The sequence below is a fragment of the Janthinobacterium sp. BJB446 genome (assembly GCF_002735655.1).
GTDB classification, from domain to species: domain Bacteria; phylum Pseudomonadota; class Gammaproteobacteria; order Burkholderiales; family Burkholderiaceae_D; genus Janthinobacterium; species Janthinobacterium lividum.
This window is the reverse complement of sequence record NZ_PDZK01000004.1, coordinates 1-57,671: the sequence shown is the minus strand read 5'-3', so window position 1 is coordinate 57,671 and position 57,671 is coordinate 1. Positions and strand designations below refer to the sequence as shown.

45 protein-coding genes, 3 tRNA genes and 1 riboswitch (1 of these 49 running past the window's edge) are annotated in these 57,671 nt (G+C 63.3%); of the genes, 29 read left to right on the top strand and 19 right to left on the bottom strand.

The genetic code is table 11. The features are described 5' to 3' along the window. The 7 genes from hslU to CSQ92_RS22275 form a co-directional block, all read right to left on the bottom strand. Positions 1-273: the start of an ATP-dependent protease ATPase subunit HslU gene (gene hslU / locus CSQ92_RS22305; protein ID WP_099395595.1), read on the bottom strand. Its footprint begins 1,080 nt before the window's first position; only the first 273 of its 1,353 coding nucleotides appear in the window; its start codon is at positions 271-273; its stop codon lies off the left edge, out of view. A 45-nt stretch (positions 274-318) separates the two neighbouring features. Next, positions 319-855 (bottom strand): ATP-dependent protease subunit HslV, encoded by a 537-nt coding sequence (gene hslV / locus CSQ92_RS22300; RefSeq protein ID WP_034783551.1) that lies wholly within the window; start codon positions 853-855, stop codon positions 319-321. A 211-nt stretch (positions 856-1,066) separates the two neighbouring features. Next, positions 1,067-1,519: an RNA polymerase-binding protein DksA gene (gene dksA, locus CSQ92_RS22295; RefSeq protein ID WP_034753066.1), complete on the bottom strand. Its 453-nt coding sequence runs from the start codon at positions 1,517-1,519 to the stop codon at positions 1,067-1,069. Positions 1,520-2,000: 481 nt separating this feature from the next. After that, positions 2,001-3,095 carry a CobW family GTP-binding protein gene (locus tag CSQ92_RS22290; RefSeq protein ID WP_099395594.1) on the bottom strand — a complete coding sequence of 365 codons (1,095 nt, stop codon included), beginning with the start codon at positions 3,093-3,095 and terminating at the stop codon, positions 2,001-2,003. Positions 3,096-3,230: 135 nt separating this feature from the next. Then, positions 3,231-4,178, bottom strand: coding sequence for a tyrosine recombinase XerC (locus CSQ92_RS22285; protein WP_099395431.1), 948 nt, complete (start codon positions 4,176-4,178; stop codon positions 3,231-3,233). Positions 4,179-4,185: 7 nt separating this feature from the next. Continuing rightward, the gene (locus tag CSQ92_RS22280) at positions 4,186-4,863 is read right to left on the bottom strand and encodes a DUF484 family protein (RefSeq protein WP_034783545.1); all 678 of its coding nucleotides are present in this window, start codon (positions 4,861-4,863) and stop codon (positions 4,186-4,188) included. Between the two features lie 179 nt (positions 4,864-5,042). Beyond that, positions 5,043-6,122, bottom strand: coding sequence for a porin (locus CSQ92_RS22275; protein ID WP_092609285.1), 1,080 nt, complete (start codon positions 6,120-6,122; stop codon positions 5,043-5,045). Positions 6,123-6,537: 415 nt separating this feature from the next. Between CSQ92_RS22275 and CSQ92_RS22270 the strand changes: the two genes are divergently transcribed. Next, entirely contained in the window at positions 6,538-8,040 is a 1,503-nt protein-coding gene (locus tag CSQ92_RS22270; RefSeq protein WP_099395430.1) for a tetratricopeptide repeat protein, read from the top strand. A 24-nt stretch (positions 8,041-8,064) separates the two neighbouring features. Here CSQ92_RS22270 and dapF read toward each other — a convergent pair whose 3' ends face one another. Genes dapF through CSQ92_RS22255 form a run of 3 tightly spaced genes read right to left on the bottom strand, consistent with a single transcriptional unit; the run spans position 8,065 to position 10,681 of the window. Beyond that, the gene (gene dapF / locus CSQ92_RS22265) at positions 8,065-8,928 is read right to left on the bottom strand and encodes a diaminopimelate epimerase (protein ID WP_099395429.1); all 864 of its coding nucleotides are present in this window, start codon (positions 8,926-8,928) and stop codon (positions 8,065-8,067) included. A gap of 11 nt (positions 8,929-8,939) precedes the next feature. Further along, positions 8,940-9,815: an LpxL/LpxP family acyltransferase gene (locus tag CSQ92_RS22260; RefSeq protein WP_034783539.1), complete on the bottom strand. Its 876-nt coding sequence runs from the start codon at positions 9,813-9,815 to the stop codon at positions 8,940-8,942. Further along, positions 9,812-10,681 (bottom strand): lysophospholipid acyltransferase family protein, encoded by an 870-nt coding sequence (locus CSQ92_RS22255; RefSeq protein ID WP_099395428.1) that lies wholly within the window; start codon positions 10,679-10,681, stop codon positions 9,812-9,814. Before CSQ92_RS22255 ends, CSQ92_RS22260 begins: the two co-directional genes overlap by 4 nt. Before the next feature lie 188 nt (positions 10,682-10,869). Here CSQ92_RS22255 and metK point away from each other — a divergent pair, with 188 nt between their 5' ends. The 4 genes from metK to metF all read left to right on the top strand — a co-directional run bounded on the left by metK (position 10,870) and on the right by metF (position 15,049). Further along, positions 10,870-12,036, top strand: coding sequence for a methionine adenosyltransferase (gene metK, locus CSQ92_RS22250; RefSeq protein ID WP_034783537.1), 1,167 nt, complete (start codon positions 10,870-10,872; stop codon positions 12,034-12,036). Between the two features lie 123 nt (positions 12,037-12,159). Beyond that, a riboswitch (S-adenosyl-L-homocysteine riboswitch) is annotated at positions 12,160-12,228 on the top strand. 27 nt (positions 12,229-12,255) lie between these two features. Then, complete coding sequence (gene ahcY / locus CSQ92_RS22245) at positions 12,256-13,680, top strand: adenosylhomocysteinase (RefSeq protein WP_099395427.1); 1,425 nt, start codon at positions 12,256-12,258, stop codon at positions 13,678-13,680. 195 nt (positions 13,681-13,875) lie between these two features. Beyond that, positions 13,876-14,232, top strand: coding sequence for a phage holin family protein (locus CSQ92_RS22240; RefSeq protein ID WP_034783534.1), 357 nt, complete (start codon positions 13,876-13,878; stop codon positions 14,230-14,232). Further along, entirely contained in the window at positions 14,219-15,049 is an 831-nt protein-coding gene (metF, locus tag CSQ92_RS22235) for a methylenetetrahydrofolate reductase [NAD(P)H] (protein WP_034783533.1), read from the top strand. The genes CSQ92_RS22240 and metF overlap by 14 nt, the downstream gene beginning before the upstream one ends. Positions 15,050-15,064: 15 nt before the next feature. Here metF and CSQ92_RS22230 read toward each other — a convergent pair whose 3' ends face one another. Beyond that, positions 15,065-15,592 (bottom strand): 5-formyltetrahydrofolate cyclo-ligase, encoded by a 528-nt coding sequence (locus CSQ92_RS22230; RefSeq protein WP_070280040.1) that lies wholly within the window; start codon positions 15,590-15,592, stop codon positions 15,065-15,067. A 137-nt stretch (positions 15,593-15,729) separates the two neighbouring features. Between CSQ92_RS22230 and CSQ92_RS22225 the strand changes: the two genes are divergently transcribed. Genes CSQ92_RS22225 through CSQ92_RS22210 form a run of 4 tightly spaced genes read left to right on the top strand, consistent with a single transcriptional unit; the run spans position 15,730 to position 20,240 of the window. After that, positions 15,730-17,685 (top strand): lytic transglycosylase domain-containing protein, encoded by a 1,956-nt coding sequence (locus tag CSQ92_RS22225; RefSeq protein ID WP_257219319.1) that lies wholly within the window; start codon positions 15,730-15,732, stop codon positions 17,683-17,685. 12 nt (positions 17,686-17,697) lie between these two features. After that, entirely contained in the window at positions 17,698-18,414 is a 717-nt protein-coding gene (locus CSQ92_RS22220) for a glutathione S-transferase family protein (RefSeq protein ID WP_034783529.1), read from the top strand. A 12-nt stretch (positions 18,415-18,426) separates the two neighbouring features. Next, complete coding sequence (locus tag CSQ92_RS22215) at positions 18,427-19,539, top strand: multifunctional CCA tRNA nucleotidyl transferase/2'3'-cyclic phosphodiesterase/2'nucleotidase/phosphatase (RefSeq protein ID WP_099395426.1); 1,113 nt, start codon at positions 18,427-18,429, stop codon at positions 19,537-19,539. Continuing rightward, on the top strand, positions 19,536-20,240 hold the full coding sequence (locus CSQ92_RS22210; protein ID WP_099395425.1) for a GNAT family N-acetyltransferase: 705 nt from the start codon (positions 19,536-19,538) through the stop codon (positions 20,238-20,240). The genes CSQ92_RS22215 and CSQ92_RS22210 overlap by 4 nt, the downstream gene beginning before the upstream one ends. On the opposite strand, the gene CSQ92_RS22205 is transcribed toward CSQ92_RS22210, so the two are convergent. Next, on the bottom strand, positions 20,232-20,756 hold the full coding sequence (locus tag CSQ92_RS22205; protein WP_034753092.1) for an Lrp/AsnC family transcriptional regulator: 525 nt from the start codon (positions 20,754-20,756) through the stop codon (positions 20,232-20,234). The genes CSQ92_RS22210 and CSQ92_RS22205 overlap by 9 nt on opposite strands. 125 nt (positions 20,757-20,881) lie before the next feature. On the opposite strand from CSQ92_RS22205, the gene hppD reads away from it, so the two are divergent. The 9 genes from hppD to kefC all read left to right on the top strand — a co-directional run bounded on the left by hppD (position 20,882) and on the right by kefC (position 37,126). After that, positions 20,882-22,009, top strand: a complete 1,128-nt coding sequence (gene hppD, locus CSQ92_RS22200; RefSeq protein WP_034783523.1) for a 4-hydroxyphenylpyruvate dioxygenase — start codon at positions 20,882-20,884, stop codon at positions 22,007-22,009. Positions 22,010-22,204: 195 nt separating this feature from the next. After that, entirely contained in the window at positions 22,205-25,801 is a 3,597-nt protein-coding gene (locus CSQ92_RS22195; protein ID WP_099395424.1) for an indolepyruvate ferredoxin oxidoreductase family protein, read from the top strand. A gap of 123 nt (positions 25,802-25,924) precedes the next feature. Beyond that, positions 25,925-27,433, top strand: a complete 1,509-nt coding sequence (locus CSQ92_RS22190; RefSeq protein ID WP_099395423.1) for a S41 family peptidase — start codon at positions 25,925-25,927, stop codon at positions 27,431-27,433. 163 nt (positions 27,434-27,596) lie between these two features. Next, positions 27,597-30,320, top strand: a complete 2,724-nt coding sequence (locus tag CSQ92_RS22185; protein ID WP_070280045.1) for a TonB-dependent receptor plug domain-containing protein — start codon at positions 27,597-27,599, stop codon at positions 30,318-30,320. Between the two features lie 124 nt (positions 30,321-30,444). After that, positions 30,445-32,244: a M14 family metallopeptidase gene (locus CSQ92_RS22180; protein WP_099395422.1), complete on the top strand. Its 1,800-nt coding sequence runs from the start codon at positions 30,445-30,447 to the stop codon at positions 32,242-32,244. 120 nt (positions 32,245-32,364) lie between these two features. Next, complete coding sequence (locus CSQ92_RS22175) at positions 32,365-33,510, top strand: ankyrin repeat domain-containing protein (RefSeq protein ID WP_099395421.1); 1,146 nt, start codon at positions 32,365-32,367, stop codon at positions 33,508-33,510. A gap of 3 nt (positions 33,511-33,513) precedes the next feature. Further along, positions 33,514-34,659: an MGDG synthase family glycosyltransferase gene (locus tag CSQ92_RS22170; protein ID WP_180277090.1), complete on the top strand. Its 1,146-nt coding sequence runs from the start codon at positions 33,514-33,516 to the stop codon at positions 34,657-34,659. 10 nt (positions 34,660-34,669) lie between these two features. After that, on the top strand, positions 34,670-35,242 hold the full coding sequence (locus CSQ92_RS22165) for a dual specificity protein phosphatase family protein (protein ID WP_244517505.1): 573 nt from the start codon (positions 34,670-34,672) through the stop codon (positions 35,240-35,242). Between the two features lie 63 nt (positions 35,243-35,305). Beyond that, positions 35,306-37,126, top strand: coding sequence for a glutathione-regulated potassium-efflux system protein KefC (gene kefC / locus CSQ92_RS22160; protein WP_099395419.1), 1,821 nt, complete (start codon positions 35,306-35,308; stop codon positions 37,124-37,126). 65 nt (positions 37,127-37,191) lie between these two features. Here kefC and pepF read toward each other — a convergent pair whose 3' ends face one another. Further along, complete coding sequence (pepF, locus tag CSQ92_RS22155; protein ID WP_099395418.1) at positions 37,192-39,072, bottom strand: oligoendopeptidase F; 1,881 nt, start codon at positions 39,070-39,072, stop codon at positions 37,192-37,194. Positions 39,073-39,220: 148 nt separating this feature from the next. Continuing rightward, positions 39,221-40,549 (bottom strand): amidohydrolase, encoded by a 1,329-nt coding sequence (locus tag CSQ92_RS22150; protein WP_070258600.1) that lies wholly within the window; start codon positions 40,547-40,549, stop codon positions 39,221-39,223. A gap of 196 nt (positions 40,550-40,745) precedes the next feature. On the opposite strand from CSQ92_RS22150, the gene CSQ92_RS22145 reads away from it, so the two are divergent. The 3 genes from CSQ92_RS22145 (at position 40,746) to CSQ92_RS22135 (ending at position 47,046) form a co-directional block, all read left to right on the top strand. Beyond that, positions 40,746-42,452, top strand: a complete 1,707-nt coding sequence (locus CSQ92_RS22145; protein WP_099389826.1) for a methyl-accepting chemotaxis protein — start codon at positions 40,746-40,748, stop codon at positions 42,450-42,452. A gap of 129 nt (positions 42,453-42,581) precedes the next feature. After that, positions 42,582-43,448, top strand: a complete 867-nt coding sequence (locus CSQ92_RS22140; protein WP_070258604.1) for an ABC transporter ATP-binding protein — start codon at positions 42,582-42,584, stop codon at positions 43,446-43,448. 10 nt (positions 43,449-43,458) lie between these two features. Then, complete coding sequence (locus CSQ92_RS22135) at positions 43,459-47,046, top strand: ABC transporter permease/M1 family aminopeptidase (protein WP_099395417.1); 3,588 nt, start codon at positions 43,459-43,461, stop codon at positions 47,044-47,046. Here CSQ92_RS22135 and CSQ92_RS22130 read toward each other — a convergent pair. From CSQ92_RS22130 to CSQ92_RS22110, 5 genes are read right to left on the bottom strand one after another with little or no spacing between them, the layout of a single operon-like run. Further along, positions 47,033-47,731, bottom strand: coding sequence for a LytR/AlgR family response regulator transcription factor (locus tag CSQ92_RS22130; protein ID WP_099395416.1), 699 nt, complete (start codon positions 47,729-47,731; stop codon positions 47,033-47,035). The genes CSQ92_RS22135 and CSQ92_RS22130 overlap by 14 nt on opposite strands. Next, positions 47,722-48,828 (bottom strand): sensor histidine kinase, encoded by a 1,107-nt coding sequence (locus CSQ92_RS22125; protein WP_230522791.1) that lies wholly within the window; start codon positions 48,826-48,828, stop codon positions 47,722-47,724. Before CSQ92_RS22125 ends, CSQ92_RS22130 begins: the two co-directional genes overlap by 10 nt. After that, entirely contained in the window at positions 48,780-49,715 is a 936-nt protein-coding gene (ttcA, locus tag CSQ92_RS22120; protein ID WP_070258652.1) for a tRNA 2-thiocytidine(32) synthetase TtcA, read from the bottom strand. The genes CSQ92_RS22125 and ttcA overlap by 49 nt, the downstream gene beginning before the upstream one ends. Before the next feature lie 32 nt (positions 49,716-49,747). After that, positions 49,748-50,146 carry a dihydroneopterin aldolase gene (locus CSQ92_RS22115; RefSeq protein ID WP_034783508.1) on the bottom strand — a complete coding sequence of 133 codons (399 nt, stop codon included), beginning with the start codon at positions 50,144-50,146 and terminating at the stop codon, positions 49,748-49,750. Positions 50,147-50,199: 53 nt separating this feature from the next. After that, on the bottom strand, positions 50,200-50,985 hold the full coding sequence (locus CSQ92_RS22110; protein ID WP_099395415.1) for an SDR family oxidoreductase: 786 nt from the start codon (positions 50,983-50,985) through the stop codon (positions 50,200-50,202). Positions 50,986-51,066: 81 nt separating this feature from the next. Between CSQ92_RS22110 and CSQ92_RS22105 the strand changes: the two genes are divergently transcribed. The 8 genes from CSQ92_RS22105 to CSQ92_RS22070 form a co-directional block, all read left to right on the top strand. Further along, on the top strand, positions 51,067-52,218 hold the full coding sequence (locus CSQ92_RS22105; protein WP_099395593.1) for a class I SAM-dependent methyltransferase: 1,152 nt from the start codon (positions 51,067-51,069) through the stop codon (positions 52,216-52,218). 149 nt (positions 52,219-52,367) lie between these two features. Further along, positions 52,368-53,447 (top strand): J domain-containing protein, encoded by a 1,080-nt coding sequence (locus CSQ92_RS22100; protein WP_099395414.1) that lies wholly within the window; start codon positions 52,368-52,370, stop codon positions 53,445-53,447. Between the two features lie 63 nt (positions 53,448-53,510). Continuing rightward, a complete protein-coding gene (locus CSQ92_RS22095) occupies positions 53,511-55,106 on the top strand; it encodes a DUF3369 domain-containing protein (protein WP_070258612.1) in 1,596 nt (531 codons plus the stop codon). Between the two features lie 133 nt (positions 55,107-55,239). Further along, entirely contained in the window at positions 55,240-56,886 is a 1,647-nt protein-coding gene (locus CSQ92_RS22090) for a tetratricopeptide repeat-containing response regulator (protein ID WP_034753121.1), read from the top strand. A gap of 233 nt (positions 56,887-57,119) precedes the next feature. Beyond that, positions 57,120-57,204, top strand: a tRNA-Tyr gene (locus tag CSQ92_RS22085). A gap of 63 nt (positions 57,205-57,267) precedes the next feature. After that, positions 57,268-57,341 (top strand) — tRNA-Gly (locus CSQ92_RS22080). A 43-nt stretch (positions 57,342-57,384) separates the two neighbouring features. Beyond that, a tRNA-Thr gene (locus CSQ92_RS22075) sits at positions 57,385-57,459 on the top strand. 88 nt (positions 57,460-57,547) lie between these two features. Continuing rightward, on the top strand, positions 57,548-57,671 hold a 124-nt coding region (locus CSQ92_RS22070; protein ID WP_017454492.1), incomplete at its 3' end, for a GTP-binding protein.

Here is a 57,671-nt window from a genome sequence, read left to right as displayed (position 1 = left end):
CACATAACCGACTTCCGTGAATTTGGTCGCTTCGATCTTGATGAACGGCGCCTCGGCCAGCTTGGCCAGGCGGCGCGCGATTTCCGTCTTGCCGACGCCCGTGGGGCCGATCATGAGGATGTTCTTGGGCGTGATTTCATGGCGCAGGGGCTCGGCCACCTGCTGGCGGCGCCAGCGGTTGCGCAGGGCGATGGCGACGGCGCGCTTGGCCTTGGCCTGGCCTACCACGTGCTTGTCGAGTTCGGTGACGATTTCCGCCGGGGTCATGTTCATGATCATGGTTGGCTTTCTATTCTTTGCTCAGGCGCGCTTGGAGGTTTAGTCCAAGGTCTCGATGATGTGCGACATGTTGGTGTAAATGCACAGCTCGGCGGCGATGGTCAGCGATTTCCTGACCACGTCGGCCGGCGACAAGTCCGTGTTTTCCTGCAGCGCCTTGGCGGCCGACTGGGCATAGGTGCCGCCCGAGCCGATGGCGCCGATGCCGTCTTCCGGTTCCAGCACGTCGCCATTGCCCGTGATGACCAGGGTCGACTCGCTGTCGGCCACCAGCAGCATCGCTTCCAGGCGGCGCAGCACGCGGTCGGTGCGCCAGTCCTTGGCCAGTTCGACGGAGGCGCGCAGCAGGTTGCCCTGGTGTTTTTCCAGCTTGCCTTCAAATCGGTCGAGCAGGGTGAAGGCGTCGGCGGTGCCGCCGGCAAAGCCGACCAGGACCTTGCCCTGATACAACTTACGCACTTTGCGGGCCGTGCCCTTCATGACGATGTTGCCGAGCGTTACCTGGCCGTCGCCGCCCAGGGCGACCTGCTTGCCGCGCCGGACGCAGAGGATGGTGGTGCCGTGAAATTGTTCCATAGTGACCTCAAAAGATTCGTGTCGATGCGTGCAAGGCCATGCGATTGCGCGCCCATGCCCCAAAAGTGGGGATGGAAAAGGCAATTGCAAGCGGCAGTGCCTGCTTCAGTGTAGTCGGCGCGGGACGAAAAAAAAGCACGCAACCGAAGGCTGCGTGCTTTTTTATTCGCCATCGCGTGGCCGCCGGGGCGACCGCGCAAGGGAGGGGCGATCAGTCGCCGTAGAGTTTTTGCTTCAGTTCGCGCCGTTGCTGGGCTTCCAGCGACAGGGTGGCGGTTGGACGGGCGATCAGGCGCGGGATGCCGATAGGCTCGCCCGTTTCTTCGCACCAGCCATAGTCGCCGGCGTCGATGCTGGCGATCGATTGCTGCACTTTCTTCAGCAATTTGCGCTCGCGGTCGCGCGTGCGCAGTTCCAGCGCATGCTCTTCCTCGATGGTGGCACGGTCGGCAGGATCCGGTACGAGCACGGTTTCACGCAAGTGTTCCGTGGTTTCGCCGGCGTTTTTCAGCAGATCTTTTTCGAGCTGCTGCAGGCGCGCCTTGAAGAATGCCAGTTGTGCCGGATTCATGTAGTCATCTTCACTCATGGCGCGAATTTGGTCTTCGCTGATGAGAGGGATGTCTTGGTTGGCGGCCGGGGTCGATTTATTAGTTTTGGTCATAACTTCGCTTACCTTCGATACGACAGAGTTTTCAAATTGATCAGTTGATGCGGCGATACCGAGCAACTGTACAGGTTCCGCTTGGCATTGCTGTCCCGCTGTACTGCGTGCGACCTTGGCTTGCCGGCGAAAGCCAGGACTACCGGTCGGCTAAGGTGCCATGTTGATAACTTTTTACCGCTCTATGCCAGTCGCGCTATGCGCGCGTCAACAGGCGTGTTGGGTGGATCGGTTGCATGCCTGGCATGCGGCCAGCGGCAGTTTGCCAGCATTTCATGACAGGCGAACGACATGGGCCGTTTTCGTCGCTGATTTTGGCACGCTTTGCCTTATATTGCCATCCCGATTTGTTGACTAGCCGATCAGAAACGGCTACTTGTTGGTTTATGCCAGCAAGATGGGTGTCGGACAGCGGGAAAGCGTGCTTAACTTTCCCTTTTGTTTCTGCTTTGCAACGGATACTTTGCAAAACCCGGCTAGTTTATACCAAACATTGTTCGAGTCCGCGAATAAAAATGTCTTTTGGTAGATTCTTGCCAATAAATACCATTTTGCTGCCACGCACTTCGTTTTCGCCCCATTTGGCGCCCAGGTCGCTGCCCATCAGCTGGTGCACGCCCTGGAAGACCACCTTGCGCTCGGCGCCCTGCATCAGCAGCACACCCTTGTAGCGCAGCATGCGCGGGCCATACACTTGCACCAGGCCGCCGAGGAACTCGTCGAGCTTGGCGCTGTCGAACGGTTGCGTGCTCTTGAAAACAAAGGCGGCGATATCGTCGCTGTGCTGCGCATGGTGGTGGTCGGCATGGCCGCAATCGGTGGCGCAGGCGTCGCTGTGCTCGTGCTTATGACCATGCTCGTGCTCATGTCCGTGTGCATGGTCGTGCGCCTTGTCGTGATCATGCACGTGCGCCGTTTCCGTCGCGAGGAAATCCGGGTCCAGTTCCAGCTTTTCATTCAGGTTGAAACCGCGGATGTCGAGTACTTCGGCCAGCGGCGCGCGGCCGAAATCGACCTTGGCGATGGGCGCGCGCGGGTTGATGCGCTTCAGGCGGCGCGTCAGGGCGGCCACGTCCTCTTCACTGACGAGGTCGGTTTTCGACAGCAGCAGCTTGTCGGCAAAGCCCACTTGCCGCTGAGCTTCCTCGTATTCATCGAGTTGCTTCATGGCATGGCGGGCATCGACTACCGTGAGGATAGCGTCGAGCATGTAGTGGCTGCCCACTTCTTCGTCGACAAAGAAGGTTTGCGCCACGGGACCGGGATTGGCCAGGCCCGTCGTTTCGATGACGACGCGGTCGAATGCCAGCAAGCCGGCGTCGCGCTTGCGCGCCAGTTCCGTCAGGCCCACGATCAGGTCGCCGCGCACGGTGCAGCAGATGCAGCCGTTGTTCATCTCGATGATGTGTTCGTTGCTGTCCTGCACCAGGATCTCGTTATCGATGTTTTCCTGGCCAAACTCGTTCTCGATCACGGCGATGCGCATGCCATGGTCTTCCTGCAGTATGCGGTTGAGCAAGGTGGTTTTGCCGGCGCCCAGGAAACCGGTGAGGATGGTGGTTGGAATCAGTGCCATGAGAGATGCCTTGTAATCGGTGGTGCCGCCGCGCAAGCGGAAGAATGCGGACGATTATGCCGGAATTTTGCAAAAGCTTGCAAATGCGCGCCCATCCGCTTGATATGGATCAGGCCGTCCAGCGGGAGCGGCTGCCTACTTGAGCTTGGCGCGCGGGTGCGCCTGGTCATACACGTGCGCCAGGTGCTGGAAATCGAGGGCCGTGTAAACCTGGGTCGAGGTGATGCTGGAATGGCCCAGCATTTCCTGCACGGCGCGCAAGTCGCCCGACGATTGCAGCACGTGCGAGGCAAACGAGTGGCGCAGCACGTGCGGGTGCACGTTGGCGGGAATGTCCGTCGCCAGCGCATGCGCCTTCAGGCGCAGCTGCAGTACGCGCGGCGAGATGCGCGTGCCGCGGGTGCTTAAAAACAAGGCAGCGCTGCTATCGGCCGCCGGCGGGCGCACGCCCAGCCAGGCCGTCAAGGCCACGAGGGCCGCCTTGCCGACGGGCACCTTGCGCATCTTGCTGCCCTTGCCCGTGACGATGACTTCGAAGCTGGCCATGTCGAGCCAGCCCAGCGAGGCGGGCTGGCCGCCGTCGGCCTTGCAGTAATGGGTGTCCAGGCTGGTCAGTTCGGACACGCGCAAGCCGCTCGAATACAGCAGTTCGAACATGGCGCGGTTGCACAGTTGTTCCGGCTCGGCGGCGCCTTGCTGGTGTTGCGCGGGCGCCACGAGGCGCACGGCGTCATCCACCGACAGGGCTTTCGGCAACGTTTTGGCCCGCTTGGGGGCGCGGATGCCGTCGACAGGATTGGCGTCGAGCTTGGTCTCGCCGCTGAGCCAGTTGAAGAAGCCGCGCCACGACGACAGCTTGCGGGCGATGGAACGCGGGTCGAGGCCGCCAGCGTGCAGCTTGGCCGTGTAGCGGCGCACTTCGTTGTGCGCCAGGGCCGTCCAGGGCGTGTTGCCGCTCAGTTCCAGCAAGGCGCGCAGGTCGCGCCCGTAGGCGTCGAGCGTATGCGGCGACAGCTTGCGCTGCGTGGCCAGCTGCGCCAGATAGGCGTCGAGCCACTCGGCCTTGCCGCGCGCCTCATTCATGGCGTTCTCAGGCAGGCGTGCCGGCACGCAGCGCGGCCAGGGCGGCGCTGGCCGTGGCGCCGATATGCACGAGGAAGTCCGTGCCCATGCTGGACGTAAAACGTTCGCTGTCGGGCGAGCCGAGCACCAGCAAGCCGAAGGTGCCCGTGGTGTTTGGCGCACGCAGGGCGATCATGACGGTCGATTCGATCTTATCGGCCTGCAACCAGTGCACGGCTTCGAAATCGCGGTTGCTGCCGCAGTACGGCGTTTGCAGGCTGTTGGCGAACATGCGCACATCGGCCGTGACATCTTCCGTGAACCAGCCGTTGGCGTGTTCCGGCAGCACTTGCCACAGGCGCAGGCTGACGTAGGGCACGTCGAAATTGCTTTGCAAGGCGTCGACCAGCACGCGCGGCATGTCCGCATCGTTGCGCACTTGCAGCATGGCCTGGTTCCAGCCGTGGAACTTGCTGGCGATGTCGCCATTTTCCTCGGCCACGCGGCTCAGCTTGGACATGCGCAGTTCGAGCGCCTTGTATTTGTCGCGCATCACTTCCATCTGCCGCTCCTGCAGCGAGATGGTGCGTCCCGTCAGCGGGCTGCTCAGTTTGACCTCGCCGAGCAGAGCGGTATGCTCTTCGAAGAAATTCGGGTGCTCGCTCAGGTACTGGGCGACGGTGCTGGAATCGAGTGTGGCGGTCATTGAGAATATCTGTCAGTGAAAGTTGAACACTTCATTCTAACCGAGAGTGCGCCGGCATAGGCGCAAAGGGCATGGCGCCCGTGCATTTTCCGCACGCCCATGAAAAAAGCGGCATGGTTGCCCATGCCGCTTTGTATTTCCTGGTCAGCTGTCACCCGCGGAGGGTGACAGGCGGGCCATTAGAAATTGTGGTGTACGCCCAGGCCGATGTAGTTGACCGAGGTGGTGTTGTTGTAGTTGGCGACGCTGGCCGATTTCTTGTTCGAAATATCTGCGTACAGGTAGGTACGCTTCGACAGATTGTAGTCGTAGCCCAGCGATGCTTGCTTGGTCTTGGCGACGCCATCCGGCGTTTTTTGACCGTAACCAGCGCGGATCTTGCCTGGGCCGACGTCATAGTTGGCGCCCAGCACCCACGATTTGGTGTCGGTGTTGACGATCTTGAAGTTGCCGTCATCCTGGTGTTGGTACGTTGCCATCAGTTTCAATTCCGCGATCGGATTGAACGATGCACCGACCGACCACAGCTTGGCTTGCAGGCCGTTACGCTCGTAGGCAGCCATGGCGGCGAACTGGGCGTTGTTGTACGTTGCCGACACCGAGTACGGGTTCGATGCTGGCACCGCATTGGCTGGCAGGGCGAAGTTGCCGGTGGCATTCGTCGTCAGGTTGCGCACGGTGGCTGCAACGGCGGTGTTGTTGTTCGCTTCCTTGGCGGCCACAGTGGCGTTGAACTGGAAGCCGCTGATGACTGGCGAGTTGTAGAACACGGCATTCGAGAAGCGGTTACGCGAGTTGCCTGGCGCGCTCAGCGGATCGCTGGTGTAGCCGGCAACGGTCAGGTCGGTCTGGAAACCGGCTGGCGTAGGCATGCCCGACCATGGTTCGAAACCGGTACTCGTTTCCTGGAAGGCGGTCAGGCCACGGCCCAGACGCACGGTACCGAAGTCGCCTTGCAGGCCGACGCGGCTTTGACCCTGGAACAGCGGACGCGAATTGGCGCCCGACGTGTTTTCTACGGTGCCAGTGTCGGATTCATAGCGAATTTCCAGTTGGAAAATGGCTTTCAAGCCATTGCCCAGATCTTCCGTGCCCTTGAAACCCAGCTTGTTGTTGTCGCGCTTGGTGACGGCGGTGGTCGAACCAGTCGCTTTGCCCAGGCCTGCATCGATCGTGCCGTAGATTTGGACGGACGACTGCGCTTGTGCGGTTGCGGCAAAGGCGCCGAAGAGTGCGAGGGCAACGAGTGATTTTTTCATGTCTTATTCCCTATTAAAAGTGAGTTCCGTCCGAGATCCGAGCAGATTGAAATGCGCTAACTGTCGCGTTTCGATGAATGAACCTTAATTCGTCGGCGCGCAAGACGTGCGGGATTGGTCAAATATGCGTGAAAAGATTGGTGAAAAGCGGCATAACTGCATGCCCCTGTTGTATTTTTGTAACGCGCGGTTTCTGCCGATCCTGCGCCGATGGACAGCGTTCTCCCACCGCCACGCTGGCGGCGCCTTGCCATATTGGCATGTCCGCGCCAGGACATTGTTGCGTTGAATCAAGTTCTTGAGGCGGCTTTGGCGGATTTATGACACAAGGACGGTACACTAAGGGAAGGCCTGCGTTGATGGGCCTGGAGACGGCTCACTATTATTAGAATCATTGACTCAATATCGAGAATCGATGGCAAATCGCGAAACATTAGGATTGATCAAGGGCGCACGTGCGGGCGATGTTGCCTGCCAGCTGGCGTTGGGGCGGGTGTATCTGTTTGGACAGGGCGTGCCGCAAAGCCTGCCCACGGCCTTGCACTGGCTGGCGCGGGCGGCCCAGGAGGATAGCGCGGAAGCGTGCTTGCTGATTGGCACGCACGTGCCGTTCGAAGTGGCGCAACCGGCAGCCAAGGCGCTGATTCCCTATTACGCGCAGGCGTTCGATGCCGGCCTGGTGCAGGCGGGCCTGGTGCTGGCGCAGCTGGTGCTGGGCAATGCCGCCAGTCACTGTGAATCCCTGCGCGCCAAGGCGCGCGTGGCGCTGGACGCCGCCGTGCGGGCCGGTTTGCCCGATGCACAATGGTTGTTATCCATGCAAGAAGGCTCGCTTGCCGCTGCCGGGCGGGACACCGGCCTGGCTGGCGAGAAAGCCATCGATGGCGACGCGCCGCTGCATGCCTGGCTGGAGCAGGCATGGCACCAGGGCAACCATGCCGGATTTCTGTCGCAAGGCTTGCCGCTGGCGCGCGAGCTGCTGCAGCGCCAGGCGGCGGCCGGTGCGCGCACGATCGCCCTCGACGCGCAGCAGGTGCTGTTGCTGTCGCGTTGTGCCCAGGCATTGGCGCCTGGCGGCGATGCCGAAGGCTGGCAGTGTTGTGAGCTGGCAGCGCATGGCGGCGACCGCACGGCGCAGCTGGAGCTGGGGCTCGGCTATGCGCGCATGGATGCGCATGGCCAGCGGCTGGCCACGCGCAATGGCGCGGCCAATTTCAAGCGTGCCGTGCGCTGGCTGACGCAGGCTGGCGAGCAGGGGCTGGCCGAAGCCTGGTTCGTGCTGTCGCGCATCTACACGAAACCGGAATTTTCCCAGCGCAATGTGGTCGAAGCCCATTCCTGCCTGGAGCGTGCCGCCGACTTGGGGCATGGCCCGGCCCAGCTCGAGTGCGGCATGCATGCCTGGCGCAATCGCCGCGATGGCGTCAACAATGATGTGCGGGCCGCGTATTGGTTGCTGCAGGCGCAGGCGCAAGGCAGCCGCGAAGCGGAAGGGGCGCTGGCGAAGATCGCGCCGCAGGGCGAAGCCGGCGACTGGGGCCAGTGCGCCGCCATGCAGGCCGATGGGCACTTGCGGCAATTGGGCCACAGCCACCCCTTGCTGGCGGCGCGGCTGGAACTGGCGCGCTGCTTCCATCTGTCGCGTGCCGAGGCGCTGCTGCTCGACATCCACGCGGCCGACCAGGGGCATTGTCTGTTGATCGATATCAGTGCCACACATGGGCGAGGCAAGCGGCGCCTGGTGCTGATCCGCACGGCGCAGGAACGCCAGCTGCTCGATCAGGTGGTGCGCCTGTTCGAGCGCGTCGATTGCGGTGTCGCGGGGCCGGAAGGCAATTACCGGCAGCGCCTGTACCGCCTGAAGTGCTACCTGGCCGAACTCGATGTCGCACAGGAACAGCAGTTCCTGGCGGCCTGACTTTGACTGCTCACTTTCATCCGTCTACAGCTCGATCGTGCCCTCGAACACGGTCACGGCCGGGCCCGTCATCAGGACGGGATGGCCGGGGCCTTGCCAGGCGATCGACAGTTCGCCGCCGCGTGCGCTGATGCGCACGGGGGAATCGAGCAAGCCGCGCAGGATGCCGGCCACGGCGGCGGCGCAGGCGCCCGTGCCGCACGCCAGGGTTTCGCCCGCACCCCGTTCAAAGACGCGCAGTTTCACGTGCTGGCGGTCGACGATCTGCATGTAGCCGGCGTTGACCCTGCGGGGAAAGCGCGGGTGGTGCTCGACGCGCGGGCCCGTCACTTCCAGGTCTTGCGCATCGACATCCTCGACCACTTGCACGGCATGCGGATTGCCCATCGAGACGACGGACACCAGCACGGGCGACGTTTGGCCCGGCAGCGCCAGGTCCAGCGGCCACAAGGTGTCATTGCCTTGCGCTACACCGTCCAGGCCGTTTGCATCGAACGGCACCAGCGCGGGGTCGAGCACGGGCGCGCCCATGTCGACCGTGATGCTGCCATCGGGCTCCAGGCGTGGCGCGATGACGCCGGCCATGGTTTCCACGCGGATGCTGTCCTTGCTTGATAAACCCTTTTCGCTGACGAACTTGACGAAGGCGCGCGCGCCATTGCCGCACTGCTCGACTTCGCCGCCATCGTTGTTATAGATGCGGTAGCGGAAATCGCAGCCGGGCAGGCGCGGTTTTTCGACCACCAGGATCTGGTCGGCGCCGATGCCGAAACGGCGGTCGGCCAGGCGCTGCCACTGGGCTGGCGTGAAGTCGATATCTTGATGGATGGCGTCGATGACGATGAAGTCATTGCCGGCGCCATGCATTTTGGTAAATTGGAGTTTCATGGTCTGCCGTATCACTTGTGCTGGTTATAGAACGACGCTTCGCCTTCCGGACGCGTCTTGAAGCGTTTATGCGTCCAGAAATACTCGGCCGGCGCTTCGCGCACGCGCTCTTCGATGAATGCGTTCATGCGGCGTGTGGCGGCCGTGATGTCGTCGCCCGGATAGTCATCCCACGCTGGATAGTAGGTCACTTGCCAGCCCTGGTAATTGGGCAGGAAGGTGGCGATGACGGGAATGACTTGCGCCTTGGCGGCCAGCGCCAGGCGCGCCGTGGCCGTCAGGGTGGCGGCGGGCACGCCGAAGAAGGGCACGAATTCCGCATCCTTTTCGCCGAAATCCATGTCCGGCAGCATGAAGTAGGGCAAGCCGTCGCGCAGCGCGCGCAGGATCGTCTTGATGCCATCCTGGCGCGTAAACAGCTTGGGCGGCTTGAAGCGCGAACGGCCGTTGCGCAAGGCCTGGTCGAAGGCGGCGTTCTTTTGCTGCACATACATCGACGAAGCGGAAATTTCCATGGCTGTGGCGGCGCCGGCCACATCGAGGCAGACAAAGTGCGGGCACAGCAGGATGGTCGGCTTGGCCGCGATCTGCTGGCCCGGAAAGGCGGGCACCTTTTTGATCAGGCGGTTCAGGCGCGCTTCCGACGACCACCACAGGATGCTGCGTTCCCATACGCTGCGCGAATACGCCTGGAAATGCTGGCGCGCCAGCGCCACGCGCTGGGCTTCCGTCAATTCCGGCATGCACAGGCGCAGATTCGTCAGGGCAATCTTGCGCCGCGTGGGCATGGCGATGAACAGCAGGCTGCCGACGGCCACGCCGAAACGGCCGAGGATGGGCAGGGGCAGCCAGTGCAGCAGCCACATGAAGGCGATCAGCAGTCTCATGCCTGCTCCCCGGCGGCATTCGGCGTCGCGGGCGTGGGCGGCGGCGCGCCGCGCGGCACTTTATAGCGGTTGTAGCTCCACAGGTATTGCGCCGGGCTGCGCGCGATCAATTGTTCCATGGCTGCATTGATGGTGCGCGCCTGCTCGGCCGAGGTGCTGTCGAGGGACTCGGTGAAGGGCACGAAATGCACGACATAGCCGCGCCCGCCCGGCAGGCGTTCCGCGTAGGTGATGATGACTTCGGCGCCGCCCATCTGCGCCAGCTTGGCCGGCAGGGTCATGGTGTAGGCGGGGCGGCCGAAGAAATCGGCCCACACGCCTTCGCCTTCCTGCGGCACCTGGTCGGGCAGCAGGCCGATCGGCTGGCCTTTTTTCAGGCATTTGGCAAAGATGCGCACGCCCGACATATTGGCCGGCGCCAGCATCAGGTTTTCGCGCGCGCGGGCCCCTTCGATCAGCGGTTTCAAGGCGGAGCGCTTGGGCGGGCGATACATCACGGTGAGCGGCGTGCGCAAGGCGATCTGCTGGGCGACGATTTCAAAGCAGCCCAGGTGCGGCGTCAGGAAGACGATGCCGCGGCCGTGCTGCAGCGCCTTTTCCACCAGTTCCCAGTTTTCCACCGTCGCATGGCGCGCCACGCGCTCGGCCGGGGCGCACCAGATGAAGGGCAATTCCAGCACGCTCTTGCCCGCTTCAGCCACGGCCGCGTGCAAGTGTTGCGAAAACCCCGCACCTTGCATGTTCTCGCGCATGCGGCGGCGGTAGGACGGGGAAATGGCGTAAATCACCCAGCCAAGCGCAGTGCCCAGGGCATGCAGGACGGGCAGGGGAAAGATGGACAGGAAGCGGAAAATTGGGACTAACATGTATAAGCGGTTTCCAGGAATGGCGTGTTGCCGTGCCAAAATTTTTTAAGAAGCGTAAAATACCACGTATGCAGTAACCGCTGAGTTAATAGACAACTTGCGATGCGGAATATAAATCTCGCTAAAGCGTCGCAGGCAAAATCCTCTTTACTGCGACAGAACATTCACATAGTAAACAGGAGCTTGCAATGTCAAACGACTATCTCTTCACTTCCGAATCCGTTTCGGAAGGCCATCCCGACAAGGTTGCCGATCAAATTTCCGACGCCATCCTTGACGCCATCCTGACCCAGGATCCAGCCGCCCGCGTGGCTGCCGAAACCCTGTGCAACACGGGTCTGGTGGTGCTGGCTGGCGAGATTACCACCCACGCCAATGTGGATTATATTCAAGTTGCGCGCGAAACCATCAAACGCATCGGTTACGACAACACGGAATACGGCATCGACTACAAGGGTTGCGCTGTGCTGGTGGCCTACGACAAGCAATCGCCGGACATCGCGCAAGGCGTCGATGAAGGTGCGGGGATTGACTTGGATCAAGGCGCTGGCGATCAGGGCCTGATGTTCGGCTACGCCTGCGATGAAACGGCCGAGCTGATGCCTGCCGCCATCCACTACGCGCATCGCCTGGTCGAGCGCCAGTCGCAGCTGCGCAAGGATGGCCGTTTGCCATGGCTGCGTCCGGACGCGAAATCGCAAGTGACCCTGCGCTACGTCGATGGTCGTCCGGTCGGCGTGCACACGGTCGTGCTGTCGACCCAGCATGCGCCGGAAATTTCGCACAAGCAGATCGAAGAAGCCGTCATCGAAGAGATCATCAAGCCGATCCTGCCGCGCGAATGGCTGACGGAGACCAAATTCCTCGTCAACCCGACGGGCCGTTTCGTCATCGGCGGTCCGCAAGGTGATTGCGGTTTGACCGGCCGCAAGATCATCGTCGACACCTACGGCGGCGCAGCCCCGCACGGCGGCGGCGCGTTCTCGGGCAAGGATCCTTCGAAAGTCGACCGTTCGGCAGCCTATGCTGCCCGCTACGTGGCGAAAAACATCGTCGCGGCCGGCCTGGCGCGCCAATGCCAGGTGCAGGTCAGCTACGCCATCGGCGTGGCCAAGCCGATCAACATCACCGTCTACACGGAAGGCACGGGCGTGATTCCCGATGCGGAAATCGCCAAGCTGGTGCTGGCGCACTTTGATTTGCGTCCAAAAGGCATCGTGCAAATGCTCGACCTGCTGCGCCCGATCTACCAGAAGAGCGCCGCTTACGGCCACTTTGGCCGCGAAGAGCCGGAATTCACGTGGGAACGCACGGACAAGGTCGCCCTGCTGCGCGACGCTGCTGGCCTGAAGTAATCTAGTCGGATTTGCAAGAAAAGCGCCCCGGCCTGCTGGCCGCGGGCGCTTTTTTTATGTGTTGTTACGTGGCAATGCCGTGCAAACAGGCTGGCGCGGCGGCCTTGACAATGATAAAATCCCGTGTCCGAGGAGCGTTGCGACGAAGAAATTCGCCAGGCTCGGAATATCCTGCAACTGCGCTCACGTACCTTTTTCAACAACTGAAAGGAGGGCGTGATGAACGCCGTACTCAAATCGCAACACGACTACACCATCGCCGATATCACCTTGGCCGCATGGGGCGACAAAGAAATCAAGATTGCTGAAACGGAAATGCCTGGCCTGATGGCCATCCGCGAAGAATTCGCGGCAGCGCAGCCTCTGAAAGGCGCGCGCATCACCGGTTCCATCCACATGACCATCCAGACCGCCGTGCTGATCCAGACCCTGGAAGCACTGGGCGCGCAAGTGCGTTGGGCATCGTGCAACATTTATTCGACGCAAGATCATGCCGCCGCCGCCATCGCTGCCGCCGGCACGCCTGTGTTCGCCGTCAAGGGCGAGTCGCTGGATGACTACTGGGAATACACGCACCGCATCTTCGAATGGCCGAACGTGGACGGCAAGGCTGTCTACTCGAACATGATCCTCGACGATGGCGGCGACGCAACCCTGCTGCTGCACCTGGGCGTGCGCGCGGAAACCGACCTGTCGGTGCTGGCGAATCCCGGTTCGGAAGAAGAAATCTGCCTGTTCAACTCGATCAAGAAACACTTGCTGGCCGATGCGACCTGGTACTCGAAGCGTCTGCCGGAAATCCTCGGCGTGACGGAAGAAACCACCACCGGCGTGCACCGTTTGTACCAGATGCACAAGGAAGGCAAGCTGGCTTTCCCTGCGATCAACGTGAACGATTCCGTCACGAAATCGAAATTCGACAACCTGTATGGCTGCCGCGAATCGCTGGTCGATGGCATCAAGCGCGCCACCGACGTGATGATCGCCGGTAAAGTGGCCGTCATCGCCGGTTACGGTGACGTCGGCAAGGGTTCGGCCCAGGCCATGCGCGCCCTGTCGGCCCAGGTATGGGTAACGGAAGTCGATCCGATCTGCGCACTGCAGGCGGCGATGGAAGGCTACCGCGTCGTGACCATGGATTACGCGTGCGAACACGGCGACATCTTCGTGACTTGCACCGGCAACTACCATATCCTCACGCACGATCACCTGACGCGCATGAAAGACCAGGCCATCGTCTGCAACATTGGCCACTTCGACAATGAAATCGACGTTGCTTCGCTGAAGCAATACGAGTGGGAAAACATCAAGCCGCAAGTCGACCACATCATCTTCCCGTCGGGCCGCCGCATCATCCTGCTGGCCGAAGGCCGCCTGGTCAACCTCGGCTGCGGCACGGGTCACCCGTCGTACGTGATGAGCTCGTCGTTCGCCAACCAGACGATCGCCCAGATCGAACTGTACGCGAACACGGCCAATTACCCGGTCGGCGTGTACACCCTGCCAAAACACCTGGACGAAAAAGTCGCTCGTTTGCAACTCAAAAAGTTGAATGCGCAGCTGACGGAACTGACGCAAGAGCAAGCCGACTACATCGGCGTGCGCACGGAAGGTCCATACAAGCCCGAGCACTACCGTTATTAATCGGTTGCTTGCCTCGGGAACCTACTGCGCGGCGCGGGGCGCGGCCGGCGATGCTCACTGTGCTACAGCACAGTTGCGCTTCTCGGCCACGCCGCGCATCCGCTCGCTACGGTTCGCGAGGCAACAAGGCTCACTTGTGTAATCTGAACAGTCCGGCCGTCGCCGGTCGATTATCATTTTTGACAGGCTAGAGAAATGCGCTTGCTACTGATTTGGTTTATCAATGCGGCAGCCCTGTTTGCCGTCCCTTACCTGATGCACTCGGTGACGATGAGCAGCGGTTGGACCGCGCTGCTGGCCGCTGCCGTGCTGGGGCTGGTCAATGCGCTGATCCGTCCTTTGCTGATCTTGCTGACCCTGCCCGTGACGTTCCTGTCGCTGGGCCTGTTCATTTTGATCATCAACGGCTTCCTGTTCTGGCTGGTGGCGCAGGTGATCGATGGTTTCCATGTCGCCAGTTTCTGGTCTGCCGTGGGTGGTGCCATTCTGTACAGCATCATTTCCTGGGCCTTGTCGACCTTACTTTTGAGTAACGACGATGGAAAAGCATAATTTCAGTATTGAGTTTTTCCCGCCGAAAACCCCGGAAGGGGCGGAAAAGCTGCGCGCCACGCGTGTCAAGTTGTCTGAATTGCATCCGAAGTATTTCTCGGTGACCTTTGGCGCCGGCGGTACCACGCAGCAGGGTACGCTGGACACCGTGCGCGAGATTCTGGCGGCCGGCGAACAGGCCGCGCCCCATCTGTCTTGCGTCGGCGGTTCGCGCGAATCGATCCGCGCCGTGCTGGCCGACTTCAAGGCGGCGGGCGTGAACCGTATCGTGGCCTTGCGCGGTGACTTGCCGAGCGGCTATGGCGCCTCGGGCGAGTTCCGCTATGCCAACGAGCTGGTGGAATTCATCCGCGCCGAGACGGGCGACCATTTCCATATCGAAGTGGCCGCCTATCCGGAGGTGCACCCGCAAGCCCGTTCGCCGCAGGACGACCTGAACGCGTTTGCGCGCAAGGTGCAGGCCGGCGCCGATGCGGCCATCACCCAGTACTTCTACAATGCCGACGCGTATTTCCAGTTTGTCGAGCAGACGCAGAAGATGGGCATCAACGTGCCTATCGTGGCCGGCATCATGCCGATCACGAATTACACGCAGTTGATGCGCTTTTCGGACATGTGCGGCGCGGAAATTCCACGCTGGGTGCGTCTGAAACTGGCCAGCTTCGGCGACGACAGCGCATCCATCAAGGCTTTCGGCCTGGACGTGGTGACGGGCTTGTGCGAGCGTTTGCTGGAAGGCGGCGCGCCAGGCTTGCATTTCTACAGCATGAACCAGGCGGCGCCCACGACCGCACTGTGGCAGCGCCTGGTGAAGTAAATCGTTCTGCTGTTATCAGAACAGATCGCCCTCGGTCACGATGTGATCGAGGGCGATGTCGTATTCGCCGTTGGGAAAGCTTGCCGCCAGGCAGGCATAGGCGATACCGAGGGTGCGCGGACGGGGGACCTGCGCCAGGGTGCGGTCGTAATAGCCGCCGCCATAACCGAGCCGGTAGCGTTCCCCATTAAACCCCAGGCAGGGCACCAGCAGGGTGGCGGGTGCCGGGCGCAGGCGTAATCGGGCCGGCACGGCCACGCCCATGCCATCCTTGACCATGGCTTCGCCCGGCGTCCAGTCGCTGAATGCCAGCGGTGCATGTTTTTCCAGCACGACCGGCAAGCTTAATTGCACGCCGCGCGCGGCCAGCTGCGCATAGGCGCCGTGCAAGTCCGGCTCGCCATGCAGGGGCCAGTACACGCCCAATTCCTCGACGTTTTCCTGCGCGCACCAGTCCAGCAGGCGCTGCGCGATGGCCGCATCCCACGTTACTCGCGTGGCGTCGGGCAGGGCGCGCCGGGCCGCCAGCAGGGCCTTGCGCAAGCCGGCTTTGTCCTGTGGCGCAATGGGTGGCCGTGCAGCCGGATCGCATGTTATTCTAGGGTCGCTATTCATATCACCATCAAGTTAAGATTGAGAGTCGTACATTGATTTCCCCACTGAAATGGATTGCCGGCACGATGCTGTGTGTTGCATCGGCCTTGTCTCCCCTGGCAGCCCTGGCCCAGGTATCGGCCACCGTAGCCCCAGCCGCCCCCGACACGCGCAGCGAGGACGATGCCTTCCTGCTGCTGCGCGACGCCGCGCGCAAGGATGACGTCGAAAAAGCCGACTTTTATGCGGGGCGCCTGACGAATTACCAGATTCCATCGTATGTTGACTATTATCGGCTGAAACCGCGCATCAAGCTGCTGACCGAGGCGCAATTTCGCGATTACCTGAACCGCTACAAGGGCAGCGCCATCGCCGACCGTTTCCGCAACGACTGGCTGCTGGAGCTGGGCCGCAAGCGCGACTGGGTCGTATTCGATGAGCAATATCCGCAATTCGCCCTCGACGACGACACCCAGCTCAAGTGCTACGCGCTGATGTCGCGCGCGGCCAAGGGCCAGAACGTGGCGTCCGAGGCGCGCAACCTGCTCGTCTCGCCGCCTGGCTATGGCGAAGCGTGCGGCAGCCTGATCGCGGCATTGGCGCAAAATGGCCAGTTTGACACGAATGACCTGTGGGCGCAGATCCGCCTGGCGGGCCAGACCAATGCCACGGGCCCGGCGCGCCGCATCGCGCTGCTGCTGGGCGCGTCCGACGCGAAGATGGCGCAAGCCATCGACTTGCCGGCGCTGGTGCTGGCCAAGGGACCGGGCGCCAGCCGCGCCGACCATGAGATGTACCTGGTGGCCGTCGGCCGCATGGCGAAAAGCACCTTGAAACTGGGCGTCGTGGCCCTGCAAAAGGCCAGCGCGCAGCTGACGCCGCAGGAACAGGCCATCGGCTGGGCCAGCCTGGCCTTGCAAGCGTCGTATTCGCTGGCGCCGGAAGCATTTGAATATTGGCAAAAAACCAATGGCGCGCCCTTGACCCAGGAGCAGATGCAGTGGAAGGCGCGTATCGCCTTGCGCGAGGGCAACTGGCCACTCGTGAAGGCTGCCATCCAGGCCATGCCGGCTTCGCTGCGCGCCGACCCCACCTGGGTCTACTGGCTGGCGCGTGCGCAGCAGGCGGAAACGCCGGGTCGCCCGAACCCGCAGGCCGACGCCCTGTACCGCACGATTTCCGAGCAATCGAATTTCTATGGCTTGCTGGCCAATGAAGAGCTGGGCAACCACCTGGTCTTGCCGCCGCCGGGCCAGCCGATTTCGCCGGCGGAAATCGCCGCCATGGCTGCCAATCCGGGCTTGCAGCGCGCCTTGAAATTCTTCAATATGCGCTTGCGCTTCGAAGGCACGCGCGAGTGGAACTGGGAATTGCGTTCGATGACGGACCGCCAGCATCTGGCGGCCGCGGAATTTGCGCGCCAGAACAATGTGCTCGACCGCATGGTCAACACCTCGGACCGCACGCGCCTGGAAGTGGACTATACGCAGCGCTATCCGACGCCGCATGACGACGTCATGCATCCGGCCACGCAAACCCTGGGGCTGGATAAAGCCTGGGTGTATGGCCTGATCCGCCAGGAATCGCGCTTCATCATGGATGCGCAGTCGCACGTGGGTGCATCCGGCCTGATGCAGGTGATGCCGTCGACGGCCCGTTATGTCGCCAAGAAGATCGGCCTTACCGATTTCGTTACGGAAACCTTGAGCGACGTGCGCACCAACGTCTTGCTGGGCACGAATTACCTGAACATGGTGCTTGGCGGTCTCGACGGTTCGCAAGTGCTGGCCAGCGCCGCCTACAACGCGGGGCCGGGGCGCTTGCGCATCTGGCGCGCCACCATGACGCGTCCGCTGGAAGGCGCTGTCTTTGCCGAGATCATTCCGTACACGGAAACGCGCGGCTACGTGAAAAACGTGATGGCCAACGCCACCTATTATGCGGCCCTGTTCGAGAAGAGCCCGCAGTCGCTGAAAGCTCGCCTGGGTACCGTCGGGCCGAAAAACAGCGCTGTTTCTGCCGATTTGCCATCATCCAACTAAAGTTCGCCGACCATGCAAACGACCATCCTTGATCCCAGCCTGACGCAAACCCTGGCCGCCGCGCGCGAACCGGGCCTGACCCTCATCATCGGCAACAAGAATTACTCATCGTGGTCGATGCGCCCGTGGGTGGCCATGACGGCCTTCGGCATCCCGTTCCAGGAAGTGCGCGTGCTGCTCGACCAGAGCGACACGGCCACCAAAATTGCCGAGTATTCCGCCTGCGGCCGGGTCCCCGTGCTGCTGGCCGGCGAGATCACGATCTGGGACAGCCTGGCCATCTGCGAATACCTGGCCGAGCAGTTTCCCGATAAACACATGTGGCCGCAAGACGTGGCCGCGCGCGCCATGGCGCGTTGTGTCTGTGCGGAAATGCATTCCGGTTTCGCCGGCTTGCGCACGGATATGTCGATGAATATCAAGGCGAAGTTGCCGGGTCGTGGCCGCACGGCCGCCGCGCAGGCCGACATTGGCCGCATCAGCGAAATCTGGGAAGAGTGTCTGTCCCGTTTTGGCCACCACCAGTTCCTGTTTGGCGACTTTTCCATCGCCGACGCGTATTTCGCGCCCGTCGTCATGCGTTTCCGCACGTACGGCGTGAGCCTGGCGCCGGCCTTGAACGCGTATTGCGAGCGCGTGCAGGCGCACCCGGCGGTGGCCCGCTGGATCACGGAAGCGCTGGCGGAAACGGAAGTCGCTGCCAAGCACGACGCGGAACTGCCTGATTAAGAAAAGAGTGTTATGAAGATATACACGGTCGGTGGCGCGGTGCGCGACCAACTGCTGGGCTTGCCCGTGAAAGACCACGATCACGTCGTCGTGGGCGCCACGCCGGAAGACATGCTGCGCCAGGGCTTCCGCCCCGTCGGCAAGGATTTCCCCGTCTTCCTGCACCCGAAGACGCAGGAAGAATACGCCCTGGCCCGCACGGAACGCAAGACGGCGCCCGGCTACCGGGGCTTCGTCTTCCACACGGCGCCCGACGTCACGCTGGAAGACGACCTGGTACGGCGTGATCTCACCATCAACGCCATCGCGCAAGCCGGGGACGGGACCTTGACCGACCCGTTCGGCGGCATCGAGGATATTCGCAACAAAATCTTCCGCCACGTCTCCGACGCGTTTGGCGAAGACCCCGTGCGCATCTTGCGCCTGGCCCGCTTTGCCGCCCGTTTTCATACTTTCACTGTCGCACCCGCCACCATGGAGCTGATGCGCCGCATGGTGGCCGATGGCGAAGTCGACGCCCTCGTGGCCGAGCGCGTGTGGCAGGAAGTGGCCAAGGGGCTGATGGAAAGCCATCCTTCGCGCATGCTGACGGTGCTGCACGAGTGCGGTGCCCTGGCGCGCATCATGGGGGAAATCGCGCTGAGCGAACGCTTGCTGCACGTGATCGACCATGCTGCCGCGCAAGGTCATGACTTGCCCGTGCGCTTCGCCGTACTGATGCTGGCTGTGCCGTTGGCGCAGATCAACGCGCTGAGCGAGCGCCTGCGCGTGCCCAACGACTGCCGCGAGCTGGCGGTGATGGCGGCGCGCGAGCAGGCGGCGGTCGCTGGCGCGCTGGCGTTGAGTGCCGAGGAACTGGTGAGCTTGTGCGAGCGCTGTGACGGACTGCGCAAGCCGCAGCGTTTCGTGCAGATGCTGGACGCCATCGCCTGCGATGTGCATGCACGGGATCCCGTGTTTCCACAGTCCGCCTGGCTGCAAGCCATGCTGGCGGCCGTGCGCGGCGTGGATGCGGGTGCGCTGGCGCAAGCGTGCGCACAGGAACCGAAGCGCATTCCGGCCGTCATCCATGCTGCGCGGGTCGAGGCCGTCACGAACGTGATCAGCAGCCGGGAACTGCCATGACCCTGCCCAAATTGTTCCAGAACCCGTTTCGCCGCTGGCTCAGCCGTAGCGGTGGTGGGCGTCCGACCGTGCTCGTCAAGCAGTTGCATGAGCGCGATCGGCGCCGCATGATGAAGCATTTCCTGTCGCTCGAGAAAAGCGACCGGCTGCTGCGCTTCGGCAGCGCCTTGCCCGATGAATTGGTGGCCCAGTACGTGCAGAAGATGGATTTCTCGCGCGACATGATCTACGGCGTCTACAACAGCCTGTTCAAACTGGTGGGGGTGGGGCATCTGGCGTTCGCGCCGAAGGACAAGTCGCCGGCGAAAAGTGTCGTGACGGACAAGGAGCAGGTGGCCGAGTTTGGCGTGTCCGTGTCGAAATCCATGCGCGGCATGGGGGTCGGTTCAAAGCTGTTCGAGCGGGCGGCGATCCACTGTCGCAACAACGATGTCGATACCCTGTACATGCATTGTTTGTCGTCCAACAAGACGATGATGCATATCGCCAAGAAGGCGGGCATGGAAATCCAGCGCGACTATGGCGAAGCCGATGCATACCTGAAACTATTGCCGCCGAACCCGTCGAGCATGCTGCAGGAAGCCGTGCAGGAACAGTTCGCCATGTTCGACTACACGTTCAAGGCCAACGCGCGCGCCGCGTTCAAACTGTGGGATCGCTTGCCGGGGCGTAAGAAGAAGCCCGAGCCGCCATCACAATAAGGGCAGGGCCGTCGTATCCTTGATGCGCTGCAAGGCAAAGCTTGATTTCACATCCAGCACGGCCGGGTGGCGCAACAGCGTCGCCATCATGAAGCGCGAAAAGTGCTCCATGTCTTCCACGTGCACGCGCAACAAATAATCCATCTCACCCGTCATCGCATAGCAGGCCACCACTTCCGGCCATTGCGCCACGGCCACGGCGAAGTCGGCGCGCGGCGACGTGTTCGTCACCAGGTTGGGCGCCAGCACGCGCGCCGTGCTGTGCGCGGTGGCGTCGCTGTGCTTTTCCAGCCGCACGTTCACGTAGGCCAATAGCCCCAGGCCGATCTTTTCCGGGTCCAGCAGGGCCACGTACTGGCGGATCACGCCCGCTTCTTCCAGCCGTTTGACGCGGCGCAAGCATGGCGACGGCGACAGGCTGACCTGCTCGGCCACGTCCTGATTCGACAGGCGGCCATCGGCCTGCAGGACGGCGAGGATCTTGCGATCCGTTTTATCCAGCGTAATTTTGCTCATGCTTCCTCCGGTGGTTCTTGTTTCACGCAATATTATTGCGCAAATCATGATTGTTCGGGAGATCTTTGGCATTTAATGCCCACAGACCGCGCCTATACTGTGCGCTACTTCTTGGAGGAGACATCATGCAATTTCAGCCTTGGGATAACCCGATGGGTACCGATGGTTTCGAGTTCGTCGAGTATGCAGCACCAGACCCAAAAGCATTGGGCAAGCTGTTCGAGAACATGGGCTTCACGGCCATCGCGCGCCACCGCCACAAGGATGTGACCCTGTACCGTCAGGGTGACATCAATTTCATCATCAATGCCGAACAAGATTCGTTCGCGCAGCGTTTTGCCCGCCATCACGGCCCGTCCGTGTGCGCCATCGCCATCCGCGTCGACGACGCGGCCTTCGTGTACCGCCGCGCGCTGGAACTGGGCGCCTGGGGTTTCGATAACAAAACAGGTCCGATGGAGCTGAATATCCCCGCCATCAAGGGCGTGGGCGATTCGCTGCTGTACTTCGTCGACCGCTGGCGCGGCAAGGGCGCCGACAAGCCGGACGCGGCCGCACCAGGCGGCATCGGCGACATCAGCATCTATGACGTCGACTTCGTCGCCATTCCCGGCGCCGTCGCCAACCCGGTCGGCCATGGCCTGACCTATATCGACCACCTGACGCACAATGTGCACCGTGGCCGCATGAAGGAATGGGCCGGTTTCTATGAAAACCTGTTCAACTTCCGCGAAGTGCGCTACTTCGATATCGAAGGCAAACATACGGGCCTGAAGTCGAAAGCCATGACTTCGCCATGCGGCAAGATCCGCATCCCGATCAACGAATCGTCGGACGACAAGTCGCAGATCGCCGAATACCTGGACCAGTACCATGGCGAAGGCATCCAGCATATCGCGCTGGGCACCGATGATATCTACGGCTCCGTGCAAGGCATGCGCGATACGGGTATCGATTTCCAGGACACGATTGAAACTTACTATGAGCTGGTCAACCGCCGCCTGCCGAACCACGGCGAGCAGCTGGAAGAACTGCGCCGCCTGCGCATCCTGATCGATGGCCACAGCACGGAAAACGAACGCGAACTGCTGCTGCAAATCTTCACGCAGACGGTGATCGGCCCGATCTTCTTCGAGATCATCCAGCGCAAGGGCGACCAGGGCTTCGGCGAAGGCAATTTCCGCGCCCTGTTCGAATCGATCGAGCTGGACCAGATCAAGCGCGGCGTGCTGAAAGATACGAACGCGGCGTAATGTTGCTTTGTAACAAATAGTAGTAAAAAGAGTACCGGCCCGGGAGTGCAGCGCAGCAAAGAACTGCGCGCATTCCTGTGGTAGTCTACGACAAACAAGTCATTTTTCCGCACCGGCATGCTCACAAAGCGCGGCCGGTACGTGTGAGTTCAACCGACTTTGCACGCGTAGCACAGAGAATAATGGAGACAAGTAATGAATGCACCAATCAAGGGCTCGAGTCTTGAGCCGGGCGCGCACGCGTCTGAAATTTCCCTGAACGACAAATACACCTTGGAGCGTGGCCGCGCCTTCATGACGGGCACGCAAGCGCTGATCCGCCTGCCCATGCTGCAGCGCGAGCGCGACCTGAAGGCTGGCCTGAATACGGCCGGCTACATCACCGGTTACCGCGGTTCGCCTGTGACGTCCGTCGACATGACGGCGATCAAGGCCAAGAAATACCTCGATGAGCACCACGTCAAATTCCACCCGGGCCTGAATGAAGACCTGGCCGCCACGGCCGTCTGGGGCACGCAGCAAACGAATCTGTTCGAAGACGCGAAATACGATGGCGTGTTCGGCATGTGGTACGGCAAGGGTCCCGGCGTCGACCGCTGCGGCGACGTGTTCAAGCACGCGAATAACGCCGGTTCCGCCAAGCATGGCGGCGTGCTGGTGCTGGCCGGCGACGACCATGCGGCCAAGTCCTCGTCCACGGCGCACCAGTCCGACCATATCCTGAACGCCTGCGGCATCCCCGTGCTGTATCCGTCGTCGGTGCAGGAATACATCGACTACGGCTTGCACGCCTGGGCCATGAGCCGCTACACGGGCCTGTGGGTGTCGATGAAATGCGTGACCGACATCATCGAGTCGGGCGCCGCCGTCGACTTCGACCCGGACCGCGTGCAGATCACCCTGCCGACCGACTTCGAGATGCCGGCCGGTGGCCTGAACATCCGCTGGCCCGACACGGTGCTGGAACAAGAAGTACGCATGAACAGCTACAAATGGTATGCGGCGCTGGCGTATGCGCGTGCCAACAAGCTCAATAAAATCATCTGGGACAGCCCGAAGGCGCGCATCGGCATCATCACGGCCGGCAAATCCTACCTCGACACGCGCCAGGCGCTGGCCGACCTGGGCATCGACGAACAGACGGCGTCCGACATCGGCATCCGCCTGTACAAGATCGGCATGACGTGGCCGCTGGAAGCGGACGGCGTGCACGAATTCGCCAAGGGCCTCGATGAAATCCTCGTGGTGGAAGAAAAGCGCCAGATCCTCGAATACGCGCTGAAGGAAGAACTCTACAACCTCAAAGACGGCGAGCGTCCGCGCGTGGTCGGCAAGTTCGACGACACGGGCGAATGGAGCAACCAGAAGGGCACGGGTCACGGCGACTGGCTGCTGCCGGCCACGTATGAGCTGAACCCGGCCATGATCGCGCGCGCGATTGCCAGCCGCATTTCGCGCTATTACGCGGGCCACCCGGTGGAGCAGCGCGTGAAGGAGCGCATCGCCTACCTGGAAGCGAAGGAAAACGTCCTCAAGGCGATCAGCGTGAAACCGGATCCGCAAAAGGACCGCACGCCGTTCTTCTGCTCCGGCTGCCCGCACAACAGCTCGACCAAGGTGCCGGAAGGCTCGCGCGCGCTGGCCGGCATCGGCTGCCATTACATGGTGCTGTGGATGGACCGCGAAACGTCGACATTTACCCACATGGGCGCCGAAGGCGTCACGTGGGTGGGGCAGGCGCCGTTCACGAATGAAAAACACGTGTTTACCAACCTCGGCGACGGCACGTATTTCCACTCGGGCATCCTGGCCATCCGCGCGGCCGTCTCGGCCAAGGTGAACATCACCTATAAAATCCTGTTCAACGATGCGGTGGCCATGACGGGCGGCCAGGAATTCGACGGCCCCCTGTCTCCGGCCATCATTTCGCGCCAGATCGCCGCCGAAGGCGTGGGCCCGATCATCGTCGTCACGGACGAACCGGAAAAATACCCGGACGATTACGCCTGGGCCGAAGGCGTCACCGTGCGCCACCGTTCGGAACTGATGGACGTGCAGCGCGAACTGCGCGACATGCCCGGCGTGTCGGCCATGATCTACGACCAGACCTGCGCCTCGGAAAAACGCCGCCGCCGCAAACGCAATGAATATCCGGACCCGGCCAAGCGCGCCGTCATCAACGAAGCCGTCTGCGAAGGCTGCGGCGACTGTTCCGTGCAGTCGAATTGCCTGTCGGTGGAGCCGCTGGAAACGGAACTGGGGCGCAAGCGCCAGATCAACCAGTCGTCCTGCAACAAGGATTTCTCGTGCACGACGGGCTTCTGCCCCAGCTTCGTGACGGTGGAAGGCGGCGGCCTGAAAAAGCCGAAAAAAGCGGCTGCCGCCGACAAGGATGCGCCAGCCGTACCGGCCTTGCCGACGCCGACGACTCCATCGACGGCCGAGCCGTTCGGCATTCTGGTCACCGGCATTGGCGGCACGGGTGTCGTCACCGTCGGCCAGATCCTGGCCATGGCGGCCCACGTGGAAGGCAAGGGCTGTTCCGTGCTGGACATGAGCGGCCTGGCGCAAAAGGGCGGCCCTGTCATGTCGCACGTGCGCCTGGCGGACCGCCAGGAAGATATCCACTCGACGCGCGTCGGCACCGGTGCGGCCGATCTCGTCATCGGCTGCGACCTGATCGTCACGGCCAGCCGCGACGCCCTGTCGCGCATGGGTGAAGGACGCAGCTGGGCCATGATCAACTCGACCAGTTCGTCGACGGCTGCCTTCGTGAAGAACCCGGACTGGCAATTCCCCGGCGCTTCCGCGCGCATGGAAATCGAAAAAGCGTGCGGCAACGACCACGTGGACTTCATCGACGCGGGCCAGATCGCCACGGCATTGATGGGCGACTCGATTGCGACGAATATGTTCATGCTGGGCTACGCCTGGCAAAAGGGCAAAGTGCCATTGAGCGAAGCGTCCATCATGAAGGCCATCGACTTGAACAACGTCTCGGTGGCGTTCAACAAGGCCGCCTTCAACTGGGGCCGCGCCGGCGCCCACGATGCGGCCAGCCTGGTACGCATGACAACGCCAGCCAAGGTGGTGGAATTCAAGCGCATCGACACGCTCGACGACATCATCGAAAAACGGGTGGCCCTGCTGACGGCCTATCAGGACCGCGCGTATGCGCAGCAGTACCTGGACTTCGTCGGCCAGGTGCGCGCCGCCGAAAGCGCCCTGAATGGCCCGCAGCTGCGCCTGACGGAAGCCGTGGCCCGCTACTTCTACAAGCTGATGGCCTACAAGGACGAGTATGAAGTGGCGCGGCTGTACACGGACGGCGCCTTCCAGGCGAAGATCGCCGCCATGTTCGAAGGCGACATCAAGCTCAAGTTCCACCTGGCGCCGCCGATCATGGCCAAGACGGACGCCCAGGGCCATCTGGTGAAGAAGGAATTCGGCCCGTGGATGATGAAGGCGTTTGGCGTGCTGGCCAAGTTCAAGGGCTTGCGCGGCACGGCCTTCGACGTGTTCGGCCATACGGCCGAGCGCAAGATGGAGCGCGCGCTGATTCTTGAGTACCGCGCGACGGTAGGCGGCTTGCTGCCGAAACTGACGATGGCCAAGCTGGCGCAAGCAGTGGCGATTGCCAGCATTCCGGAAGACATCCGCGGCTATGGCCATGTGAAGGAGCGTCATTTGAAGGCGGCGAAAGAGAAGGAAGCCAGTTTGCTGATCGCCTTCAATGCGCCGACGCCGCTGCCGCCCGTCGTGGCTGCGCCCGTGGCGGCCACCGTGGCGTGATGGGGTGAACTCCACGCTGTAGCAATGGCGCCTGCGGGCGCCATTTTTTTGTGTTAAAGAAAACAACGCCTGCCGGGAAAACGCATTATAATTTTTAGATAATTTCTTTTCGGAAAGTTTGTCATGCATTCCCTGCGCCGTCGTTCCCTCGCTGTGTCCTTCGTATTCGTGTTGAGTGCCTGCGGCGGAGGCGGAGGCGGCAGCGACGGCGCGCCCGTCGTCCCGCCCTTGACTCCAACCGGGCCGACGGGGCCGACGGCGCTGGTCGCTTCATCCACGGTGGCGAACCGCTGCGAGGCGCCGCGCAGCGGCAGCAGCATCGACAAGCCGGGCACCTTGCTCAATGAACAGACGTGGGTGCGCAGCTGGATCGATGAAACGTATCTGTGGTACCGCGAAGTGCCGACCACCTACCTGCCGCAAAGCTTCACCACGGCCAAGGCGTATTTCGATGTGCTGAAAACGACGGCCACGACGGCGTCCGGCAAGCCGAAGGACCAGTTCCATTTCACGTATACGACGGCGGAATGGGAAGCCTCGCTCAATGGCGTGGAACTGGGCTATGGCATGTTGCTGGCGCTGACGCGCACCACGCCGCCGCGCAAGGCGGTGGTCACCATTGTCGAGCCAGGCTCGCCGGCGGCACTGGCGGGCTTGCGGCGCGGTGACGTGCTGCAAACCGTCGATGGCGTCGATTTCGTCAATGCCCCCGACACGGCCAGCGTAGATATCCTCAACGCGGGCCTCTTCCCTGCAGCGCAAGGCACGCATACGCTGGCGTTCAGCCGCAACGGGGCGCCCATCTCCGTGAGCCTGCAGGCGGTGGAGGTCAGCACCAGCGCCGTGCAGAACGAGCGCATCATCGACACGCCCACGGGCAAGGTGGGCTACCTGACCTTCAATACGCATAACAATGTGGCCGAACGCCAGCTGATCGAGACCATGACCCGCTTCCAGGCGGCCGGCATCAGCGACCTGGTGCTCGACGTGCGTTACAACGGCGGCGGTTATCTGGATGTCGCCAGTGAACTCGCTTACATGATTGCTGGCCCGCAAGTTACTACCGGCAAGACCTTCGAGCAGGTGCTCTTCAATGACAAGACCCGGCCGGAAGCGCCCGTGCCATTCCATGCGCAAAGCCAGGGCTTTGGCGGCCCGAATCCCCTCGCCAAGGGAACGCCGTTGCCCTCCCTAGGTCTCAAGCGCGTGACCTTGCTGACAACCGGCAATACCTGTTCGGCCAGCGAAGCGATCATCAACGGCTTGCGCGGCGTGGACGTGCAGGTCAACCTGATCGGCGGCACGACGTGCGGCAAGCCCTACGGTTTCTTTCCCGCGCCGAATTGCGGCACCACGTATTTTGCCGTGCAGTTCCAGGGCGTCAATGCCAAGGGCTTTGGCGACTTTGCCGATGGCATGGCGCCGACCTGCGACGTGGCGGACGATTACCAGCACCAGTTGGGCGACGCGGCCGAAGGCATGCTGGCGGCGGCGCTGCGCTACCGCAGCAGTGGCAGCTGCACGCCGGCCGCGGGCGCGCTCAGACTGCTGGGTTCAATCGAGAGTCCGGCCGACACGGCCACGCGCCTGCTGCGCCCGGCCTACAAGGAAATTGCCATCATTCGCCGTTAAGGCGCACGTTCCTGCCATGTGCCAGACAAGGCACGTGGCGTTTTCCTGCTCATAAATCTTTCTATATAACAATTTTGATATATAGAAAGATGAATCCATTCGTTCTGTAATTACTGGCATTTTGATATCTTTCGCCTTCTCCCTAACCTTGAGAAGCGCAAAGATGCCTATACAATTCAAGTTACCACCGCTCACCGTAGCCGTACTGGCTATCCTGGGCGGTTCCGCATGGCAGGTGCACGCGCAAACGCAAGCGCCCGCAGCGGATCAGCAGCCGGCGGCCACCCCGCCAGCCGTCGTGGTCACCGGTTCGCGGATTCCCCGCGCCAGCCTGGAAGGCCCGTCTTCCGTCACCATCCTGACGGGGGATGAAATCACCAAGCAAGGGTACAAGAACGTCTTCGATGCGCTGACCAACCAGGTACAGAACAGCGGCTTTACGCAAGGCGAAGACTTCGGCAATACGTTCACGCCGTCGGCCAATACCATCAGCTTGCGCGGCCTGGGCCCGAACCACACCTTGATCCTGCTGAACGGCCGCCGCCTGGCCGACTTCCCCGTCGCCTACGAAGGCACGGTCAACTTCACCAACCTGGCGAATATCCCGTCGAGCATTGTCGACCGCATCGAGATCCTCAACGGCGGCGCTTCGGCCATCTATGGTTCCGACGCGATCGCCGGCGTGGTCAACGTCATCCTGAAAAAGCAGACGGAAGGTTTCGACATCAATGTCAAGGCGGGCGGCACCACGCGTGGCGGCGCCGGCAACCAGCGCGTGCAACTGACGGGCGGCGGCAATTTCGACAAGTTGCATACCTTGTTCAGCTTGGAGCTGAGCCAGCGCGATCCGCTGTCGAGCCTGCAGCGCGACTTCATGGCCACCCGTTCGGGCACGCCGACGAATATCGCCTCGCGCCGCGTGGTGCAGGCAGGCACCTCCGGCAGCTACGTGGACCTGGGCGATACCTGCAACCAGTTCGGCGACCTGTTCGGCGGCAGCGTCGTCAAGTACCAGGCGAAGAACGGCAGCTATTGCGCCAGCCCGAAAGTCGGCCCCACTTACTGGACCACGCAAACCAAGAACCGCAGCCAGAACGTGTTCGGCAGCGCCAACTATGAGCTGTCGCCGGAAACGACCCTGTTCGCCGACATCCTGATCGGCAAGAACTCGACCGAGAACAACACGCGCGGCCCGACGTGGACGTCGTCGTCGACGGGCAGCAGCTATTTCCGCAACCAGAACACGAATCGCTACGAAGCGTGGACGCGTTATATATCGCCCGAGGAAATGGGCGGCGTGGAGCGCTACAACCGCAAGTGGGACGACCTGGCCACGGCCATCTCGCTGGGCGCCAAGGGCCGCATTCCCGGCACGTCATCCTGGCAGTATGAAGCGAACTACAATGCCTCGGTGTACAAGAGCGAAAGCCACACGCCGCGCGCGCTGGCCAATATCGACAGCTTCTTCCTGGGACCGAAACTGGGCACCGACGCTGCCGGCGTGCCGATCTACGCACCGGATCCTGCCCGCCTGTCGCGCCGCGTGACGGCGGCCGAATTCGACACCATCACGGGCAATTCCGACAGCGACGACAAGGCCTGGACGAATACCCTGAGCCTGTCCACGAATGGCGACCTGTTCCAGCTGCCCGCCGGCGTGGCGAAGATCGCCACCATCGCCGAAGTGGGCAAGCAGGGCTTCAGCAATGTGCCCGATGCGCGCCTGAATGACGGCTACTTCAACGTCGCCACCAAATCCGATATCACGGCCGGCACGCGTACCCGCTATGCGCTGGGGGCGGAATTGAATCTGCCGCTGCATGAAAAGCTGACCGGTACCCTGGCCGGCCGTTACGACCGCTACAGCTTTGCCGGCCGCCATGAGGGCAAGTTCACCTACAACGGCGGCCTGGAACTGCGTCCCGCGCCTGAGCTGCTGTTCCGCGCCAACTACGCCACCAGCTTCCGCGCGCCGGACATGAATTACATCTACAAGGCGCGCGGCACCGGTTACTACTCGAGCACCACCGACTACTACCGCTGCGGCGCGGCCGGCCAGGCCATCGAAGGCTGCGAATTTGCCAACAAGTCGCCGGGCGCCGATTATGTGCAGAACGGCAGCAAGGATCTGCAGTCGGAAAAAGGCAAGTCGTTTGGCGTCGGCGCCGTCTGGTCGCCCAGCTCGAACTTCGACGTCTCCGTCGACTACTGGAACATCAAGATCGATGACCTCGTGACGAACCTGAGTTCCGACAAGATCTTGCGCGACGAAGCCGATTGCCGCCTGGGCAAGACGGATATCAATTCGCCGACCTGCGTCGATACCCTGGGCCGCGTCGAGCGCTTCGCGGCGAATGCCCTGAACCGCGCCGGCGAGATCAAGACCATCACCGTCAATCCGATCAATGCGGCAAAGCAGAGCAGCAGCGGCATCGACGTGAGCCTGAAGTACCTGCTGCGCACGGCGGACTATGGCCGTTTCGCCTTCAAGGCTAACTACGCCAAGGTGCTGAGCAAGAAGTCGCAGCAATTCGTCGGCGACGAAGAGATCGACGAGACGAAATCGCTGACGAACATGGATTGGCCCGACAAGCTGAACCTGAGCGTGAACTGGAGCGCGGGCGACTGGTCGAACACCCTGCTGGTCAGCCGCTACGGCAAGATCCCGAACGCCGCCAGCACGGCCTATCTGACGCCGACGGCGCTGGCCAATATCAGCACCGTGTACCGCATCAACGACCGCGCCACCTTGTCGCTGATCGTCAACAACGTCTTCGACAAGATCAAGCGCGACACGAGCGGAGGCTGGCCGTATTACCCGGTGGGCAGTTTCAGCCCGCAGGGACGCCAGGGCTGGGTCGAGTTCAACTACCACTTCGGCTCGTAACTCACGCTTGCCAGAGCAAGGCCGGAGCAGCTGACGCTGTTCCGGCTTTTTTATTTGCCGCTGCGTTTTTACCTGACCGCCACTCTATAATTGCCCGCTTGTCCCTCTTGATGGAGCTAGTCCGATGCTACGCCGTGTCCTGCTGTCCGCCGCCGTGTTTTCCCTGTTTGCCGTCAACGCGCACGCCGCACGCGATATGCGGCTGTTTTCCCTGAAGACGGAGGCCGAGTACTCGGGTTTCAGGAATACGGGCCGCTACGAGGAAGTGGAAGCCTTGTGCCGGCGCTTCGAAGACCACCATCCGAAACAGGTGCGCTGTTTTGAATTTGGCCGCACGCCGGAAAACCGCCCCATGCTGGCGCTGGCCGTTTCCAACACGGGCGCGCTGACGCCGGACGCGGCCAGGCTGCGCAAGATACCGGTGCTGCTGGTGCAGGGCGGTATCCATGCGGGGGAGATCGACGGCAAGGATGCGGGTTTCCTGGCCCTGCGCGAAGTATTGGAAGGCAAGGCCGCCGCCGGCGCGCTGGACAAGCAGGTGATGCTGTTCGTGCCCGTGTTTAATGTCGATGGCCATGAGCGCTTCGGTGCGTGGAACCGCCCGAACCAGCGGGGACCGCAGGAAATGGGCTGGCGCAGCACGGCGCAGAATTTCAATTTGAACCGCGACTACATGAAGGCTGATTCTCCCGAGATGCAGCACATGCTGGCGCTGGTCAATGCCTGGGATCCGCTGGCGTATGTCGACCTGCACGTGACGGACGGCGCGCAGTTCGAACCTGATATCTCGATCCAGGTCGAACCCGTGCATGCGGGCGATGCGGCCTTGCGCGCGGCGGGAACGGCGCTGCGCGACGGCGTGCTGGCCGACCTGGCAAAGCAGGGTTCCGATCCGAAGCCGTTCTACATGTCGTTTGCCGAAGAAGACAATCCGCAGTCGGGTTTTGTCGATTCGACGCCGAACCCGCGCTTTTCGCACGGTTATTTCATGTTGCGTAACCGTTTCGGCGTGCTGGTGGAAACCCACTCGTGGAAGGACTACCCGACCCGCGTGCGCATCACGCGCAATACCATCATTTCCCTGCTGTCGCAGATGGCGCAGCACGGCGCGGCATGGCGGCAGAGCGCCATGGAAGCGGACCTGCGCGCGACGCAGCTGGCCGGCAGTGCGCTGCCCCTCAGCTACAAGACCACGGAGAAAAGCCGCATGATCGCGTTTCGCGGCTATGCCTACACGCGCACGCCGTCCGAGGTATCGGGCGCCCTGATGACGCGCTATGACGAAAAGACACCGCAAATCTGGAACGTGCCGCTGCGCGACGAGATCGTGCCTGACCTGCAGCTGGCCGCACCGAAGGCCGGTTACCTGGTGCCGCGCGCGCAGGCGGCCATGGTGGGCGCCAAGTTGCGCCAGCACGGCATCGCCTACAAGGAAATGCGCAGCATCTTCGCCGGGCAGAATGTGGAAGTCTTCCGCGCCACCGCCGTCAAGTTTGGCGCGCAGTCGTTCGAGGGACGCCAGACGGCGGCGGTACAGGGCGAGTGGCAGAAAGAGGAGCGCCTCGTCGATGCCGGCGCGCTGTACGTGCCCGTCAACCAGCCGAAGGCGCGCCTGGTGGTGGCGCTGCTCGAGCCGCGCGCGCCCGACTCGCTGCTGGCCTGGGGCAGCTTCAACACGGCGTTCGAGCGCAAGGAATACATGGAGGACTATGTGGCCGAGGACGTGGCGCGCGCGCAGCTGGCGGCCGACCCGGCGCTGGCGGCGCAGTTCCGGCAGAAGCTGGCCGACGAGCCCGAGTTTGCAAAGAGTCCGCGCGCGCGCCTGGAGTTTTTCGCCCGCCGCCACGCGTCGTGGGATGAGCGGCTGAACCTGTATCCGGTCATGCGCGTCGACGTGGCGCCTGTCAGTTTCATGGATTTGTAACACTCAATATGCGCGTCGCCGCACGGCGCACACCGGAGTTGTCAAATCGCGCAGATTAATCGAAAGAAAATGCTATTCTCCGCTCGATGATGGCGCCGCCAGCACGAGCAGAGACGAGGAATGGGTAATAACACACTGTATAACCAGCACCGGGAGACATTTTTTCGCCTTTGCGACGCCGTGGGCGAGAATCAGGTGGAGCAGGTGCGCAGCCTGCTCCAGGCCACGCCGCTGCTGTTGACCTTGCGCCGCTACAACATGGATGACGGCGAATCGCTGCTGCATCTGGCCGCGGCCGGCGGCAGCCGCGACGTCTGCGCGCTGCTCGTGTCGTTGGGCATGGACATCGATCTGCCCTTGCCCGGTTACCGCAACCATACGCCGCTGGATGCGGCGGCAAGCCATGGCCATCTCGATACTTGCCGCTGGCTGCTCGAGCATGGCGCTGCCGTCGATGGCCTGCCGGACAATATCCTGTCGCCGCTGGACAGCGCCTGCGTTGGCGGCCATCAGGACGTGGTCGCGTTGCTGCTGCAGCGGGGCGCCAATCCGAACCGCCTGCATACGCGCTGGAACCAGGCGCCGGTCGATATCGCCACCGGCTGGGGCTTTCCCGCGATCACCCAATTGCTCGCTGCCGCCGGCGGCGTCAGCATACTCGACGTGCCGCGGCAGGCGGCCGCCTCGCCGCAGGAATCGATCCGCACCTTCATGCACAACAGCGCCGGCTGGGTGCTGCCCGCCGTGTTCAGCCCGGACAGCGGCGACGCGCGCTTTTCGCTGGGAATCAGCTGCATCGATGGCAAGAGCGATTTCAAGCTGCTGTTTACGGTCGGCCTGTTCCAGCAATCGCCGATGACCGAACTGGCCATCTGCCTGCCGGCTCGCTGGCCGCTGACCGTGCACGGCTTCACGGAACACAGCCCATGGCGCTTCCCGGTGGCGCTGCTGGCGCGCCTGGGACGACGCACGCTCGATCAGGCCAGCCTGGCCGCGGGCGAGCTGCTGCGGCGCGACGATCCGCACCTGGTGGACCTGGCCTGGCCGGACGGCGTCGATGCGCTGCTGGCCATCGACAAGCGCTGGAATCCGGCGCCCGAGGAAGAAGACATTGCCGACGATGACAAGGTCACCATCTATCTGCTGGTGCCGGTGAAGTTCACCAAAAAAGGCGCGCCCGACGCCAGCACCTTGCCGGCTTTGATGGAGCGCAAGCTCAAAGGCAGCTGGAAAGTGTCGGCCCTGCCTGTCCCCGTTATTGGCTAGCTCATGACAAAAAAAATTCTTCTCCTGAGCGTCTCGGCCGGCGCCGGTCACATGCGCGCGGCGCAAGCCATCGAGGCGTATGCGGCGCGCGATGGCGGCGCAGGCCCTGCGGCGCTGGTCCTGCATCTCGACGTGATGGACTTCGTCACGCCGGCGTTTCGCAAGCTGTACACGGATTTCTATATCAAGCTGGTCAACAAGGCCCCCGCGCTGTGGGGCTATCTGTATCACGCCACCCACGATGCGCCGCGCGACAGCACCATGCAGCGCCTGCGCCGTGGCATCGAGCGCCTCAACACGCGCGCGCTGATGGCGCAGATCGCCGCCTTCCAGCCTGACGCCATCATCTGCACGCATTTCCTGCCGGCCGAACTGCTGTCGCGCGCGCTGCGCCAGCAGCAGCTGGCTTGCCCCGTCTGGGTGCAAGTCACGGATTTCGACTTGCACCGCATGTGGGTGCATGAACAGATGCAGGGATATTTTGCCGCCACCGACGAAGTGGCGTTCCGCATGCGCCACGAAGGCATCCCCGCTGAACGCATCCACGTGACGGGCATCCCCATCATGCCCGCGTTTGCGCAGGTGCCCGACCGCGTGTCGTGCGCGCAGGCGTTTGGCCTCGACCCGCAGCGCACGACGATACTGCTGATGGGCGGCGGGGCGGGACTGGGCAGCCTTGAAACGGTCGCCGCGCGCCTGCTGGCGCTGCCGGGCGACTTCCAGCTGATCGTACTGGCGGGGAAGAACGCCGCCGCGCTGGCGGCGCTGCAGGCACTGGCCGGCCAGTATCCGGGCCGCTTGCTGGCGCAAGGCTTTACCAGCGAAGTCGAGCGCCTGATGGCGTGCGCCGACCTGGTGATCACCAAGCCGGGCGGGCTGACCACCTCGGAATGCCTGGCTCTGGGCTTGCCCATGATCGTCAACTCGCCGATTCCGGGGCAGGAAGAGCGCAATGCCGACTATCTGCTGGAGCAGGGCGTGGCCCTGAAGGCATTCGATGCCGTCACCCTGGAATACCGCGTGCGCCTGCTGCTCGATCATCCTGAACAGTTGCAATCGATGCGCGCGAAAGCGCTGGCCCTGGGCCGTCCGCGCGCCGCTCTGGACGTACTGGCGCAGGTGCTGCGCGCTGGCGCCATTCGTCAATAACAAGGAAGCCATGATGTTACATGCAGTACTTTTGACGCTCGCCCTGGGGCTGGCCGCCGCGCCCGCCGGGGCGCAGCCATCGCCGCCACGCCATCCGGACTGGGCCACGCCGTTGCCGCAGGTGTCGAACCTGCACCAGGTCACGCCTGTCCTGTACCGCAGTGCCAGGCTGGACAGCGCCGACGTGGCCCAGCTGCAGGCGCTGGGCGTGAAGACGGTGATCAGCCTGCGCTCCTTCCACTCCGATACGCAGGTGCTGGAAGGCAGCGGCATCCGCGCCGTCCGTATTCCCATCAATACCTGGGCCATCCGCGACCGGCATGTGATCGACACCATGCGTGCCATCCGCGCCGCCGGACAGCACGGTCCCGTGTTGCTGCACTGCCTGCACGGCGCCGACCGCACGGGCATGATGGCCGCCATGTACCGCATGCTGTACCAGGGCTGGCCGCGCGAGAAGGCGATCGACGAGCTGAAAAATGGCGGCTACGGCTACCACGCCGTGTGGAAGAATATCGAAAGCTACCTCCAGCGCGTGAATGTCGACGAACTACGCGCACGTATCGATGCGCCGCAACCCTGATACCCCGCTGGCGCGCCACTTCAGGCATGATTGCGATTCCAGTCACGTTTTTCCGGAACCCGCATGGAACACCATAGCTTTCTCATCAACATACTGTTTTACCTGGTTGCCGCCATCATCATGGTGCCGCTGGCCAAGCGCCTGGGCATGGGCGCCGTGCTGGGTTATCTGGTGGCCGGCGTCGTTATCGGTCCCTGGGGCCTGGGCCTGATCAAGAATGTCGAAGTGATCCTCAGCTTTTCCGAATTCGGCGTGGTGCTGCTGCTGTTCCTGATCGGCCTGGAGCTGGAACCCAAACGATTGTGGCTGCTGCGCCGTCCGATTTTCGGCTGGGGCGGGGCGCAGGTGGGTGTCGTCAGCGCGGGCTTGTGCGCCGTGGCCATGGCCTTTGGCGTGGACTGGCGCACCGCGCTGGTGGGCGCGCTGGGGCTGTCGCTGTCGTCGACGGCCATCGTGCTCGCTACCCTGGGTGAACGCAAGCTGATGACGACGCCGGCCGGTTCCGCGGGCTTTTCCATTTTGCTGTTCCAGGATATCGCCGCCATTCCCATGATCGCGCTGGTGCCGCTGCTGGGCGGCCTGGTCACGCATAGCGGTGAGCCGGGCTGGCTGCGCGTAGCCAAGCTGGCCGCCGTGCTGGCGGCCCTGGTGATCGGCGGGCGCTTCCTGGTGAACCCCATCCTGCGCTTCATCGCCAGGACGGACTTGCGCGAAATCTTCACGGCCTTCGCCCTGCTGCTGGTGATCGCCATTTGCGTGCTGATGGAATCGGTGGGCTTGTCGATGGCGCTGGGTACCTTTATGGCGGGCGTGCTGCTGGCCGATTCCGAATACCGCCATGAACTCATTTCCGACCTGGAGCCGTTCAAGGGACTGCTGCTGGGCCTGTTTTTCATCGCCGTCGGCATGTCCGTCGATTTCGGCGTGCTGCGCGCCCAGCCCCTGCTGATCCTGGCCCTGGTGGCGGGGCTGCTGGTGGTCAAGATCGCCTTGCTGTACCTGCTGTCGAAGTTTGTCGACATTCCCCGCGGCCAGCAGCTGTTCTTTGCGCTGCTGCTGTCGCAAGGGGGCGAATTCGCCTTCGTCGTGTTTGCCGCCGCCGAGGCCGCGCACGTGTTCGCGCCGGAGACAGCCGCGCTGCTGGTCGTGGTGGTGACCCTGTCGATGGTGGCCACGCCCTTGCTGCTGCTGGCGCACGACAAATTCGTCGCGCCGCGCCTGCAAAGCGAAAAGAAGCGCCGCCCCGACGACCATATCGAGGCGCAGGACAACCCCATCGTCATCGCCGGTTTCGGCCGCTTCGGCCAGATCATCGGCCGCCTGCTGGCGGCCAATAAAATCGGCGTGACGGTGCTGGACCACGACCCGGACCAGATCGACCTGCTGCGCAAGTTCGGCTTCAAGGTGTTTTATGGCGACGCCACGCGCGTGGATCTGCTGGTGGCGGCCGGCATCGAGAAGGCCAGAGCGCTGGTGATCGCCATCGACAATGTGGATGACAGCCTGGCCCTGGTCGACGCCGTGCGCCTGCGCCTGCCCGAACTGACGATTCTGGCGCGCGCGCGCAACGTCACGCATTACTATGAATTGATGAAGCGGGGCGTGACCCTGATCGAGCGCGAGACCTTCGCGGCGGCGCTGCTGCTGGGCGAACAGACCTTGCAGCAGGTGGGCTTCAGCCCGGAGCGGGCGCAGCGCGCGGCCGGCATCTTTGGCCGGCATAACCTGAAAACCCTGCTGGAAGTGGCGCCGCACTTCCAGGACCAGCAAAAAGTCATGTCCCTCACGCGCCAGGCGCGCGAGGAACTGGAAGACATGTTCGAGAGCGATGCGGCGGCGTTTGCGGCGGCTGAAACTTCGGGGTCAGACCCTCAACACCGCTAACACAGAGGCTTGCGCTAACAATAGAGGGGGGCTGACCCCAGCCTTCGCTTGGGGTTTGCTAAAGCTTACTTCCCCCGGCGGCTCTCAATCGCCTCGATCTGGTCCATGATGCCGTTCATGCGCGCCACCAGCGCCTGGTACGGTTTCGGCGATGCCAGGTCGACGCCGGCCGCTTTCACCAGTTCATACGGATAGGCCGAGCCGCCCGCGCCGAGCATCTTCAGGTAGGCGGCCAGCGCGCCCGGTTCCTTGTCGAGGATGCGCTGCGCGAAATCCTGCGCCGCCGCGATCGAGGTGGCGTACTGGAACACGTAGAAGCCGTGATAAAAATGCGGCACGTAGGCCCATTCCAGCGCGTAGGCGGGATCGATGGTCATGACGCCCTGCGCTTCGCCGTGGTAGCGCTTGAGGATGCCGGCATAGATGGCCGTGATCTCTTCGCCCGTCAGCGATTCCCCCTTGTCCACCTTGCCGTGGATGGCCGCCTCGAATTCGGCAAACATGGCCTGGCGGAAGAAGGTGCCGCGCAGGTTTTCCAGCGCCGCGCCAAGGTACAACAGGCGCTCGTCGTCATCCTTGGCCTGCTTCAGGCGCGCGTCGAGCAGCAGCGCCTCGTTCGTCGTCGAGGCGATTTCCGCCACAAAGATGCTGTACGGTGCATAGATCGATGGCTGCGCCTTGTTGGCCAGCACCGAGTGCATGGCGTGGCCCCATTCGTGCGTCAGGGTGCTGACGGCTTCGTAATTGTCCGTGTAGTTGAGGAGCACGAACGGATGCACGTCGTACGCGTCGCCATTCATATAGGCGCCCGCCACCTTGCGCGGGCGCGGATACACATCCATCCAGCGCGCGTCCACGGCGGCGGTGAGTGCCTTCACATAGTCGGGCCCCAGCGGCGCGACGGAGTCGAGCATCATCTGCTTGCCTTCGGCCAGCGGGAAGGTGCGGTCGCTTTTCAGCAGCGGCGCATAGATGTCGTAATACGCGAGGTCCTTGACGCCCAGCATGCGCGCGCGCAGCTTGAAGTAACGGTGCAAGGTGGGCAGGTTGGCGTTGGTTTGCGCGATCAGGGTCTGGTAGACGGCTGGCGGCAAATGGTCGGCGTCGAGCGCCGCGCTTTGCGAGTCGGCATAGCGGCGCACCTTCGCATACGCGGCATCCGTCTTCAGCTGGCCGTACAGGGTTTCGCCGAACGTGCGTTCATATTCCTTCCACTTGCCGAAGAAGGCGTCGAACACCAGCTTGCGGTCGGCACGTTTGTCATCGTCGCGGTATTTCGTGTAGGCCGCCTGGTCGAGGCGCACTTGTGTACCGTCCGACAGTGTGACGGTCGGCCACGGGATTTCCGCATTGGCCAGAGTGCGGTAGACGCTGGCGGCCGAGCTTGTTGCCAGGCCAAACTGCGCCACCAGCTGCTCGCCAGCCGCGTCGAGCGTATGCGGCGCGCTGCGCAGCATGTTGCTCAATTGAAAACGGTACAGCTGCAAGCCCTTGTCCTTCGCCAGCATGGCATCCATGCGCTGGCTGCCCAGGGCAAGGATTTCCGGCTGCAGAAAGGTCGTCGCCTGGGAGAAATCGTTGCCCAGCAGGGCTGCGCGCTGGTTCAGCTGGTTGCCCTTGCTGTCGCCCGTATCCTGGTCGTAGTACTGCGCCGCATAGGTGGTGAGCGTGTTGACGCGCTTGCGCGCATCGGCGTACAGGTCCAGGCAGCTTTTCAGGCGGGCCGGCGAGGCTTTCAGCTGCCCTTTGCAGGCGCCCAGTTGCTGCAGCTGGGCCGACAGCTTTTTCGCGTCGGCGTCGAACGCGGCATCGTTTTGATACAGCGCCGTCAAATCCCAGCGGTCGGCTTGCCGGTCGGTGGGCGCCGGCGCGGCGAAGGCGGTGGAGATGGCAAAGCCGAGGGCCAGCAGGGTCAGTACGGGGCGTTTGAGCGCGGTTGTCGGCATACAGTATCCATTCATGGTCTGGTTGCAAGGGATGCCGGCACGAACGTGGCGGCAGACAACGAGCTTACTGCAGCAGGGGGATGAAGGAAAGCATTTCGGACGAGGGGGAGGGGCGCGGGGAAAAGCAGCTTCCCCGCGCACTGCCTGATTACTGCTTCTTGCCCAGCAAATCGAGCAGGATCGACGTTTCCGCCGTGATCGCCGCCTTGATGGTCGGCTGGTACTCGGGCGCCCATTGCGGCGAGTGCGGGCCGGCCAGCGGTTTGCCGCTGGCCTTGGCCGCCGCCAGCTTGCCTGGCTCCACCGCGCCGATATGCAGCAGCACGGCTTTCACGCCGGCCTGGCCGTAGTTGGCGAAGTCTTCCGACGTCATCTTGGCCGGCATTTCCGTCACGTTGGCCGCGCCCAGCGATTTTTGCAAGGTAGACACCATGCGCAGGGTCAGGTCCGGGTCGTTGTAGACGGCGTCCGTGCCGGGACGAATCTCCACCAGCGGCTCTTTCGGCGCGCCGGCGGCAAACGCTTCGCCCTTGACTTCACGCGCGATGCTGGCCAGCACGCGCTTGCGCACGGCATCCTTGAAGGTACGCACCGTCAGCTGCATGGTGACCTGGTCGGGCACGATGTTGGCCTGCGTGCCGCCATGGATGCTGCCCACTGTGATGACGACGGGGTCCATCGGATTGTTTTCGCGCGAGACCAGCGTTTGCAGTGCCAGCACGATGCGCGCGGCCATCACGACGGGGTCGCGCGTGTCGTGCGGCGCGGCGCCGTGGCCGCCCTGGCCATACACGGTGATGCTGATGGTGTCGGCGGCGGCGCGGAAGTAGCCGGCGTGGTAGCCCACCGTGCCCGATGGCAGCGTCGCTTCATCGTGGAAGGACAGGGCGTAGTCCGGTTTCGGGAAGCGCGTGAACAGGCCGTCCTTCAGCATGGCGGCCGCGCCCAGCAGCGGCTCTTCGGCCGGCTGGCCCACCAGCATCAGGGTGCCGCTCCAGTGCTGGCGGTTGTCGGCCATCAGCTTGGCGCTGCCATACCAGGCCGACATGTGCACGTCGTGGCCGCAGGCATGCATCACCGGCACGCTTTCGCCGGCCGCGTTTTTCGTCACCACGCTGCTGGCAAACGGCAGGCCGGTCTTTTCCAGCACCGGCAGCGCATCGATTTCCGTGCGCAGCATGACGACGGGACCGGGGCCGTTGCGCAGGATGGCGACGACGCCCGTGCCGCCGACGCCGGTGGTCACGTCAAAACCGAGCGCCTTGACCTTCTCGGCCAGTTTTTTTGCCGTCTCGACTTCCTGGAACGCCAGTTCCGGGTGGCGGTGCAAGTCCAGGTACAGGCTTTCCACGGCCGGGTAATTGGCTGCGAGCTGGGCCGCGATGGCGGGTGGCAGGGCCGCGCCGTGGGCGCTGCCGGCACAGGCGAGGACGGCGGCAAAGGTGATTTTCTTCAGGGGCAATGCGGAAAGTTTCATAGATTTCTTTGAGAAACAGGCGGGCGGACAAGCGCGGCGCGCCTGTAGTTGCGGAGGAGATTTTTAACTTAACAGAAACATTTCTCAAAATCAACAAATCAGCTACATATATTTCAACAATGTATAATCTGCAATGCAAAAAATTCCATATGGAATTAAATATATCTTTGATGCATTTATTGAGAGAAAAGACACCATGGGCTTTATCGCAAATATCAAGATCGGCAAGCGCCTGAGCATCGGCTTTGTCCTGATCCTGGCAATGACCGTTCTGATCGCTACAGTGGGCGTGTGGCGCCTCAATGAGGTGGCGACGTCGACGCGGGCCATGATGGCCGAACCGCTGACCAAGGAACGCCTGATTACCGACTGGTATGGCTTGAACTTTGCCTCGATCCGTCGCACGGCCGCCATCGTCAAGAGCAGCGATCCGGCGCTGGGACCGTATTTCAAGGAAGACTCGGCCGCGTCCGTGAAGAAGGCGGCCGAATTGCTCAAGCAGATCGAGCCCCTCGTCGCGGGCGACAAGGAAAAAGCCCTGTTTGCCAAGATCCTCGAGCAGCGCAAGGTGTACAGCGCCTCGCGTGACGGGGCCGTCAAGGCCAAGGCCGATGGCGACGTGGAAGGCGCGGCGAAAATCCTCGACACCGCGTTCACCCCGGCGGCCAAGGTGTACCAGGATTTACTGCAGGAACTGGTGACCTTGCAGCGCGAAAGCATCGATGCGACGGCCAAGCAGATCGACGCTTCCGCCGTGCATGACACCACCGTCATCAGCCTGCTGACGCTGTTCGCCGTGGCATTCGGCGTGCTGTGCTCGTGGCTGCTGACGACGGGCATCACGCGTCCGCTGCGCCAGGCGCTGGCGCTGGCCGAAACGGTGGCCGCCGGCGACCTGACGCAGACCGTCGCCACGACGGCGAAGGATGAAACGGGGGCGTTGCTGACGGCCCTGGGCAATATGAACAACAATCTGGTCAGCATCGTCAGCCAGGTGCGCAGCGGCACGGACAGCATCGCCACGGCATCGTCGGAAATCGCGGCCGGCAACCTGGACCTGTCATCGCGCACGGAACAGCAGGCCGGCTCGCTGGAAGAAACGGCTTCGTCGATGGAAGAGCTGACCAGCACCGTCAGGCAGAACGCGGATAACGCGCGCCAGGCCAACCAGCTGGCCATCGCGGCGGCCGGCATCGCCAGCCGCGGCGGCTCGGTGGTGGCCGAAGTGGTGGCGACCATGGGGTCGATCAACGAGTCGTCGCGCAAGATCGTCGACATCATCAGCGTGATCGACGGCATCGCCTTCCAGACGAATATCCTGGCGCTCAATGCGGCAGTGGAAGCGGCGCGGGCCGGCGAGCAGGGGCGCGGTTTTGCGGTCGTGGCCGGCGAAGTGCGCAACCTGGCGCAGCGTTCGGCCGCGGCGGCCAAGGAAATCAAGGGCTTGATCGACGATTCCGTCAGCAAGGTGGGCGTGGGTGCCAAGCTGGTCGACCAGGCCGGCGCGACGATGGATGAAGTGGTGTCCAGCGTCAAGCGCGTGACCGACATCATCGGCGAGATTTCCAGCGCCAGCCAGGAACAGACGCACGGCATCGGGCAAGTCAACCAGGCGATTACCCAGATGGACCAGGTGACCCAGCAGAATGCGGCCCTGGTGGAAGAGGCGGCGGCCGCCGCCGGTTCGCTGCAAGAGCAGGCGAACGGCCTGGCGCAAGTGGTCAGCGTATTCAAGTTGCGCGATCAGCCAGGTTTGCTGCGTCGTCCGGCGCCACAGCCGGCAGCCGCGCGTCCTGCGCCGGCAGCACCGCGCCCGCGCGTTGCCGTGCGCGGCGCCGCCGTGCCGCCAAGGACGCTGGCGCCAGCCAAGGCGGCAGCCGGCGATGACTGGGAAGAGTTTTAATAGCCAGTCGCCGCACCGCTCGTCACGCTTTTCGACCGTTCGCATGGCACATTGCGCCGTTCGTGTGGCGCCGCTGGCGGCAGCGGCGGTGCGCCGATAGGCTGGGGGCTTCTTTCCTGGAGCCCCGCCATGCTATCGCTCAAAGCGCTCGATAAAACTTACGACAACGGCGTTCACGCCATCAATAACGTCAGCCTGGAGATTCCCGCCGGTCTGTTTGGCCTGCTCGGGCCGAATGGCGCCGGCAAGTCCTCGCTGATGCGCACCATCGCCACCTTGCAGGATCCCGACAGCGGCAGCATGCATTTCAACGGCGTCGATGTCGCCAGCGACAAGGCGGCGCTGCGGCGCCAGCTCGGCTACCTGCCGCAGGATTTCGGCGTCTATCCCAGGGTCAGCGCTGTCGAGCTGCTCAATCACTTTGCCATCTTGAAGGGACTGCATCAGCGGGGCGAGCGCCGCGAGGCGGTCGAGGCGCTGCTGCAGCTGACCAATCTGTGGGAGGCGCGCAAGCGCGCCGTCGCCAGCTATTCGGGCGGCATGCGCCAGCGCTTCGGCATCGCCCAGGCGCTGCTGGGCGCGCCGCGCCTGGTGATCGTCGACGAACCGACCGCCGGCCTGGACCCCGATGAACGCCAGCGCTTCCTGAACCTGCTGGCGCGCATCGGCGACAAGGTGGTGGTGATCCTGTCGACCCACATCGTCGAAGACGTGACCAATCTGTGCCCCCGCATGGCCATGATCGCCAAGGGGCGCGTGCTGATCGATGGCGCGCCGCAGGCGGCGATCGCCACCCTGCAGGACCGCGTCTGGCGCCGCAGCGTCAGCGATGCCGAACTGGCGCAGTACCAGCAGCACTGCACGGTGCTGTCGAGCCGCCTGGTGGCGGGCCGCACGCAGATCAACGTGTATGCGGACAGCCAGCCCGATGACGGCTTCCGCCGTGTCGAACCGGACCTGGAAGACGTCTACTTCCTGCAACTGCGGGCGGCCTGAGGAGAACAGCATGTGGCAGGAATTCTTTCGCTTCGACTTGCGCTACCAATTGCGCCAGCCCTTGCTGTGGCTGATGACGGTGCCCCTGATGGTCGGTGCCTTTCTGACGGCCGGCAGCCCGACCTTCCGCCTCGGTGGCGGCATCGGCAATGTGCACCTGAACGCGCCGGCCGTGATCGCCAACCAGCTTGGCGTGCTGAGCATGCTTGCCATGTTCCTGGTGGCCGTGTTTATCGCCGGCGCCGTGCTGCGCGACAGCGACGCCGGCATCGCCGATCTGCTGTACGCCACGCCGATGCGCAAGCGCGATTACCTGGGCGGGCGCTTCCTGGCCGGCTTGGCGGCCTGCCTGCTGGTATTCGTGCTGGTGGTGCTGGCGATGATGCTCGGTTCGCTCACTTCCTCCGCCGACCCCGAGCGGCTCAACCCCGTCACGCCTCTGCCCTATCTGTGGAGCTTTGCCGTCTTTATCGTGCCCAATGTGCTGTTTGTCGCCGCGCTGCTGATGCTGCTGGCCGTGGCCGGGCGCTCGATGCTGCTCGTGTACGTGGGCGTGCTGGCGTTTTTCGTGCTGTGGGCGGCCTCCGGCCTGCTGGCCGGACGTCCGGCGCTGGCCATGACGGCGGCCTTGCTGGACCCGTTTGGCGTGCGCGCCCTGGCGCTGGCCACGCGCTACTTCACCAGCGCCGAAATGAATACGGCGCTGCCGCCGCTGGCCGGCCTGCTGCTGGCCAACCGCCTGCTGTGGGGCGTGCTGTCGCTGGCGCTGCTGGCGGCCACCATCTGGCTGTTCAAGCCGCAGCGCGCCGGTGCAGGCCGCGGCTGGTTCCGCCGTGCCGTCCGCGCGCAGGCGGCGCCCGTTGCCATCGTCGCGGCCGGCCCCGCGCTGCGCCCGGTCGTGCCGCAGTTTGGCATGGCGGCGGCATGGCGGCAATTCTGGCATGTGCTGCGCTTTGACACGATGGGCGTGCTGAAAAGCGTGCCTTTCCTCGTCATGCTGCTGCTGGCGCTGGCCAACTTCATCGCCAATGTCAGCGTCGGCGGCTTGCGCTTTGACAGCGTGCCGTATCCGCTGACGCGCCTGATGCTGGTCGAACTGGCCGACAGCCTGAACTTTGTGCTGGCCATCGTCGTGATGTTCTACAGCGGCGAACTGGTATGGCGCGACCGGCACGCGAAGATCGCCGACCTGACGGACGCCTTGCCCGTGCCGGGCTGGCTGCCGCTGCTGGCCAAGTGCGGTGCCTTGACCGCCGTGGTGGCCGTGTTTCTGGGCGCCGGCGTGCTGGCAGCGCTGGCGGTGCAGCTGCTCCAGGGCGGCGTGCGCCCGGAACCGCTGCTGTATCTGCAAGGCACGCTGATGAATGCCGCCTGGTTCGTGCTGATGGCGCTGGCCATGCTGGCGCTGCAGGTCATCGTCAACCAGAAATACGTCGCGTATGCGCTTTCGTTGCTGCTGGTGATGTTCAAGCCGCTGCTGGCCGCGCTGGGCTTCGAGCATCCGCTGTACCGCTTTGCCTCGCTGCCGGAACTGGTATACTCGGATTTGAATGGCTATGGCGGCCTGCTGGCCGGCTGGCTGTGGTTCGCGCTGTACTGGACGCTGGGCACGGTGGCGCTGCTGCTGGTGGCGCAGGCTTTTCGCCCGTCGGGGCGCGCGGCCCGCTGGCGCGTGCGCTGGTCGCAAGGCGTGCGGCGCCTGCGCGGCGCCAGCGGCTGGGCCCTGGCCCTGAGCCTGGCCGGCTTTGCCGCCAGCGGCAGCTGGATCGCCTACAACATGCACGTGCTGAACCACTATCAGTCCGGCGCGCAGCTGCTCGATGCGCGCGCCGACCATGAACGGCGCTATCGCCAGTATCTGGCGCTGCCGCAGCCCGGCATCACGGCGATTGCCGCCAATGTCGACCTGTATCCGGCGCAGCGCAGCGCGGCGATACGCGGCCGCTATCGCGTGAAGAATCGTGGCGCGACGCCGCTGCGCACGCTGTACCTGCAGATGGATACGGCGGCGCAGACCACCTGGCAGGCACTGCCCGCGCACCGCGTGCTGGTCGACGATGCGCGCCATGGCGTGCGCATCATCGAACTGGCGCAGGCGCTGGCGCCGGGCGCGACGCTCGATCTTGCGTTTCTCGTGACCGTGCGCCAGCAGGGCTTTACGGCCAGCGGCCAGTCCGAGGGCGTGCAGCACAACGGCAGCTATTTCACCATCGAGCAGTATTTCCCGCACCTGGGCTACAACGCGGCGCAGGAGATCGCGGACAGCGGCGAGCGCCGGCAGCGTGGCCTGGGCGCGCCGCATGGCATGCCCAAGCTCGACGACCCGCAGGCGCGCTACAGCAATTACTGGAAGCAGTGGGGCATCGATGGCGACCTGGTCGACTTCCAGACCACCATCTCCACCAGCGCGGACCAGGTGGCGATCGCCCCGGGCACGCTGGAAGGCAGCTGGCAGCAAGGCGGGCGCCGTTATTTCAGCTACCGCATGGCGCAGCCGGCGCTGCCGTTCTTCGCCTTCCAGTCCGGCCGCTGGCAGGTGCGGCGCGCGCAGTGGCAGGATGTGGCGATCGAGATCCACCACGATGCGAAGCACGCGTGGAATACCGGCAGCATGGTCGCCGGCGCGCAGCAGGCGCTCGCCTACAACACGGCGCACTTCGGCCCCTACCCGCACCGGCACTTGCGCATCGTCGAGTTCCCCCTGTACCAGCAGTATGCGCGCAGCTTCCCGGGCCTGATCCCGTTTTCGGAGTCGCTGGGTTTTATCAGCGACCTGCGCGACCCCGATGGCGTCGACCATGTGTTCTATGTCACGGCGCATGAAGTGGCGCACCAGTGGTGGGGCGACCAGCTCATCGCCGCCAACGTGCAGGGCAGCGGCATGCTGACGGAATCGCTGGCGGAGTATTCGGCGCTGATGGCGGTGGAGCAGCGCTTCGGCGCCGACAAGGTGCGCCTTGTCCTGCGCTTCGACCTCGATGCCTACCTCGCCGGCCGGGGCCGGGAACAGGGCCGGGAGCTGCCCCTGTTCCGCAGCGAGGGCCAGGCGTATATCGAATACCGCAAAGGCAGCCTGGCGTTCTACCGCCTGCGCGCCGAAATCGGCGAGGCGGCCTTGAACCGCGCCTTGAAAGCCTTCCTCGCGCAGCATCGCTATCGCAGCTCGCCCTATGCGACCAGCCGCGACCTGCTGTCCTTTATCCGCGCCGAAACGCCGGCGGCGCAGCAGCAGCTGGTCACCGACCTGTTCGAGCGTATCGTCCTGTACGACAACCGCCTGGCCGGCGCCAGTGCGCTGCGCCGTGCCGATGGCCGCTGGGACGTGACCTTGCAAGTGCAGCTGGCCAAGCTGGAAGCCGACGGCAAGGGACGCGATGCGCCGCGCGCCTACGATGAGCCGGTCGACCTGGCGGTGTTTGCCGATGGCGCGCCACAGCGCCTGCTGTATCGCGGCAAGCACCGCTTGCCCGGCGGCGCCGCATCGGTGACGGTGACGGTCGATGCGCCACCGGGCGAAGCGGTGCTGGATCCGGAGCAGCTGCTGATCGAGCGCAATGGGCTGGACAACCGCCGGCGCGTGCAGCTTACAGGCGGTTGAGCTGCCTGAAGACGATGGCGCGCCGGCGCGACATGCCCACGCGCAGGCCGCCGTGCAAGGTGAGCGTCATGCCGCCCGCGGGCGCGGGCGCGATGTCCGTCACGCTGGCGAGGTTGACGATGCGGCTGCGGCTGACGCGCATGAATTTCGCCGCGTCCAGCCGCGCTTCGAGCTGCACCAGTGAGCGCAGCAGCAGCGGACGGTGGCTATCGAAATACACGCGCGTGTAATTGCCTTCCGATTCGAACAGCGCGATGTCGTCCAGCGCCACGAACCAGCAGCGCTCGCCGTCCTTGATGAATACCTTGCCATCGGCGGCCGTCGCCCCGGCTTCTTGGGGGGCGGGCCGGCGCTTCTCGAGCGCTTGCGCCAGCCGTGGCGGATCGATGGGTTTGAGCAGGTAATCGAGGGCGCTGACGTCAAAGGCGCGCAGCGCATAGCGGTCGTAGGCCGTGGTGAAGATCACGGCCGGCGCTTGCGCGAGCGCCCCCAGCAGGTCGAAGCCGCTGCCATCGGGCATTTGCACGTCGAGGAAAATCAGGTCCGGCGCCAGCGCCGTGATCTGCTGCAAGCCTTCCTGTACGTTGGCCGCTTCGCCGACCACGCTGACCCATGGATGCTCGAGCAGCAGGCGGCGCAACTCGTCGCGCGCCAGCCGCTCATCGTCGATGATCATCACGCGCATGTCTGCTCCCAGGGTAGTGTGACGGTGGCGATGACCCAGCCGTCCTGCTCGGCCAGGCGGCAAGTGGCTCCCGCGCCAAACAGCAGGTGCAGACGCTGGCCGGCATTGGCCAGGCCCACGCGCGTCGAGCCGCTGTCGGCTGCCAGCTTGCCCTGGTTCGCCACGCGCAGCAGCACGCTGTCATCGGCCCGGCGCGCCTCGATGCGCACGGCGCACGGGCCGGTGCTGCGTTCGACGCCATGCTTGATGGCGTTTTCGACCAAGGTTTGCAGCAGCATCGGCGGCAGCGCCACGGCGTCGAGGCCGGGAGCGATATCCTGGCTCAGTTGCAGCCGCTCTTCAAAGCGCAGCTTTTCCATGCCGAGATAGGCTTGCAGCGCGGCCAGCTCGGCATCGAGCCGCACCGTGTCGGACAATCCCGTCTGCAGATTGTGGCGCATCATGGCGGCCAGCTGGTTCATGGCGCGCGCGGCCGCCTGCACGTCCTGGAACATCAGCGCGCGGATGCTGTTCATGCTGTTGAAGAAAAAGTGGGGATTGACCTGCGCCTGCAAGGCGCGCAGTTCAGCGTCCTTGACATGGATTTCCAGCTGCAGCTTGTCGAACGCCAGTTGCGTGGCGTGGCGGCGCGACAGCGCCAGGGTGTACAGCAGCGTCCACAGCGCGAACACGATAAACCAGAGCACCGTCAGGATCGCCAGGGTGGCCGGCAGTTCGGCGCGGTCCTGCAGCAGGGCGCCGTTGCGGAACAGCAGCTCGGCCAGCAGCACGGCACCTGTTTGCAGCACGCTGAGCAGCAGCAGGCCGGCGCCGATGCGCGCCAGCGGCAATCTGTCTTGCGCTCCCTTGATCCAGCCATGGCGCCGCAGGTGATTGCGCCAGCCGTGCGACAGGCCCAGGCCCGTCAGCGCGCAGAAGACCTTGGCGACCGAGAACCACAGGACATAGGCATTGGGTCCGCCGCCCCAGGAGGCGTACACGCCCAGCGCCGCCAGCGCGCCCCAGCCGGCGCACTGCGCGATCCAGTAGTCGCGCGGCGTGCGCACGGTCAGGCTTGTTGCAGCGCGATGGTGCCGAACGTGGTCGGCGTCGAGCACGGCTCTTCGTCGAAGGCGATGTCGCCCATGGGGCTGGCCACGCCGTCCGCCTTCAAATCCTTGAAGCCGAACAGTTTCGGATCCATCAAGTGCGATGGCGCCACGTTCGACAGGGCCGAGAAGATGCTTTCCACGCGGCCGGGGAATTTCTTGTCCCATTCGCGCATCAAGCCCTTGATCTGCTTGCGCTGCAGGTTTTCCTGCGAACCGCACAGGTCGCATGGAATGATGGGGAAGCCCTTGACTTCCGCATAGCGCTGCGTGTCTTCTTCCTTCACATAGGCCATCGGGCGGATGACGATGTGCTTGCCGTCGTCCGATTGCAGCTTGGCCGGCATGCCTTTCAGTTTGCCGCCGAAGAACATATTCAGGAAGAATGTTTCCAAAATATCATCGCGGTGGTGGCCCAGGGCGATCTTGTTGGCGCCCAGCTCGTCGGCCACGCGGTACAGGATGCCGCGGCGCAGGCGCGAGCACAGCGAGCAGGTGGTCTTGCCTTCCGGGATCAGGCGCTTGACGATGCTGTAGGTATCCTGGTTTTCGATGTGGAAGGCCACGCCCAGTTCCGTCAGGTAGGCGGGCAGGATTTCCGGCGGGAAGTTCGGCTGCTTCTGGTCCAGGTTGACGGCGACGATGTCAAAATGGATAGGCGCGCGTTCGCGCAAGGTCATCAGAATGTCCAGCAGGGCGTAGCTATCCTTGCCGCCGGACAAGCACACCATCACCTTGTCGCCGTCTTCGATCATGTTGAAATCGCCGATGGCCTGCCCCACCAGGCGGCACAAGCGCTTGTGCAGCTTGTTGTTTTCCAGGGCGATCTTTTCCGCCTTCTTGCGCGCCAGTTTTTGCGCTTCCACATTGGCCGGCACTTCCACGGCGGCTGTCATCGTTTCCAGTACGGCAGTGTCATTCATGTTGTTCATGCTTCATCCTTGATCTTGAATACTTCCACGCCCACGCCTTCGCAGTCGGGATACACGTCCGGTTTCATGCTCGAGACGCGCGCGGCGCGCACGCGCGGGTGGGCCAGCATGGCCGCGAGCACGTCGTCGACCAGGCTTTCCTGCAGCTGTACGTGGCCTTGCGCCATGCGCCTGGCGATGGTTTCGCGCATGAAGTCGTAGTCGACCACTTCTTCCAGCTGGTCATCCTTCGGCGTCGACAGGGCCAGGGGAATGTACAGGTCGACGTTGATGAGGACGCGCTGCTCGCCCTTTTTCTCGAAGTCGTAGACGCCGATGTTGATGAGGACTTCGTAATTGCGCAGGAACAGGCGGCGGCAATCGGCCAGGCGAGGGTGGGACAGGGCGGACGACATAGTTTTACCTTTTCGGGGATGCTGGAATGCTGGTTGTTTGGTGTGGCTGCTGATTATTTGGTCAAAAACATGACGTCGCGCGGCAAGCCGATCAAATGCTGGCCGCCATCGACCAGCAGGGTCGTGCCCGTCAGCGCGCGCGCGCCGGCCACGTAACAGACGCAGTCGGCCACATCCTCGGGCGTGCTGGAGCGTCCCAGCGGCGTGTTTTCATGCGCCTTGGCGAAGTTCGCTTCCGTCTGTTCGCCGGAGACCATGGTGATGCCGGGGGCAATGCCCACCACGCGCACTTTCGGCGCCAGCGCCTGGGCCAGCATGGTGGTCGCCGACAGCAGCGCCGCCTTGGACAGGGTGTACGACAAAAAATCAGGATTGAGATTGTACAGTTTTTGATCCAGCAAGTTGATGACCACGGCTTGTCCGCTTGCCGGGGTGGCCTGGTACAGCGCTTGCGCCAGCAGGATGGGGGCGGCCAGGTTGGCGTGCATGTGGGCGTCGAGCGCGGTGAAAGAAAAATCGCCCGCATTGTCGTATTCAAACAACGATGCGTTGTTGACCACGCAAGTCACGGCGCCCAGCGCCGCCTGTGCCTGTGGCAACAGCTGGCGCACGGCGTCTTCCTGCGCCAGGTCGCAGGGGAACGCCTGCGCGCGGCGCCCCAGCGCCGTGATTTCCGCCACCAGGCTGAGCGCCTCGTCGCGCGAGTCGCGGTAGTGAACGGCGATATCCCAGCCGTCGCGCGCCAGGCCCAGCGCGATGGCGCGGCCGATGCGGCGCGCCGCGCCCGTGACGAGGGCGACGCGGGGAGTGCTGTGTGGCAGTGTCGATGCTGGTGTCATGTCTTTACTGTCTATATGGAGTGAGCGGGCTTGCCATGGCCGGTACTGGCGGCCCGCGCCGCCGATTCGCTACAATACGGTATGTCTCTTCCCGTACCCGATAGCGACGCGCTGGCCGCGTCCCATGCCTTGCAGCACCAGATTGCCGCCGAAATCGCGCGCAATGACGGCGCCATTCCCTTTGTCCGCTTCATGGAGCTGGCGCTGTATGCGCCTGACCTCGGCTATTACAGCGGCGGCGCCGCCAAGCTGGGCAAAGATGGCGATTTTACAACCGCGCCGGAAATCTCTCCCCTGTTCGGCGCCACCCTGGCCCATGTGGCAGCCGCTATTATGGCGCAAACGGCCCCGCGCATCCTCGAATTCGGCGCCGGTACGGGCAAGCTGGCCTGCGATATCCTGACGGAAGCGGCGAATGCCGGCATCCCTATCGAGCAGTATGCGATCGTCGAACTGTCCGGCGAATTGCGCGCGCGCCAGGAACTGGCCCTGGCCGGCTTCCCGCAAGTAGTGTGGCTCGACGGCTTCCCCGACAGTTTCGAAGGCGCCGTGTTCGGCAATGAAGTGCTCGACGCCATGCCCGTCAACCTGATCAGCAAGACGCCCGCCGGCTGGTGCGAACTCGACGTCAGCATTGCCGATGGCCAGTTCGTGTTTGTCGAACGTCCGGCCGGCGCCGACGTGGCGGCGCAGATCGCCGCCCAGGTGCCGGACGCCGAGCACTTGCCGGTCGGCTATGTCAGCGAGATCCATGGCGTGGCCTGCGGCTTCATGCGCTCGCTGGCGCGCATGCTGACCAATGGCAAGGGCGGCGCGGCCGTGCTGTTCGATTATGGCTTCCCCGCCCACGAGTATTACCTGGACTTGCGCGCCACGGGCACCCTGATGTGCCATTACCGCCACCACGCCCACGCGGAACCGTTCTATCTGCCCGGCTTGCAGGACATCACGGCCCACGTGGATTTCACGGCCATGGCGGTGGCGGCGCAGGATGCGGGTCTCGATGTGCTTGCCTACATGAACCAGGCGTCCTTCCTGCTGGGCGCGGGCATCGGCGACTTGCTGCTGCGCACCGATCCGGCACAGGTCAAAACGTATTTGCCGCAGGCCAGCGCCGTGCAAAAGCTGGTGTCGCCCGCCGAGATGGGGGAATTGTTCAAGGTGCTGGTGGTAGGGCACCAGGTGGAGTTGCCGGAAGCCCTGTTGTCCAGTGACCGCAGTCACCGCTTGTAAGCGCCTGCAATATCAAGGCAGGGCAGTGCCGCCCTGCAATTTCCTGTCCGCCGGTGGTTATTATCTTGTCATATCGTATATGATGACCGACACAGCACGGTTCCATCCTGCAAGAACCCGTCGCCGCGCACCGATTTCAAGATAGAACGATGGGAAAGATACATACACACTATGACAACCTGAAAGTGGCGCGCCTGGCGCCGCAGGAAGTCATACGTGCCGCGTACAAAGCCCTCAGCCAGAAATACCACCCGGACAAGAATCCTGGCGACGAAAAGGCCGCCCGCATCATGGCGATCCTCAACAGCGCCTATGGCACCTTGTCCGATCCACAACGCCGCAAGGAACACGACGAGTGGATCGCCGCCGAGGAGTGGGAAATCGAATGGCTGGAAAGCACCCACCACGAGGAAGGCAAGAGCCGCGATGGCCGCGCGAAAGGCCATGCCCAATCGCATGAGCACGCCTGGGCGCAGGATGTGCCGCCGCCGAAGGGCAAGGCGCCGCCCATCTGGCGCAACTGGCGCTGGTGGCTGAGTCTGCTTGTCTGTCTGTTGCTGGGCTGGCTGGGTGCCTTGCTCATGCTCGACACCTCGCAGCCGATGCCGGCCGCGCTGGCGTCGGCCTGGAGCGGCCTGGCCCGCGATGGCGCCAAAGCGCACCCGGACACGTCTTCGGCGGATGGCGTCGCCACGCCGCCGGCAAAAAACGAGGCGGTGGCTATCGATAGCTGGGCCGTGGGCAAGCCGTATGCGGCCGAGCCCGCGCAAGCGAAGGCACCGGAGATCCGCGTGCTGGCCGTCTCACAGCTGAGCCTGAAAGCCAGCCGTCCCGCCTGCGATGGCGCCAGCCAGGCCGAGTCGGCGGCGCTGGTGGCGCCGAATGGCGAGCCATGGCCGGCGCAATCGGGCTACGTGGATGGCTTTCCGATCGGTAACAAGGGCGAGGAACTGAGCTTGACCATCGATAACAGCAGCAACGCGGCGCCCGTCTTCGTCAAGCTGTATGACCAGGAGCGGCGCTCGAATGTGCGCTACCTGTACATCCTGGCCAATGACAAGCTGACGGTGGAGCAGCTCAGCGCGGGCAAGTACGAAGTGCGTTACCAGGCTGTCGGGCCAGGCCAGGACAATTGCGGCGGCGCCACGCGCAGCGGTGCAGCGGTACCCGCGCCGGCGCCGGTCGCCGGAGACGGCGCTACGCAGAATCCTGTTGTAAGCAGCATCTAATCTGATTATGCTTGATAGGCGTCAACGCAGCGTCCACATCGAACTTATCCCTTAGGAGTATTCATGACCGACCTCAAAGCCGATGCAGATGATAACTGGCTGCTCGACGAAGATGAGCCGGTGGCCAGTCCTGCCGGGCTGGCCGCGCCCGACCAGCGCCTGTGGCGTGTCCTGATCGTCGACGATGACGTGGATGTGCATGCGGTCACGCGGCTGGCGCTGCGCAATGTCAGCTTCAAGGGCCGCGAACTGGAACTGTTTTCCGCCTACAGCGGCCGCGAAGCGTACGACATCCTGCGCGACACGCCCGATATCGCGCTGGTGCTGCTCGACGTGGTGATGGAAACGGACGATGCCGGCCTGATCCTCGCCAAGCGCATCCGCGCCGACCTGAACAATTCCATCGTGCGCGTCGTGCTGCGCACGGGCCAGCCGGGCCAGGCGCCCGAGCAGCGCGTCATCATCGAATACGACATCAACGATTACAAGGCCAAGACGGAACTGACGACGCAAAAGCTGTTTACCACCGTCATCTCGGCCTTGCGCGCCTACGAGAGCCTGATGATGCTCGAGCGCAGCCGCATCGGCCTGGGCAAGATTCTCGCCGGCGCCACCAATCTGTACCAGATCCATTCCCTGCGCGAATTCGCTTCCGGCGTGCTCAACCAGGTCAGCGCCATCCTCGACGTGGGCGCGGACGGCGTGCTGTGCCTGATGCAGGGCGGCGCCGGACGGCCCGAAGTGGTGGCCGCCACGGGCACGTATGCCGTGCTGGCCGAGGCGGAAGCCATGCCGGCCGACCATGCCCTGACGCCCACCATCGACAAGGCGTTCGCGGAAAAGCGCAGCCAGTTCGAGCATCCGGCCAATGTGCTGTTCATCCATACGGAAGGCAACCGCGAGCTGGCCATCTCCGTCACGCCGCCGTGGCCGCTGGCGCAGATCCAGCGCGACTTGCTGGAAGTGTTTTGCCAGCGCATCGCCGCCGCCTTCGACAACCTGTACATGTTCGGCCAGCTGCGCAAGGCGCAGGAAGCGACCGTGGTGGCGCTGGCCGACCTGGCCGAATTCCGCGACAGCGACACGGGCGGCCACGTGCGGCGCGTGCAGCTGTTGTCCGACGCCATCGCCCGGCGCATGCAGCAGCGCGGCGTGTACCCGGATGAGCTGACCCCGCAGTTGCTCGACATGATCGGCCTGGCCAGCATCCTGCACGACGTGGGCAAGGTGGCCACGCCGGACGCAGTGCTGCTCAAGCCGGGCAAGCATACGGACGAGGAGCGGGCGCAGATGCAGCTGCATGCCAGCGTCGGGCGCACCATCCTCGAGCGGGCCGCCAACATGGTCGACGGCGTCAGCTATCTGACCTATGGCGCGCAGATCGCCGGCGGCCACCACGAACACTTCGATGGCGCCGGCTACCCGCATGGCCTGAAGGGGCGCGATATTCCCGTGGCCGCGCGCATCGTTGCCGTGGTCGACGTTTTCGATGCCTTGCTGCACGAGCGGCCTTACAAGGAACCGTGGCCGTATCCGCAGGTGCGCGAGTACATCGAGCAGCGCAGCGGCAGCCAGTTCGATCCGGAAGTGGTGACGGCGCTGCTGGAACTGATCGACCATGAGCCGCAACTGTGGCATCCGGAGCGCGCCGTCGCTTGAGTAGCCGCTCCGTTGGCATTTTTCGGCGCGCCGCCATTCCCTTGCGCGCGGCGCCGTCATATACTCGGCAGCCTCATGCTGGCTGGCGCCACGCACCAGTGTGGCGCGCCGCGGAGTTTTCGGACATCACGACATGAAAGAACTCAAGGGCCTCAGCGCACTGATCATCGAGCCGCATCCGGGCATGCGCGCCAGCCTGCACAATATGCTCAACCTGTGCGGCCTGGCAAAGATCGACGACGCGGCCAGCTCCGGCCAGGCGATCCGCATGCTGGGCAGCAAATCGTATGACTTGATCCTGTGCGAATACGATCTCGATGGCGGGCAGGATGGCCAGCAGATGCTGGAAGACCTGCGCCACCACAAATTGATGCACGCATCGACCATGTTCTTCATGGTCACGGGCGAAGGCAGCTTCGCCAAGGTGGTCAGCGCCGTCGAGCTGTTGCCTACCGATTACATCCTCAAGCCGTTCACTGCTGACAACATGCTCGAGCGCATCGGCCGCGCGTTGGACAAGCGCAATGCTTTCGTGCCCGTGTATGAACTGATCGACGTGGGCAATGAGCGCGCGGCGATTGCCGCCTGCGCCGAGGGCGCCAGCCTGTATCCCCGCTACGCCACCGATTTCCTGCGCTTGCGCGCGGAATTGCACCTGCTGCTGGGCGAGGCGGCCGACGCCGAGCCGATCTACGCGGCCCTGTATGAGAGCAAGTCCATCGGCTGGGCGCGCCTGGGGCAGGCCAAGACGCAATTTCTGCTGGGCGAGTACGAAGCGGCGCAGGGCACCCTGGAAGGGCTGCTGGAAAACAACAAGCGTTTTCTCGATGCGTATGACTGGCTGGCGCGCACGCACCTGGCGCAAGGCAAGCCGGAACTGGCGCAGGCGGCCCTGAGCGAAGCGGTGGCCCTGTCGCCGCACGCCGTGCGCCGCTTGCGCCGCCTGGGCGAGGCGGCCCTGGCGGCCGACGATATCGAGATGGCGGAAAAATCCCTCAAATTGGTGGTCAGCAAGGCCAAGTATTCGGAATTCCGCGACCCGGAAGACCATGTGCGCCTGGTGCAGACCCTGGTGCGCAAGGGCGACCCGCTGCAGGCGGGCGCCGTGATCCGCGACCTCGACAAGTCGATGGGCGGGCAAAAGAATGCGGAACTGTGCAGCGCCCTGTGCAGCGCCATGTTGCATGCGCATACGGGCAACGAGGAGCGCCTGCAGCAATCGCTGGACGCGGCCCTGGCCGCCAACCGCCACAGCGTGGGCGGATCGAACATGCTGAAAACGGAACTGGCGCGCCATTGCCTGGCGCATGGGCGCGAGGATGGCGCCGCCGAGGTGATGCGCGAAGTCATGCGCAACGCGCCCGACAGTGCGGCCATGACGCGCGCCATGGCCGTGTTCGAACAGGCGGGGCGCGAAGAGCTGGCCAAGGCATTGGCGCGGCAAAGCCGCCAGGAAGTGGCCGACATGGTGGCGGCCGGCGCGGCCAGGGCGGGAGAGGGTGATTTCCGCGGCGCCGTCGACCTGATGGGCGAAGCCGTCACGCGCCTGCCAGACAATCCGCAAGTGGTCTTCAATGCGGCCGTGGCCGTGCTGAAATGCCTGGAACACGAAGGCTGGGATGAGCGCATGGGCCAGCAGGCGCTGACATTTATCGCCGGCGTGCGCCGCCTGGACCCGCGCAATCCCAAATTGCCCGTACTGTCGGGCCTGCATCAGCAGTTATTGCGCAAATATAAGCCCCTTGGCAACTCCTGGATGCATCCGCCTGATGCCCGGTAAATAGAAAAAATGCGGGCTGAGTGACGGGAAAATGCGGCTTGCGGGCAGGGGGGATAAAAAAAATGCGAAAAAAGTCGACTTTTTCGCGCCAACCCTTGCACATTCTCAAATCGGGAGCTTATAATCACGCCCCGAAGCAGCCAACTTCTTCTTTATAAGCAAATGCAGCAGTCAGGCATCAGTAAATAAGGTTGACAGTTGTGAGTAGATGCTTCATACTCTGCGGTTCCCGCGGAGGGGTGGCCGAGTGGTTAAAGGCGACAGACTGTAAATCTGTTCTCTATGAGTACGCTGGTTCGAATCCAGCCCCCTCCACCAAGTTTTTGCAAGGAAAACTGGGTAGTAGCAAAAAGCAAGTGAAGATAAAGTGAACGATACCTCGCGGGTGTAGCTCAATGGTAGAGCAGAAGCCTTCCAAGCTTACGACGAGGGTTCGATTCCCTTCACCCGCTCCAGTTTCCGTTCAGATGCTTGATGCATCGCATGCAACAAATTACAGCCCTTGTAGCTCAGTGGTAGAGCACTCCCTTGGTAAGGGAGAGGCCACGTGTTCGATCCACGTCAAGGGCACCAGAATTCGCAGCAGGCAGCACAGAAGCAATTCAAACCAGACCGTCGGGCGTGTGCCTGAGCAATCTAATCAAATCATTAGGAGTTCAAAATGGCAAAAGGTAAATTCGAACGGACCAAGCCGCACGTCAACGTCGGCACCATCGGCCACGTCGACCACGGTAAAACCACGCTGACCGCTGCAATCGCAACGGTTCTGTCGAAGAAATTCGGCG

Excerpts from the sequence above, each read along its gene's own strand:
- hslV (WP_034783551.1), bottom strand. The coding sequence starts at position 855 with ATGGAACAATTTCACGGCACCACCATCCTCTGCGTCCGGCGCGGCAAG.
- dksA (WP_034753066.1), bottom strand. The coding sequence starts at position 1,519 with ATGACCAAAACTAATAAATCGACCCCGGCCGCCAACCAAGACATCCCT.
- CSQ92_RS22290 (WP_099395594.1), bottom strand. The coding sequence starts at position 3,095 with ATGGCACTGATTCCAACCACCATCCTCACCGGTTTCCTGGGCGCCGGC.
- CSQ92_RS22285 (WP_099395431.1), bottom strand. The coding sequence starts at position 4,178 with ATGAATGAGGCGCGCGGCAAGGCCGAGTGGCTCGACGCCTATCTGGCG.
- CSQ92_RS22280 (WP_034783545.1), bottom strand. The coding sequence starts at position 4,863 with ATGACCGCCACACTCGATTCCAGCACCGTCGCCCAGTACCTGAGCGAG.
- CSQ92_RS22275 (WP_092609285.1), bottom strand. The coding sequence starts at position 6,122 with ATGAAAAAATCACTCGTTGCCCTCGCACTCTTCGGCGCCTTTGCCGCA.
- CSQ92_RS22270 (WP_099395430.1), top strand. The coding sequence starts at position 6,538 with ATGGCAAATCGCGAAACATTAGGATTGATCAAGGGCGCACGTGCGGGC.
- dapF (WP_099395429.1), bottom strand. The coding sequence starts at position 8,928 with ATGAAACTCCAATTTACCAAAATGCATGGCGCCGGCAATGACTTCATC.
- CSQ92_RS22260 (WP_034783539.1), bottom strand. The coding sequence starts at position 9,815 with ATGAGACTGCTGATCGCCTTCATGTGGCTGCTGCACTGGCTGCCCCTG.
- CSQ92_RS22255 (WP_099395428.1), bottom strand. The coding sequence starts at position 10,681 with ATGTTAGTCCCAATTTTCCGCTTCCTGTCCATCTTTCCCCTGCCCGTC.
- metK (WP_034783537.1), top strand. The coding sequence starts at position 10,870 with ATGTCAAACGACTATCTCTTCACTTCCGAATCCGTTTCGGAAGGCCAT.
- ahcY (WP_099395427.1), top strand. The coding sequence starts at position 12,256 with ATGAACGCCGTACTCAAATCGCAACACGACTACACCATCGCCGATATC.
- CSQ92_RS22240 (WP_034783534.1), top strand. The coding sequence starts at position 13,876 with ATGCGCTTGCTACTGATTTGGTTTATCAATGCGGCAGCCCTGTTTGCC.
- metF (WP_034783533.1), top strand. The coding sequence starts at position 14,219 with ATGGAAAAGCATAATTTCAGTATTGAGTTTTTCCCGCCGAAAACCCCG.
- CSQ92_RS22225 (WP_257219319.1), top strand. The coding sequence starts at position 15,730 with ATGCTGTGTGTTGCATCGGCCTTGTCTCCCCTGGCAGCCCTGGCCCAG.
- CSQ92_RS22220 (WP_034783529.1), top strand. The coding sequence starts at position 17,698 with ATGCAAACGACCATCCTTGATCCCAGCCTGACGCAAACCCTGGCCGCC.
- CSQ92_RS22215 (WP_099395426.1), top strand. The coding sequence starts at position 18,427 with ATGAAGATATACACGGTCGGTGGCGCGGTGCGCGACCAACTGCTGGGC.
- CSQ92_RS22210 (WP_099395425.1), top strand. The coding sequence starts at position 19,536 with ATGACCCTGCCCAAATTGTTCCAGAACCCGTTTCGCCGCTGGCTCAGC.
- CSQ92_RS22205 (WP_034753092.1), bottom strand. The coding sequence starts at position 20,756 with ATGAGCAAAATTACGCTGGATAAAACGGATCGCAAGATCCTCGCCGTC.
- hppD (WP_034783523.1), top strand. The coding sequence starts at position 20,882 with ATGCAATTTCAGCCTTGGGATAACCCGATGGGTACCGATGGTTTCGAG.
- CSQ92_RS22195 (WP_099395424.1), top strand. The coding sequence starts at position 22,205 with ATGAATGCACCAATCAAGGGCTCGAGTCTTGAGCCGGGCGCGCACGCG.
- CSQ92_RS22190 (WP_099395423.1), top strand. The coding sequence starts at position 25,925 with ATGCATTCCCTGCGCCGTCGTTCCCTCGCTGTGTCCTTCGTATTCGTG.
- CSQ92_RS22185 (WP_070280045.1), top strand. The coding sequence starts at position 27,597 with ATGCCTATACAATTCAAGTTACCACCGCTCACCGTAGCCGTACTGGCT.
- CSQ92_RS22180 (WP_099395422.1), top strand. The coding sequence starts at position 30,445 with ATGCTACGCCGTGTCCTGCTGTCCGCCGCCGTGTTTTCCCTGTTTGCC.
- CSQ92_RS22175 (WP_099395421.1), top strand. The coding sequence starts at position 32,365 with ATGGGTAATAACACACTGTATAACCAGCACCGGGAGACATTTTTTCGC.
- CSQ92_RS22170 (WP_180277090.1), top strand. The coding sequence starts at position 33,514 with ATGACAAAAAAAATTCTTCTCCTGAGCGTCTCGGCCGGCGCCGGTCAC.
- CSQ92_RS22165 (WP_244517505.1), top strand. The coding sequence starts at position 34,670 with ATGATGTTACATGCAGTACTTTTGACGCTCGCCCTGGGGCTGGCCGCC.
- kefC (WP_099395419.1), top strand. The coding sequence starts at position 35,306 with ATGGAACACCATAGCTTTCTCATCAACATACTGTTTTACCTGGTTGCC.
- pepF (WP_099395418.1), bottom strand. The coding sequence starts at position 39,072 with ATGCCGACAACCGCGCTCAAACGCCCCGTACTGACCCTGCTGGCCCTC.
- CSQ92_RS22150 (WP_070258600.1), bottom strand. The coding sequence starts at position 40,549 with ATGAAACTTTCCGCATTGCCCCTGAAGAAAATCACCTTTGCCGCCGTC.
- CSQ92_RS22145 (WP_099389826.1), top strand. The coding sequence starts at position 40,746 with ATGGGCTTTATCGCAAATATCAAGATCGGCAAGCGCCTGAGCATCGGC.
- CSQ92_RS22140 (WP_070258604.1), top strand. The coding sequence starts at position 42,582 with ATGCTATCGCTCAAAGCGCTCGATAAAACTTACGACAACGGCGTTCAC.
- CSQ92_RS22135 (WP_099395417.1), top strand. The coding sequence starts at position 43,459 with ATGTGGCAGGAATTCTTTCGCTTCGACTTGCGCTACCAATTGCGCCAG.
- CSQ92_RS22130 (WP_099395416.1), bottom strand. The coding sequence starts at position 47,731 with ATGCGCGTGATGATCATCGACGATGAGCGGCTGGCGCGCGACGAGTTG.
- ttcA (WP_070258652.1), bottom strand. The coding sequence starts at position 49,715 with ATGACAGCCGCCGTGGAAGTGCCGGCCAATGTGGAAGCGCAAAAACTG.
- CSQ92_RS22115 (WP_034783508.1), bottom strand. The coding sequence starts at position 50,146 with ATGTCGTCCGCCCTGTCCCACCCTCGCCTGGCCGATTGCCGCCGCCTG.
- CSQ92_RS22110 (WP_099395415.1), bottom strand. The coding sequence starts at position 50,985 with ATGACACCAGCATCGACACTGCCACACAGCACTCCCCGCGTCGCCCTC.
- CSQ92_RS22105 (WP_099395593.1), top strand. The coding sequence starts at position 51,067 with ATGTCTCTTCCCGTACCCGATAGCGACGCGCTGGCCGCGTCCCATGCC.
- CSQ92_RS22100 (WP_099395414.1), top strand. The coding sequence starts at position 52,368 with ATGGGAAAGATACATACACACTATGACAACCTGAAAGTGGCGCGCCTG.
- CSQ92_RS22095 (WP_070258612.1), top strand. The coding sequence starts at position 53,511 with ATGACCGACCTCAAAGCCGATGCAGATGATAACTGGCTGCTCGACGAA.
- CSQ92_RS22090 (WP_034753121.1), top strand. The coding sequence starts at position 55,240 with ATGAAAGAACTCAAGGGCCTCAGCGCACTGATCATCGAGCCGCATCCG.